This window comes from Streptomyces sp. NPDC101776 (assembly GCF_044766845.1).
GTDB lineage: Bacteria > Actinomycetota > Actinomycetes > Streptomycetales > Streptomycetaceae > Streptomyces.
In genome coordinates, this window is sequence record NZ_JBIWMV010000022.1 from 126920 (window position 1) to 183147 (window position 56228).

General features: G+C 71.7%; 47 protein-coding genes. 24 read left to right on the plus strand and 23 right to left on the minus strand.

What is annotated here, in order from left to right:
* The first annotated feature begins 42 nt into the window (after window positions 1–42).
* Together ACIRRY_RS43020 and ACIRRY_RS43025 are read left to right on the plus strand one after the other, a co-directional pair.
* Window positions 43–1143 (plus strand): hypothetical protein, encoded by a 1101-nt coding sequence (locus ACIRRY_RS43020; RefSeq protein WP_403984286.1) that lies wholly within the window; start codon window positions 43–45, stop codon window positions 1141–1143.
* 111 nt (window positions 1144–1254) lie between these two features.
* Window positions 1255–2349: a phosphotransferase family protein gene (locus ACIRRY_RS43025; RefSeq protein ID WP_403984287.1), complete on the plus strand. Its 1095-nt coding sequence runs from the start codon at window positions 1255–1257 to the stop codon at window positions 2347–2349.
* A 10-nt stretch (window positions 2350–2359) separates the two neighbouring features.
* Here the strand turns inward: ACIRRY_RS43025 and ACIRRY_RS43030 are convergent, their stop codons facing one another.
* Window positions 2360–2803, minus strand: coding sequence for a hypothetical protein (locus ACIRRY_RS43030; protein WP_403984288.1), 444 nt, complete (start codon window positions 2801–2803; stop codon window positions 2360–2362).
* Between the two features lie 269 nt (window positions 2804–3072).
* On the opposite strand from ACIRRY_RS43030, the gene ACIRRY_RS43035 reads away from it, so the two are divergent.
* The 4 genes from ACIRRY_RS43035 (at window position 3073) to fxsA (ending at window position 7146) form a co-directional block, all read left to right on the plus strand.
* Window positions 3073–3513 (plus strand): Lrp/AsnC family transcriptional regulator, encoded by a 441-nt coding sequence (locus ACIRRY_RS43035; RefSeq protein ID WP_026150833.1) that lies wholly within the window; start codon window positions 3073–3075, stop codon window positions 3511–3513.
* Window positions 3514–3560: 47 nt separating this feature from the next.
* On the plus strand, window positions 3561–5171 hold the full coding sequence (locus tag ACIRRY_RS43040) for an amidohydrolase (RefSeq protein WP_403984289.1): 1611 nt from the start codon (window positions 3561–3563) through the stop codon (window positions 5169–5171).
* Between the two features lie 532 nt (window positions 5172–5703).
* Window positions 5704–6516 carry a polyprenol monophosphomannose synthase gene (locus ACIRRY_RS43045; RefSeq protein ID WP_403984290.1) on the plus strand — a complete coding sequence of 271 codons (813 nt, stop codon included), beginning with the start codon at window positions 5704–5706 and terminating at the stop codon, window positions 6514–6516.
* 72 nt (window positions 6517–6588) lie between these two features.
* On the plus strand, window positions 6589–7146 hold the full coding sequence (fxsA, locus tag ACIRRY_RS43050) for an FxsA family membrane protein (protein WP_403984291.1): 558 nt from the start codon (window positions 6589–6591) through the stop codon (window positions 7144–7146).
* Window positions 7147–7274: 128 nt separating this feature from the next.
* On the opposite strand, the gene ACIRRY_RS43055 is transcribed toward fxsA, so the two are convergent.
* From ACIRRY_RS43055 to ACIRRY_RS43070, 4 genes are all read right to left on the minus strand, one after another.
* Window positions 7275–7649, minus strand: a complete 375-nt coding sequence (locus ACIRRY_RS43055) for an RNA polymerase-binding protein RbpA (protein WP_003977404.1) — start codon at window positions 7647–7649, stop codon at window positions 7275–7277.
* 255 nt (window positions 7650–7904) lie between these two features.
* Window positions 7905–9254: an MFS transporter gene (locus ACIRRY_RS43060; protein ID WP_403984292.1), complete on the minus strand. Its 1350-nt coding sequence runs from the start codon at window positions 9252–9254 to the stop codon at window positions 7905–7907.
* A 40-nt stretch (window positions 9255–9294) separates the two neighbouring features.
* Window positions 9295–10062, minus strand: coding sequence for a glycerophosphodiester phosphodiesterase (locus ACIRRY_RS43065; RefSeq protein WP_403984293.1), 768 nt, complete (start codon window positions 10060–10062; stop codon window positions 9295–9297).
* Entirely contained in the window at window positions 10059–10772 is a 714-nt protein-coding gene (locus ACIRRY_RS43070; RefSeq protein WP_403984294.1) for a YitT family protein, read from the minus strand. Before ACIRRY_RS43070 ends, ACIRRY_RS43065 begins: the two co-directional genes overlap by 4 nt.
* A gap of 64 nt (window positions 10773–10836) precedes the next feature.
* Here ACIRRY_RS43070 and ACIRRY_RS43075 point away from each other — a divergent pair, with 64 nt between their 5' ends.
* Entirely contained in the window at window positions 10837–12339 is a 1503-nt protein-coding gene (locus ACIRRY_RS43075) for a PLP-dependent aminotransferase family protein (RefSeq protein ID WP_403984295.1), read from the plus strand.
* A 314-nt stretch (window positions 12340–12653) separates the two neighbouring features.
* On the opposite strand, the gene ACIRRY_RS43080 is transcribed toward ACIRRY_RS43075, so the two are convergent.
* Both ACIRRY_RS43080 and ACIRRY_RS43085 read right to left on the minus strand, forming a co-directional pair.
* Entirely contained in the window at window positions 12654–14246 is a 1593-nt protein-coding gene (locus ACIRRY_RS43080) for a hypothetical protein (protein ID WP_403984296.1), read from the minus strand.
* Window positions 14247–14280: 34 nt separating this feature from the next.
* Entirely contained in the window at window positions 14281–14475 is a 195-nt protein-coding gene (locus ACIRRY_RS43085; protein ID WP_019059657.1) for a hypothetical protein, read from the minus strand.
* A 256-nt stretch (window positions 14476–14731) separates the two neighbouring features.
* Here ACIRRY_RS43085 and ACIRRY_RS43090 point away from each other — a divergent pair, with 256 nt between their 5' ends.
* From ACIRRY_RS43090 to ACIRRY_RS43110, 5 genes are all read left to right on the plus strand, one after another.
* Entirely contained in the window at window positions 14732–15124 is a 393-nt protein-coding gene (locus ACIRRY_RS43090; protein ID WP_403984297.1) for an ankyrin repeat domain-containing protein, read from the plus strand.
* 336 nt (window positions 15125–15460) lie between these two features.
* The gene (locus ACIRRY_RS43095; RefSeq protein ID WP_403984298.1) at window positions 15461–16879 is read left to right on the plus strand and encodes a HEAT repeat domain-containing protein; all 1419 of its coding nucleotides are present in this window, start codon (window positions 15461–15463) and stop codon (window positions 16877–16879) included.
* A gap of 139 nt (window positions 16880–17018) precedes the next feature.
* Window positions 17019–18146, plus strand: coding sequence for a glycosyltransferase family 1 protein (locus tag ACIRRY_RS43100; protein ID WP_200683748.1), 1128 nt, complete (start codon window positions 17019–17021; stop codon window positions 18144–18146).
* Entirely contained in the window at window positions 18143–19306 is a 1164-nt protein-coding gene (locus ACIRRY_RS43105; RefSeq protein ID WP_403984299.1) for a glycosyltransferase, read from the plus strand. Before ACIRRY_RS43100 ends, ACIRRY_RS43105 begins: the two co-directional genes overlap by 4 nt.
* The gene (locus tag ACIRRY_RS43110; RefSeq protein ID WP_403984300.1) at window positions 19303–20163 is read left to right on the plus strand and encodes an SGNH/GDSL hydrolase family protein; all 861 of its coding nucleotides are present in this window, start codon (window positions 19303–19305) and stop codon (window positions 20161–20163) included. The genes ACIRRY_RS43105 and ACIRRY_RS43110 overlap by 4 nt, the downstream gene beginning before the upstream one ends.
* A gap of 13 nt (window positions 20164–20176) precedes the next feature.
* On the opposite strand, the gene ACIRRY_RS43115 is transcribed toward ACIRRY_RS43110, so the two are convergent.
* From ACIRRY_RS43115 to ACIRRY_RS43135, 5 genes are read right to left on the minus strand one after another with little or no spacing between them, the layout of a single operon-like run.
* Window positions 20177–21046: a biotin-dependent carboxyltransferase family protein gene (locus ACIRRY_RS43115; protein ID WP_403984301.1), complete on the minus strand. Its 870-nt coding sequence runs from the start codon at window positions 21044–21046 to the stop codon at window positions 20177–20179.
* Complete coding sequence (locus tag ACIRRY_RS43120) at window positions 21043–21660, minus strand: allophanate hydrolase subunit 1 (RefSeq protein ID WP_403984302.1); 618 nt, start codon at window positions 21658–21660, stop codon at window positions 21043–21045. The genes ACIRRY_RS43115 and ACIRRY_RS43120 overlap by 4 nt, the downstream gene beginning before the upstream one ends.
* The gene (locus ACIRRY_RS43125) at window positions 21657–22409 is read right to left on the minus strand and encodes a LamB/YcsF family protein (protein WP_403984344.1); all 753 of its coding nucleotides are present in this window, start codon (window positions 22407–22409) and stop codon (window positions 21657–21659) included. The genes ACIRRY_RS43120 and ACIRRY_RS43125 overlap by 4 nt, the downstream gene beginning before the upstream one ends.
* A 24-nt stretch (window positions 22410–22433) precedes the next feature.
* A complete protein-coding gene (locus ACIRRY_RS43130; protein WP_403984303.1) occupies window positions 22434–23255 on the minus strand; it encodes a putative hydro-lyase in 822 nt (273 codons plus the stop codon).
* Window positions 23252–24571, minus strand: a complete 1320-nt coding sequence (locus ACIRRY_RS43135; protein WP_403984304.1) for an MFS transporter — start codon at window positions 24569–24571, stop codon at window positions 23252–23254. The genes ACIRRY_RS43130 and ACIRRY_RS43135 overlap by 4 nt, the downstream gene beginning before the upstream one ends.
* 170 nt (window positions 24572–24741) lie before the next feature.
* On the opposite strand from ACIRRY_RS43135, the gene ACIRRY_RS43140 reads away from it, so the two are divergent.
* The 4 genes from ACIRRY_RS43140 to ACIRRY_RS43155 all read left to right on the plus strand — a co-directional run bounded on the left by ACIRRY_RS43140 (window position 24742) and on the right by ACIRRY_RS43155 (window position 33038).
* Entirely contained in the window at window positions 24742–25449 is a 708-nt protein-coding gene (locus tag ACIRRY_RS43140) for a GntR family transcriptional regulator (RefSeq protein ID WP_403984305.1), read from the plus strand.
* 101 nt (window positions 25450–25550) lie between these two features.
* The gene (locus ACIRRY_RS43145; protein WP_403984306.1) at window positions 25551–27077 is read left to right on the plus strand and encodes a hypothetical protein; all 1527 of its coding nucleotides are present in this window, start codon (window positions 25551–25553) and stop codon (window positions 27075–27077) included.
* Between the two features lie 136 nt (window positions 27078–27213).
* Entirely contained in the window at window positions 27214–28092 is an 879-nt protein-coding gene (locus tag ACIRRY_RS43150) for a hypothetical protein (RefSeq protein ID WP_403984307.1), read from the plus strand.
* 77 nt (window positions 28093–28169) lie between these two features.
* A complete protein-coding gene (locus tag ACIRRY_RS43155) occupies window positions 28170–33038 on the plus strand; it encodes a hypothetical protein (RefSeq protein WP_403984308.1) in 4869 nt (1622 codons plus the stop codon).
* Window positions 33039–33100: 62 nt separating this feature from the next.
* Here the strand turns inward: ACIRRY_RS43155 and ACIRRY_RS43160 are convergent, their stop codons facing one another.
* Window positions 33101–33643, minus strand: a complete 543-nt coding sequence (locus tag ACIRRY_RS43160) for a hypothetical protein (RefSeq protein ID WP_403984309.1) — start codon at window positions 33641–33643, stop codon at window positions 33101–33103.
* Window positions 33644–34061: 418 nt separating this feature from the next.
* Here ACIRRY_RS43160 and ACIRRY_RS43165 point away from each other — a divergent pair, with 418 nt between their 5' ends.
* The 4 genes from ACIRRY_RS43165 (at window position 34062) to ACIRRY_RS43180 (ending at window position 38455) form a co-directional block, all read left to right on the plus strand.
* On the plus strand, window positions 34062–36920 hold the full coding sequence (locus ACIRRY_RS43165; protein WP_403984310.1) for a nitrate- and nitrite sensing domain-containing protein: 2859 nt from the start codon (window positions 34062–34064) through the stop codon (window positions 36918–36920).
* Window positions 36917–37351: a roadblock/LC7 domain-containing protein gene (locus ACIRRY_RS43170; RefSeq protein WP_403984311.1), complete on the plus strand. Its 435-nt coding sequence runs from the start codon at window positions 36917–36919 to the stop codon at window positions 37349–37351. The genes ACIRRY_RS43165 and ACIRRY_RS43170 overlap by 4 nt, the downstream gene beginning before the upstream one ends.
* Before the next feature lie 9 nt (window positions 37352–37360).
* A complete protein-coding gene (locus tag ACIRRY_RS43175) occupies window positions 37361–37756 on the plus strand; it encodes a DUF742 domain-containing protein (protein WP_403984312.1) in 396 nt (131 codons plus the stop codon).
* A gap of 93 nt (window positions 37757–37849) precedes the next feature.
* Window positions 37850–38455, plus strand: a complete 606-nt coding sequence (locus ACIRRY_RS43180) for a GTP-binding protein (RefSeq protein ID WP_403984313.1) — start codon at window positions 37850–37852, stop codon at window positions 38453–38455.
* A gap of 127 nt (window positions 38456–38582) precedes the next feature.
* Here ACIRRY_RS43180 and glpK read toward each other — a convergent pair whose 3' ends face one another.
* The 5 genes from glpK to ACIRRY_RS43205 all read right to left on the minus strand — a co-directional run bounded on the left by glpK (window position 38583) and on the right by ACIRRY_RS43205 (window position 44614).
* Entirely contained in the window at window positions 38583–40094 is a 1512-nt protein-coding gene (gene glpK, locus ACIRRY_RS43185) for a glycerol kinase GlpK (RefSeq protein WP_403984314.1), read from the minus strand.
* 91 nt (window positions 40095–40185) lie between these two features.
* A complete protein-coding gene (locus ACIRRY_RS43190; protein WP_403984315.1) occupies window positions 40186–40911 on the minus strand; it encodes an MIP/aquaporin family protein in 726 nt (241 codons plus the stop codon).
* A 337-nt stretch (window positions 40912–41248) separates the two neighbouring features.
* On the minus strand, window positions 41249–42901 hold the full coding sequence (locus ACIRRY_RS43195) for an EAL domain-containing protein (RefSeq protein WP_403984316.1): 1653 nt from the start codon (window positions 42899–42901) through the stop codon (window positions 41249–41251).
* A gap of 100 nt (window positions 42902–43001) precedes the next feature.
* Window positions 43002–44192 carry a lipid-transfer protein gene (locus ACIRRY_RS43200; protein ID WP_403984317.1) on the minus strand — a complete coding sequence of 397 codons (1191 nt, stop codon included), beginning with the start codon at window positions 44190–44192 and terminating at the stop codon, window positions 43002–43004.
* Window positions 44189–44614 (minus strand): Zn-ribbon domain-containing OB-fold protein, encoded by a 426-nt coding sequence (locus ACIRRY_RS43205; RefSeq protein ID WP_403984318.1) that lies wholly within the window; start codon window positions 44612–44614, stop codon window positions 44189–44191. The genes ACIRRY_RS43200 and ACIRRY_RS43205 overlap by 4 nt, the downstream gene beginning before the upstream one ends.
* 234 nt (window positions 44615–44848) lie before the next feature.
* Here ACIRRY_RS43205 and ACIRRY_RS43210 point away from each other — a divergent pair, with 234 nt between their 5' ends.
* The gene (locus ACIRRY_RS43210; protein WP_403984320.1) at window positions 44849–45385 is read left to right on the plus strand and encodes an NUDIX domain-containing protein; all 537 of its coding nucleotides are present in this window, start codon (window positions 44849–44851) and stop codon (window positions 45383–45385) included.
* 2 nt (window positions 45386–45387) lie between these two features.
* On the opposite strand, the gene ACIRRY_RS43215 is transcribed toward ACIRRY_RS43210, so the two are convergent.
* Window positions 45388–47754, minus strand: coding sequence for a TIM-barrel domain-containing protein (locus ACIRRY_RS43215; RefSeq protein ID WP_403984322.1), 2367 nt, complete (start codon window positions 47752–47754; stop codon window positions 45388–45390).
* Window positions 47755–47969: 215 nt separating this feature from the next.
* Between ACIRRY_RS43215 and ACIRRY_RS43220 the strand changes: the two genes are divergently transcribed.
* The gene (locus ACIRRY_RS43220) at window positions 47970–49946 is read left to right on the plus strand and encodes an acetoacetate--CoA ligase (protein ID WP_403984324.1); all 1977 of its coding nucleotides are present in this window, start codon (window positions 47970–47972) and stop codon (window positions 49944–49946) included.
* A 21-nt stretch (window positions 49947–49967) separates the two neighbouring features.
* Here the strand turns inward: ACIRRY_RS43220 and ACIRRY_RS43225 are convergent, their stop codons facing one another.
* Window positions 49968–51293: an aminotransferase class I/II-fold pyridoxal phosphate-dependent enzyme gene (locus ACIRRY_RS43225; protein WP_403984326.1), complete on the minus strand. Its 1326-nt coding sequence runs from the start codon at window positions 51291–51293 to the stop codon at window positions 49968–49970.
* A gap of 111 nt (window positions 51294–51404) precedes the next feature.
* On the opposite strand from ACIRRY_RS43225, the gene ACIRRY_RS43230 reads away from it, so the two are divergent.
* Both ACIRRY_RS43230 and ACIRRY_RS43235 read left to right on the plus strand, forming a co-directional pair.
* The gene (locus tag ACIRRY_RS43230) at window positions 51405–52613 is read left to right on the plus strand and encodes an MFS transporter (RefSeq protein ID WP_403984328.1); all 1209 of its coding nucleotides are present in this window, start codon (window positions 51405–51407) and stop codon (window positions 52611–52613) included.
* A gap of 22 nt (window positions 52614–52635) precedes the next feature.
* Window positions 52636–53532 carry a hypothetical protein gene (locus ACIRRY_RS43235; protein WP_403984330.1) on the plus strand — a complete coding sequence of 299 codons (897 nt, stop codon included), beginning with the start codon at window positions 52636–52638 and terminating at the stop codon, window positions 53530–53532.
* Window positions 53533–53602: 70 nt separating this feature from the next.
* Here ACIRRY_RS43235 and ptsP read toward each other — a convergent pair whose 3' ends face one another.
* The 3 genes from ptsP to ACIRRY_RS43250 all read right to left on the minus strand — a co-directional run.
* Window positions 53603–55273 carry a phosphoenolpyruvate--protein phosphotransferase gene (ptsP, locus tag ACIRRY_RS43240; RefSeq protein ID WP_403984332.1) on the minus strand — a complete coding sequence of 557 codons (1671 nt, stop codon included), beginning with the start codon at window positions 55271–55273 and terminating at the stop codon, window positions 53603–53605.
* Window positions 55274–55351: 78 nt separating this feature from the next.
* Window positions 55352–55801, minus strand: coding sequence for a PTS glucose transporter subunit IIA (locus ACIRRY_RS43245; protein WP_403984334.1), 450 nt, complete (start codon window positions 55799–55801; stop codon window positions 55352–55354).
* Between the two features lie 247 nt (window positions 55802–56048).
* The coding region (locus tag ACIRRY_RS43250; RefSeq protein ID WP_366097336.1) for a hypothetical protein at window positions 56049–56228 on the minus strand (180 nt) is incomplete at its 5' end.

The following is a 56228-nucleotide window of genomic DNA, read 5'->3' on the forward strand; positions in this document are numbered from 1 at the left end:
CTGACGTACCGTCACCCCCACTGTCCCCAGGGGAGGTTAGCCGTGGCAGACGACCGTCCCGTGCCCCTCGACGAGTACCCCGTGCACCAGGTCCCCCTGTCGATGAAGCACGTCGCGACCGGCGACCGGAACGCCTACGACCGCTGCATCTTCCACGTCCTCGACCACGAGGGCCGCGCCCTGCTCATCCTCGGCCTCGGGGTCTACCCCAACGTCGGCGTGATCGACGCCTACGCGACCCTCCGCACCGGCGACACACTGCACGCCGTCCGCGCCTCGGACGCCCTCGGCGACGACCGCATGCACCTCGCCGTGGGCCCGCTGCGCATCGAGGTAGAGGAACCACTGCACCGACTGCGCCTGCGCTGCGAGGACAACTCCCTCTCGTACGACCTGACTTGGACGGCCGAGTGCCCGGCCCTCTGGGAACCCCATCACGTCCAGTACCGCGGCGACCGGCTCACCCTCGAAGGGCGCCGGTTCGTCCAGGCCGGCGGGGTGGAGGGGGTGATCCGCGCGGGCGACGAGGAGTTCCGGGTCACCGCCGACGGCTGGACCGGTACCCGGGACCGCAGTTGGGGCGTACGGCCCGTCCCCGGCGAGGAGGGCGGCCGGCTCGCCGAGGAGCACCCGACCGAGGGCTTCCACTGGATCTGGTGCCCGGTCCGCTTCGAGGACCGGTTCCTGATGGTCGTCGTCCAGGAGGACGCCGACGGCCACCGCTCCCTGAACGAGGCGACCGTGGTCCGCCCCGGCCACCGCGACCGCCAACTCGGCTGGCCCCAGGCCGAGATCACCTATCGCTCCGGCACCCGGCACCCCGAGCGCGCCCTCATCCACCTCGGCGACACCCGCAAGCCGCAGGAACTCGAGGTCGAGATCCTGACCTCCTCACCCCTGGCGATCGGCGCCGGCTACCCACCCGCCGACGACTGGCAGCACGGCACCTGGCGCGGCCGTGACTGGCTCGACCGCCGCACCTACGACCTCACCCGGCCCACCCCGCTCGCCGCCTACGGGGTCACCGACCACGCGGCCCGCTTCCGCCTCGACGGCCGGATCGGCCACGGCATCTTCGAACACGGCTCCTTCGGCCGCCACGACCCGAGCGGCTTCACCGGCTTCGACTCGGTCGCGCCGTAGGGGAGTCGAAACGGCGTCCGGATGGCGGCACACGGGAGTCGGGAGAACATCCGGATGGCAGCGCACGCGAGAAGAGACGCGATCTCGGCCGCACCGCAAGGGAGTTGAGACATGGCGACAGCACCCCGCCCCCGCACGACCACCCGCGACCCGGACGAACTCGCCCAGCGCCTCACCGCCTGGCTCGACAGCCGTCTGCCCGGTGGCCAGGCCGTCGACGTCCGGGTCCCCGCGTCGAACGGCATGTCCAGCGAGACCCTGCTCTTCGACATCGACCACCCCGAACCCCCGCTGCGCGCCTGCGCGTTGAGACTCGCGGCGGACCCGGCGGCGTACACCGTCTTCCCGGTCTACGACATCCCGCGCCAGTACCGCATCATGCGGCTGGTCGCCGACCGGACGGATCTGCCGGTGCCGAAGGTGCGCTGGCTGGAGGAGGATCCCGGCCCGCTCGGCGCGCCGTTCTTCGTCATGGAACGTGCCGAGGGCCGTGTACCGCCGGACGTCATGCCCTATACGTACGAGGGCAATTGGCTGCACGCGGCGACCGATGCGGAGCGTGAGCACCTGGAGGCCGTCTCGGTCGGGCTCATCGCCCGCCTGCACGACCAAGTTCCGCTGGGGGAGGCCGAGTTCCTCACCCTCCCGGGCGACGGCGACGCCCTCCACCGCCACGTCGCATCCCAACGCGCCTACTACGAATGGGTCGTTGACGGGCTCGCCCGCTCACCGCTCATCGAGAGCGCCTTCGACCGGCTCACGGAACTCTGGCCGGCCGACCCGGGCGAGGCGGTCCTCAACTGGGGCGACGCGCGCATCGGGAACGTCGTCTACGACGGGTTCGACCCCGTCGCCGTCCTCGACTGGGAGATGGCGGCCCTGGCCCCGCGCGAGGTGGACCTCGGCTGGACCGTCTATCTGCACCGCTTCTTCCAGGACCTCACGGTCGCCTTCGGCCAGCGCGGTCTGCCGGAGTTCTTCCGCCGGGACCGGGTGGAGGCCCGGTACGCCGAACTCACCGGCCACACCCCGCGCGACATGGACTTCCACACCCTGTACGCGGCCCTGCGGCACGCGATCGTGATGCTGCGCATCGCCTATCGGCAGGCGTACTTCGGGGAGGTGGCCGTTCCGGCGGACCCGGACACACTGATCCTGCACCACGACAGCCTGCGGGCCATGGTGCAGGGCAGCTACTGGGGTTGAGCGAGTGCGCTCAGGCGGCGCGGCGCATGTCGGGCACCCGGATCGGGCGCGAGCTGGGGCCGCCGACGTGCGAGAAGGGCTGGGTCCGCCAGTCGAGGCCCTGAGGGAGCGTCAACAGCAGGGCGGTCTCCTGCTCCTGAGGGTCCGCGGACTCGTCGGCGGAGCGGGCGTCGGACGCCTCGCGCCCCGTACCGGCGCAGACCGTCAGCCCGAACGGGTTCCACGGCGAGGCGCACAGCGCGTGCTCCGGCAGAACCTCCTCGTCCGCGAGGAGCGCGATGGGCTGCACGCAGTCCGGGCAGATCACCCGGTACATCTCGAAGGTGTCGTACGCGTCGGGTTCATCGGCCTCGAAGCCGTCGGGGCCCTCGGAGTCGAGGCCCTCCGGATCGAACTCGACGACGAGCTGCGGCCGCTTGGGCGCGGTGCGGCCAGGGCGCTTGACACTCTGCATGGGTTTCTCCCCCTACTGGGCTGGGCCGTGAAGGCGCTGCGGCCTCGACCACAGCAAGCACTTCCCGCCCGGTCTCCGCGGTAATCACGAGACCATCACGGAGACCGTTCGAGGCCTGTGGCGTTCGTCACATGCCGCCCGCAGATGCCCGCGGCGGCGGGTTTGTCCCCAGCTGACTCACAGGCCGCACCCGGCAACATCACGAACCGGGTATGACCTGCGCCGCTGAGCTATCGGAGGAGATCAGCCGCCATGTAAGTTCTTGCGCCATGGAGGAGCTGGACCGACAAATCGTGCAGCTGCTCGTCAAGGACGGGCGGATGAGCTACACAGACCTGGGCAAGGCCACGGGCCTGTCCACGTCGGCCGTGCACCAACGGGTGCGCCGGCTGGAGCAGCGTGGCGTCATCCGCGGGTACGCCGCGGTCGTCGACCCGGAGGCGGTGGGTCTGCCCATGACCGCCTTCATCTCGGTGAAACCGTTCGACCCCAGCGCCCCCGACGACATCGCGGACCGTCTCTCCGACGTCCCCGAGATCGAGGCCTGTCACAGCGTCGCGGGCGACGAGAACTACATCCTCAAGGTGCGGGTCTCCACCCCGCACGAACTGGAGGAGCTGCTGGCCCGGCTGCGCGGCCTGGCGGGCGTCTCGACGCGGACCACGGTGGTGCTGTCGACGCCCTACGAGGCCCGTCCGCCGCGCATCTGACCGACCTGCGTGCGGGCCGTCGCCGGCGAGGCGCGAGACTGTTCCCCATGAGTGAGCGCACCCCCGAACCGGCCACCGTCCTGCTCCGCCGCGGCGAAGTCCACAGCCCCGCCGACCCGTTCGCGACCGCGATGGTCGTCGAGCGCGGCCTGGTCGCCTGGGTCGGCTCCGAGGGCGCCGCCGACGCCTTCGCGGACGGTGTCGACGAGGTGGTCGACCTGGACGGCGCGCTGGTCACCCCGGCGTTCACCGACGCACATGTGCACACCACCGCCACCGGCCTCGCGCTCACCGGCCTCGACCTGTCCGACGCGCCCTCCCTGGAGACGGCGCTGTCCCTCGTCCGGGACTTCGCCGCCGCCCGCCCGGCCGACCGCGTCCTGCTGGGCCACGGCTGGGACGCCGCCCGCTGGCCGGGGGGCCGCCCGCCGACCCGCGCCGAACTCGACACGGCGACCGGCGGACGCCCGCTCTACCTCTCCCGCATCGACGTCCACTCCGCGGTCGTCACCACGGCCCTGCTCGACCTGGTCCCCGGCTTCGAGGCGCCGGACGGCCCCCTCACCGCCGACGCCCATCACGCCGTACGAGCCACCGCGCTCGCCGCCATCACCCCGGAACAGCGCGTCGAGGCCCAGCGCACCGCCCTCGCCCACGCGGCCTCCCTGGGCGTCGGTTCGGTCCACGAGTGCGCCGGGCCCGACATCTCCTCCGAGGACGACTTCACGGGCCTGCTGCGGCTCGCCGCCGAGGAGCCGGGGCCGCGGGTCGTCGGCTACTGGGCCGAGCGGGCCGAAGAGGGCGTCGCGAAAGCGCGGGAGCTGGGCGCCGTAGGAGCGGCGGGGGATCTCTTCGTGGACGGGGCTCTCGGCTCGCACACCGCCTGTCTGCATGAGCCGTATTCCGACGCCGGGCACACCGGTATCGCCTATCTGGACGCGGACGCCGTGGCCGCCCATGTCGTCGCCTGTACCGAGGCGGGCCTCCAGGCGGGCTTCCACGCCATCGGGGACGCCGCGGTGACCGCGGTGGTCGACGGTGTCCGCGCAGCCGCCGAGAAGGTCGGCCTGGGCCGCGTCCGCGCCGCCCGGCACCGGGTCGAACATGCCGAGATGCTCACCCCGGAGACCATCGCGGCCTTCGCCGAGCTGGGTCTGACCGCTTCCGTGCAGCCCGCCTTCGACGCGCTGTGGGGCGGCGAGGAGGGCATGTACGTCCAGCGCCTCGGCCGGGAGCGGGCGCGTGCCCTGAACCCCTTCGCGGCCCTGCTGCGGGCCGGTGTGCCGCTCGCCTTCGGCTCGGACAGCCCGGTCACCCCGGTCGACCCGTGGGGGACGGTCCGCGCCGCCGCGTTCCACCGGACGGCTGAACACCGCGTCTCCGTGCGGGCCGCGTTCACCGCGCATACGCGGGGCGGCTGGCGGGCCGTAGGACGGGACGACGCGGGTGCCCTGGTGCCGGGCGCGCCCGCCGACTACGCCGTCTGGCGGACCGACGCCCTGGTGGTGCAGGCGCCCGACGACCGGGTCGCGCGCTGGTCGACCGACCCGCGCTCCGGCACACCCGGACTGCCCGACCTGACGCCGGGCGGCGACCTTCCGGTCTGTCTGCGGACCGTCGTCGGCGGACGAACGGTGTTCGTACGGCCGGGCGAGTGATCTCCCGGGGTGGCGCGCCCCCGATCCACGCCCTCCGCCCTGTCGCGCGACCTGCGCATCCTCTGCCCTGACCAGCCATTTGGGGGAGAAAGTGCAGATCAGACGGCTGTTGACAGGCGGGCGCAGGGGGCCGGTAGGTTCGTCCGAGTCCACCACCGGACGCCCGACCGGGGAACCTCCGAACAATCGCCGAAGCGCCGCTGGGTCAGGGACGGTGTGCCGCACCGGGCACCGCCACTGGGAGCCAGGCTCAGCGCCCGCGCCACGGCGAGGGAACGTTCCGGCCGGTCGGCTGGTGTGACCCGGGTGGGGCCCGGACGTCCAGTAGACAACGGCTTTGGTCGACCCGCAGCCGGCGGGTCCCAGGTCGGCCCGAAGGGCGCCGGGCCCCCATCCGCAGTAGTCGGGTGCCAAAAAGGGCAGTCTTACCCCGTTCTTGTCGAATCGACACCACCGTACGAACGACGTGGCACGTCATCCCAGGCCGTGGCCACTATGGTGGACGCCTGCGTACGGACATGAAGGGGCAGCAGTGAACGACGGCGACGGAGCCCTCGCGGCACAGGCCCAGGGGCGGAAGTTCGGCCCGCTCGGCACGGCCTTGGTGATCATCCCGACCTACAACGAGGCGGAGAACATCAAGTCCATCGTCCGTCGGGTGCGGCAGTCGGTCCCCGAGGCGCATGTCCTCGTGGCCGACGACAACAGCCCCGACGGCACGGGCAAGCTGGCCGACGAGCTGGCGGCCGAGGACGAACAGGTCCAGGTGTTGCACCGCAAGGGCAAGGAGGGCCTCGGCGCCGCCTATCTCGCGGGCTTCCGCTGGGGCATCGACAACGGCTACGGCGTCCTCATCGAGATGGACGCCGACGGCTCCCACCAGCCCGAGGAGCTGCCCCGGCTGCTCACCGCGCTCAAGGGCGCGGACCTGGTGCTCGGCTCGCGCTGGGTGCCCGGCGGCCGGGTGGTGAACTGGCCCAAGTCCCGCGAGTTCATCTCCCGGGGCGGCAGCCTCTACTCGCGCGTGGCGCTCGACCTGCCGCTGCGCGACATCACGGGCGGCTACCGGGCCTTCCGCCGCGAGACCCTCGAAGGCCTCGGTCTGGACGGCGTGGCCTCCCAGGGCTACTGCTTCCAGGTCGACCTGGCCCGCCGCGCCGTCAAGGCCGGCTACCACGTCGTCGAGGTCCCCATCACCTTCGTGGAGCGCGAACTCGGCGACTCCAAGATGAGCCGCGACATCCTGGTCGAGGCCCTGTGGCGGGTCACCACCTGGGGCGTGGGGGAGCGGGTCGGCAAGCTCCGCGGCCGTGGGAACTCCGGAGGAAGGCCTTCACAGCCGTAGCCCCGCGACCTCACAGGCCTCGTTGATCGTCCCCTTATCCCGCGCTGAGCCGGGCCCAGGCACACTGGACGTATGACGACTGGCGCACCCACCCCTTCCTCCGCCGCCCGGCCTCCGCGTTCCCGGCTGCGTACGTATCTGCCGTTGGGCATCGCCGCGTGGCTGGTGCTGGAGATCTGGCTGCTGACGGTGGTCGCGGGCGCGTCGAGCGGGCTGACCGTCTTCCTGCTGCTGCTCGCCGGGTTCGTGCTCGGCGCCGTGGTGATCAAGCGCGCGGGCCGGCGGGCCTTCCAGAACCTGAGCCAGGCCGTGCAGCAGGGCACCGCCCCGGCCAGCGGCGGTGGCAGCGGCCTGATGATGCTGGGCGGTCTGCTGCTGATGATCCCGGGTCTGATCTCGGACGTGGCCGGTCTGCTCCTGCTGATCCCGCCGGTCCAGAAGGCCCTGGCGCGCTACGCGGAGCGCATGGTCGAGCGCAAGCTCGGCAAGGCCGTCCCGGGCACTCTGGGAGACGCCTTCCAGCAGGCCCGTATGCGCCGCCCGGACGGCAAAGTGGTCCAGGGCGAGGTCATCCGGGACGAGCCCGGCGGCGACGCCCCGCAGGGCCCGCGCCCGCCGCTCACCAGCTGACACCGGGACAGGCCGGCTGAGACACCGGGACACGCAAAACCGCGGGCGCCGTACATGTTCGTACGGCGCCCGCGGTTACTTGCTTGTGTCACTTGTTCGTGCGGTAGAACCGCTCCGGACCTTCAGGACTAGGCCGACTTACGGCTGTCCCTCGGGTGGACCGCGATATTCATCGCGCCGGAACGGAGAACGGCAAGACGCTCCTCGAGGACCTCTTCGAGTTCCTCGCGGGTGCGCCGTTCCATCAGCATGTCCCAGTGGGTACGCGCGGGCTTGGCCTTCTTTTCCTCAGGGCCGTCGCCGTCGACCAGGAGTGCCTGGGCCCCGCAGACCTTGCACTCCCACTCCGGCGGAATCTCCGCCTCGACCGAGAAGGGCATCTCAAAGCGATGTCCCTTCTCGCATGCGTACTCCACGGCCTGGCGTGGCGCCAGGTCGATACCGCGGTCCGTCTCGTAGCTGGTCACCACGAGGCGCGTGCCGCGAAGAGCTCGCTCACTCATGAATCGTGCCTCCCGGGCTTGTCGCCCACAGGACAGGTGTCGCTGTCGTCGTCATCCGGTCAACGTCCGGTCGGCGGTAAAGATTCCCGTACGGGGTCATGCGTCGCCGTCGTAGCCGCCCCTTGTTGTACCCACCAGCGCCCGGTTTGTCACATCTAACAGCAGATGTCACCTAGCGATTCGTCATCTTTGACGCGCAGTAACGGTACGCCAGGCAGGCCAAACGCGTACACTACCGCCCTTTCGCCTTGAGCGCTAAATCCTCTCGGGAAGAGGATTCCCCGCGTCGGTGATCGCCCGCGCCACCGGGACCCGTGCGAGCAGCACGAATCCCACGACGAAGAAGACCACCAGGGAGATGATCGCGTCCCGATAACTTCCGGTCAGCTGGTAGGTCACCCCGAACAGAAGCGGTCCCAGCCAGCTCATGCCCCGATCGCTCATCTCGTACGCCGAGAAGTACTCGGCCTCTTTCCCGGGCGGCACCAGATGCGAGAACAGGGACCGGGACAGCGCCTGGCTGCCGCCCAGGACGAGACCGATCCCGGCGGCCAGCACGAAGAACCAGACGGGCGCTCCGGCGGGCAGGAAGTACCCGGCGGCCAGCGTCACCGTCCACGCGATCAGCGAGCCGAGAATCGTCCGCTTGGCCCCGTAGGTCCGGGCGAGTCGCCCCATGCCGAGCGCACCCGCGACCGCGAGCACCTGGACCATCAGGACGGCCGTGATGAGCGTGGACTGGCTCAGGCCCAGTTCCTCGGAGCCGTACACGGATGCCTGGGAGATCACCGTCTGGATGCCGTCGTTGTAGATCAGATAGGCGAACAGGAAGGACAGGGTGAGCGGTTTGCCGCGCATGTCCCGGACGGTCGCGGCGAGCTGCCGCCAGCCCTGCGCCGTGGGTGCCTCGGACGCCGTACGGCCGCGGTCGCGCAGTCGTTTCAGCGGTACGAGGGTGAAGGCGCCCCACCAGATGCCGGCCGAGGCGAGACAGATGCGGACGGCCATCGACTCGGAGAGGCCGAAGGAGTCGTGGGCGGTGAAGAGGATCAGGTTCAGGACGAGGACCAGGGAACCGGCCGCGTAGCCGAAGGCCCAGCCCCGGGAGGAGACCGCGTCGCGCTCCTCGGGCGGGGCGATCTGCGGGAGGTAGGAGTTGTACACGACCATCGAGACGGCCACGGAGGAGTTGGCGACGATCAGCAGGAAGCCGCCGAGCAGATAGCGGTCGCCGTCCAGGAAGAACAGGCCCGTGGTGGCGGTCGCGCCCACGTAGGCGGCGAGCGCCAGGAGGGGCTTCTTGCGGCCCGTACGGTCCGCTGCCGCGCCCGCGAGGGGCATGACGAGGATCGACACGATCACGGACGCGGAGACGGTGTAGGCGAAGAAGGACCCCGCCCGGACCGGTATCCCCAGGGGATGCACGAACCCGTCCGGGTCCGCCGCCGACTTCGCGACCGAGGTCAGATAGGGGCCCAGGAACACGGTGAGCACGCTCGTCGAGTAGACGGAGCAGGCCCAGTCGTAGAAGTACCAGCCGCGCTGTTCGCGCCGCCGCTCTTCGGCCTCGTCGGCCGGCTGTGACCGCAGGGTGTCGGTACCCACCCGTGCCCTCGCTTCCCCGTGCACGCGTCGGCCCCGGGGCTCAGGCCCAGACGCCCCGCTCCACCATGACCTCGCGCAGTGTGTCGATGTGATCGGTCATGATGCCATCGACGCCCAGGTCCAGGAGCCGGTGCATGCGATCGGCCTCGTTGATGGTCCACACGTGAACCTGCACCCCACGCGCGTGTGCCGCTCGCACGAAGCGCCGGTCAACCACGGGGACGCCCGACTGCTCCTCGGGCACCTGTGCGGCGATCGCCGAACGGCGCACCGGGAGGGGCGCGCCCCAGGACCGCAGCCGCAGGTTCAGCACCCCGCGCGTGCCGAACGACGTGGCCAGGCGCGGACCGGCGAGGTGCTGGGCGCGGACCACCCGCTTCTCGGAGAAGGAGCCGACGCAGACGCGGTTCCAGGAGTCGGTGCGTTCCAGCAGGTCCAGGAGAGGGCTGAGGGCCGGCTCCGCCTTGACGTCGACGTTCCAGCGCACTTCGGGGAAGGTCTCCAGCAACTCCTCGAAGAGGGGCACCGGTTCCTTGCGCGCCACGCGCGCGTGGCTCACGTCCGACCAGAACAGGTCCGCGATCCGGCCCGCGCCGTCGGTCACCCGGTCCAGGGTCTCGTCGTGGAAGGCGACGAGCTTCCCGTCCGCCGTGGCGTGGACGTCGGTCTCGATGTACCGGTAGCCCAGCTCGACCGCGCGCCGGAACTGGAACACCGTGTTCTCCAGGCCGTCCGCCGCGCCGCCCCGGTGGGCGAAGGGGATGGGGCCGGGATGGTCGAGGTAGGGATGACGTATGAGCGTGGTCACCCGGGCAGTATCGCCCGTTCCGGTGACCCGGTGGCTACGACCGTGCTGCGACCGGATGCCGAGGGGGCGGCGAACACGCGCAGGAAGAACTGGGCGAGCGGGCCGATCGCCAGTGCGTAGAGCAGGGTGCCGATGCCCACCGTGCCGCCGAGCGCGAACCCGGTGGCCACGACGGCGACCTCCATGCCGGTGCGGATCAGGCGGATGGAGCGGCCGGTGAGCTTGTGCAGCCCGGTCATCAGGCCGTCGCGCGGGCCCGGTCCGAAGCTCGCGGAGATGTAGAGCCCGGTGGCGACCCCGTTGAGCACGACGCCCGCCAGCAGCACCGGAATCCGTACGGCCAGGCCGTGCGCGTCCGGCACCAGCGCGAGGGTGCCGTCCATGGCCAGGCCGACCACGAACACGTTCGAGACGGTGCCGAGGCCGGGGCGCTGGCGCAGCGGGATCCACAGGAGCAGCACCGCCGCGCCCACGATGATCGAGACGACGCCGATCGTCAGGCCGGTGAGTTCGGCGAGGCCCTGATGCAGCACGTTCCAGGGCTCCAGGCCCAGGCCCGAGACCACGAGGAGCGCCGAGCTGGCGCCGTAGAGCGCGAGTCCTACGTAGAGCTGGACCAACCGTCGGCCGAGACGGTTCCGCGTGGATGTCCCGAGACGGTTCCGCGTGGACAAGAGGTGCCCCCTGGTGGTGGTAGTGGCCTGACACATGACACTCTGTGGCTTGAGAACAACCGTCATCCATGGCCAATTCCGGGAAGGTGGACTGGTTTCCATGGCGCAGTGGACTTCGGCGATGAGCGCCGCACAGCTCGCCCGGCTGCTCAACTCCCAGCAGGACCGGCCGGCCGGGCCCGGCACCCGCCGCCCGCCCGCCTATCGCGCGCTCGCGGACGGCATCCGTCTGCTCGTGCTGGAGGGGCGCGTGCCCGTGGCCGCCCGGCTGCCCGCCGAGCGGGAGCTGGCCCTGGCGCTGTCCGTCAGCCGGACCACGGTCGCCGCCGCCTACGAGGCGCTGCGCTCCGAAGGATTCCTGGAGTCCCGGCGCGGAGCCGGCAGTTGGACCTCCGTACCGGCCGGAAACCCGCTCCCCGCGCGCGGGTTGGAGCCGTTGCCCCCGGAGGCCCTCGGTTCGGTGATCGACCTCGGCTGCGCCGCCCTGCACGCGCCCGAGCCGTGGCTCACCCGGGCCGTCCAGGGCGCCCTGGAGGAGTTGCCGCCGTACGCCCACACGCACGGCGACTATCCGGCCGGGCTGCCCGCGCTGCGCGCGATGATCGCCGAGCGGTACACCCTGCGCGGGATCCCGACGATGCCCGAGCAGATCATGGTCACCACCGGTGCGATGGGTGCCATCGACGCCATCTGCCATCTCTTCGCGGGGCGCGGCGAGCGGGTCGCCGTGGAGTCGCCCTCGTACGCCAACATCCTCCAGTTGATGCGGGAGGCGGGCGCCCGGCTGGTGCCCGTGGCGATGGCGGAGGGGCTCTCCGGCTGGGACATGGACCGCTGGCGGCAGGTGCTGCGGGACGCGGCGCCCCGGATCGCGTACGTCGTCGCCGACTTCCACAACCCGACCGGTGCCCTCGCCGGCGACGACCAGCGGCGCCAACTCGTGGACGCGGCCCGCTCGGCGGGCACGGTGCTCATCGCCGACGAGACGATGACCGAGCTGTGGCTGGACGACGACGTCGAGATGCCGCGCCCCGTCTGCGGGTTCGACCCGGCCGGTTCGACCGTCATCACCGTCGGTTCCGCCAGCAAGGCCTTCTGGGCGGGCATGCGCATCGGCTGGGTCCGCGCGGCACCGGACGTCATCCGCAGCCTGGTCGCCGCCCGCGCCTACGCCGACCTCGGCACCCCGGTGTTGGAGCAGCTCGCCGTCAACTGGCTGTTCAGCACCGGCGGTTGGGAGCAGGCGGTCGACATCCGCCGTGGCCAGGCCCGGGAGAACCGGGACGCGCTCGTCGCGGCGGTACGGCGGGAGCTGCCCGACTGGGAGTTCGAGGTGCCCAAGGGCGGACTCACGCTGTGGGTGCGCACGGGCGGACTGTCGGGCTCACGGCTCGCCGAGATGGGCGAGCGGGTGGGGGTGCGGGTGCCGTCCGGGCCGCGCTTCGGCGTCGACGGGGCCTTCGAGGGGTATGTGCGGCTGCCGTTCACCGTCGGCGGCGCGGTGGCCGACGAGGCGGCCGCACGGCTGGCCGCGGCGGCTCGGCTGGTGGAGAACGGGGTCAGCGGGGGCGGCGGCGAGTCGCCGCGGACCTTCGTGGCGTAGACGGCGGGAGAGGTGCTCGGGGCCGGCGCGGGCGCACTGTCCCCGGGCCGGTTACGGAAAGGGGCGCTGGGGGTGGGCCCTGCCGCCCGGACCGATCCAGGGGTCGTCAGGCTGTGTCCGCAGAGTCCCGCCTGCCGCGTGACGCCCGGCACGCCGAGCGCGCGCACCGGGCGCCGTCGGGTGCCTCTCAGGGCAGACGACGGGACTTCGCGGACACGGCCCAGGGGTCGGCACGGGTGACCGCACCGACCCCGGGACCGGTTACGAAAACGGTGGTCGGGGTCGGCCAGGTCGCCCGGACCGGCCCCGGGTCGCTACGAGGTCTCCGCCACCGCTGCCTCCACCGCCGCCTCGGCGGGCACCACCTCGGTCGGCATGGTCTCCGCCGCGTCCGCCGGTGTCGTGCGCGGCGGGAGCAGCGCCAGGACCGCCTGGCGGTGGGCGTCGTTCGTCGCGTCGTCGTAGGGGTCCGGGGTCGCCGGGACCTGGAGGCGGTGCACCGGGCCGTTGCCGAGGCGGGCGTAGCCGCGGCCCGGGGGGATCTGGGCGATCGGCGTGGTGTGCGGGGGAGCGCCCAGGACCGCCTCCAACTGGCCGGCGGTGGCGGGGCCGAGGACGACACGCGCGCGTGTGTGCTGTCGTACGGCATCGCTGAGCGCGTCCGCGCTGTCGAACTGGTCGGCCACCACCACCGTCACATTGGCCGCGCGGCCGTGCCGCAGGGGGACCTGGAGGAGCGACTGCGGGTCCTTGTAGCCGTCGGCCGTCGCCACGTGGGCGAAGGCGCTCGGGCGGTCCAGGATGATCCACAGGGGGCGCCTGGTGTCGTCCGGTGCCGGGTGGCCCGACTGGCGGGCGCGGTTGGCCGCGATCAGCCGGCGTTCCGTCTCATGGGAGGCCCACTCCAGGCTGGCCAGCGCGCCTGCCAGGCCGCACTCGACGGCGAGGACGCCGTCCCGGCCGGTGAGGCACGCGTACTCGCCGGTGCCGCCGCCCTCGACGATCAGGACGTCGCCGTACTGGAGCGCCTGGAGGGCGATCGAGCGCAGCAGGGTGGAGGTGCCGCTGCCGGGCTGGCCCATGACCAGCAGGTTCGGCTCGGTGGAGCGGACGCCGGTGCGCCAGACGACCGGCGGTACGTCGCGCTGCTCCTCGCCGTGGGTGAGCGGGAGCGTGCGGTGGACCTGGGTCGGGTCCGTGAAGCCCAGGACGGTCTCGCCGGGGGCGGTGACGAAACGCTGGGCGGCGATGTCGGTGGGGAGCGGGGCGAGGACGCCGATCGTGAGCTGGTTGCCCTCCTCGTCCCAGGTGAAGTGGTACTCCCGGCTGCGGCCGGACTTCGCGGTGAGCAGTTGCTCGATCCGCGCGCGGGAGTCGGCCTCGCCGTCGGTGAAGTACGCCGGATAGCGGACGACCAGTTGGGAGATCCGGCCCCCGCCGTCGAACTCGTGGGCCGGGAAGGCCTTCTCCCAGTCTCCGCCGTGGGCGAACAGGGGCGCCGGGTCCTCGGCGGCCGAGAAGTAGGGCACCAGCGCCTCGTAGAGGGACTGGAGGCGCTGGGTCTGGGACTCGTCGGGCCCTTCGGGCGCCGGCGGGGTGCGGTCCCGGCCCTGCCATGCCGCCGCCGCCATCAGGGTGATGGCGGCGAGCAGCAGGCCGTACGGCACCAGCACCACGACCAGGATCACCGAGGCCACCAGGAACAGCAGCGGCCCGCGCTTGTCCTTGGGGGTGTCGGCCCATCTGCGCCGCCCGGCGGATGCCAGCCGGCGCAGACCGCGTGTGACCGTGATCAGCGGATGGAGGACATCGGTGGCGCTGTCGGCCGCCGTCCGGGCCAGCTCCCGGCTCCGGGCGATCTGGGCGGTGCCGTTGCTCAGGATGCGGGGGAGGGGGCGCCGGGCCACTGCTGTCTCCTGAAGGTGCGTACGGGTGGGGACGTCAGAACTTGATGCCGCCGAGGAGGCTCGCCAGGCTCTCGCCGCCGGCCTTGATGCTCGGCGCGATGGCCGTGCTGGCCATGTAGAAGCCGAAGAGTGCGGCCACCAGGGCGTGGGAGGCCTTGAGTCCGTCCTTCTTGAAGAAGAGGAAGACGATGATGCCGAGAAGGACGACGCCTGACATGGACAAGATCATTTGAGCTCTCCTGGTTCGTGGGGACAGTCACCATGAGTTCTTCCAGGATCACAGGATGTATCCATACGATAAAAGGTGCAAGTGGGTGAATTTCGGCGTATTTCCCTCGGATGGTGGAGCGCATTCGGGCTGTCTGAGCAGGGGTTTCACCCATGTCGGGCCTCGCGGTGATCTTTGCCTCGGAGGGGGCCGGTCATGTCTCGGCGGAGCCAGTACGCTGGCGATTCACCCGTACTAGTGAGAGGCGGTCAGGCCGATGAGTGAAGCCCCCGACCCCGAGGTCGTGGAGTTCGCGACGAAGATCTTCGACCTGGCCCGCAGGGGCGGCACCGAGGCGCTGGTCGCGTACGTGGACGCGGGCGTCCCGGCCAACCTCACCAATGACCGCGGCGACTCCCTGGTGATGCTCGCCGCCTATCACGGGCACGCCGACGCCGTACGGGCCCTGCTGGCGCGGGGCGCCGAGGCCGACCGGATCAACGACCGGGGCCAGACGCCGCTCGCCGGAGCCGTCTTCAAGGGCGAGCACGAGGTGATCGAAGTCCTGCTGGCGGGCGGCGCCGATCCGGCCGCGGGCACCCCGTCGGCGGTCGACACGGCCCGGATGTTCGCCAAGGCCGAGCTGCTGGAGCTGTTCGGCGCGCACTGACGGATGGTCCGCCGGCAGCATGGGCGGGCCTTCTGACCAGGTACGACAAGGAAAACGGGGGAAAACGGGGGAAGGCAGCACGGCGCCGCCCGAAATTTCGGTCGCGGCATCGAGAACTGCCGGGTCATCATGACGTCGTGATTTACGGACGCGATGGCTGGGCAGGTGTTGCCGCACCGCGCGGGCCGTAGTTGCGGCCCGCATGGGCCACCTACGAGAGGCAGAGGAAAATGGTCTACAGCAAGCAGGAAACGGCGGGCGCCCCGACGTGTTGTCACGCGGCCAGGTAGTGCACGTCCCCCGGTTGCGTCGACGCTTGATGTGAGGCTGTTTCCCATGTTCGATCCGGTCATAGCGCCCAGCGGTACGCTGCTCGGCCTGCTTCAGCGGGGCCGCGGCGACGGCACACTGCACGCGCTCACCGCACCCCGTGCCGAGGCACTCGCGGCACTGAACCACTGTGTGCTGCGCGACCCCCGCCACGACTGGCAGGTGGAGAACCGCTCCCTGTACTACGCCCGTCTGTACCTCGACCTGGGCGGCGACCTGGACGCCGTCGAGGCCCACCTCTTCGACACCGAGGACGTCCTCGACACCGAGGAGTCCCGTACGGGCCTCGCGCTCGCCGTCCTGGGGCACCTCGCCTCGTACGGCAGGCGGGACGCGCTCGAACTGCTGCGGAGGTACGCGGCCACCGGCGGCAACTGGGCCTGGGCCCTGGACGAGCTGGCGCTCCGGGACGACGACGCGGGCCTGCGCGCCCTCGCCGCCCCCGTGCTGGCGCGTTTCGCGGCCGACCCCGAGGGCGAGGCCGAACTGGCCACCGCCGTGCGCGACGCCTTCGAACCCCGGCCCTGGCGGCTGTGGGCCGAGGACTCACGCGAATCGATCGCCACGCGCGTGCGTGCCGCCCAGGAGGCCGGCTGCTTCGACCTCTGGCAACGCCAGATGCGACCGACCGGGCCCCGTCCGGGGTGGAGCGTGCGGGCGGTGTTCGAATGGGCCCAACAGGGCCTCGAACGCGGCGCCGCCCTGCACGTCCCGGCCGCCCGCTGCCTCACCGCGGTGGCGGGTCCCGAGGACCGGCCCGAGATCGTCGAGGCCGCCAAGGACGGCGGTGAGGGTGCCCGCTGCACCGCCCTGCGCTATCTCGCCGACAGCAACGATCCCGAAGCCCTCCAGCTGATCGAACGAGCGGTCGCCACCGGCCCGGCGCCCGTCGTGGAGGCCGCCGTCGACGCCTTCGAACGAATGCGCTCCGTCGCCGCCGTCGACCGGGCCCGCGGCTGGGCCCGCCGCCCCGATCCGCTCGGGGCCGCCGCCGGCCGGATGCTCGCCTGCCGGGGCGGGACCAAGGACAGCGACCTGGTCCTCGGTGCACTGCGGGAGGCCGTCATGGGCGAAGGACCCGACGCCCCCACCCTGTGGACCCTCGTCGACGGCGCCGGACGCCTCGGCATCGTCTGCGCCGCACCCGTCCTGCGCCATGTGTACCGGGAGACGGCCTCGTCCCATCTGCGCGGCCGGGCCGCCCGGGCCCTGGCCGCCACCGACCCCTCGTACCCCACCGGCTTCGCCGTCGAGTGCCTCTGGGACTGCGAGGAGACCACCCGGGAGATCGCCGCCCGGCACGCCGAGACCGCCGACGCCCGCGTCGTGGAGCAGCTCCGCAGGCTCGCCGCCGACCCGGCGGAGGAGGCGGAGGTCCAGACAGCCGTACGGAGCCGGATCGGGCCCGACGCCCCCGCAGTGTGAACGTGGGATGACCCGCGGGTCAGACGCGCATGGACGCCGTCTGACCTGCTCGGGTGTGCAGTGCAACGCTCATGGGACGTTCACCGTTCGCATAGATCCACGTTGACGCGGGCACGTCCAGCGCGGCGACAACACGGGTATGCGTGTCGTCATCGTGACCGAATCCTTTCCCCCCGATGTGAACGGCGTGGCCCACTGCGCGCTCCAGACCGCCCGGCACCTCGTGGATCGCGGTCATCATCCGCTCGTCGTCGCGCCGGCCACCTCGGCCGGTAGCGGGCCCGACGCCCAGTCGCCGTGCCCCGTCATCCGTGTCCCCTCCCTACCGCTCCCGGGCTACCCCCAGGTCCGCGTCGCCCTCCCCAGCCGACGCGTCGCCGCGGCCATCACCGAACACCGCGCCGACATCGTGCACCTGGCGAGCCCCTTCATCCTCGGCGTCCGCGGCATGGCCGCCGCGGCCCGGCTCGGCATCCCCGCCGTGGCCGTCTACCAGACCGACCTGGCCGGATACGCCCGTACGTACGTCGGCGCCGGCGAGGCCACCGCCTGGCGCCGCATCCGCTCCGTCCACGCCGCCGCCGACCGCACCCTCGCGCCCTCCAGCGCGGCCCTGGGCGACCTGGAGGCACACGGCGTGCCCCGGGTCAGGCTCTGGCCGCGCGGCGTGGACACCGAGCGCTTCCGCCCCGAGTACCGGGACGAGGCGCTGCGCCGCGAACTCGCCCCGAACGGCGAGCTGATCGTCGGCTACGTAGGCAGGCTCGCCCCCGAGAAGCAGGTCGAACTCCTCGCCGGAGCCTGCGGCATCGAGGGCGTCAAGGTCGTGGTCGTCGGCGACGGACCCAGCCGGCCGCACCTCGACGAGGCGCTGCCGGGCGCGGTCTTCCTCGGCCGGCGTACCGGCGACGAGCTCGCCCGTATCTTCGCCTCGTTGGACATATTCGTGCACACCGGACCTTTTGAGACCTTCTGTCAGACCGTCCAGGAAGCCATGGCCAGCGGCGTCCCCGTCGTCGCGCCCGCCGCCGGCGGACCGCTGGACCTGGTCGCCCACGGGCGCACCGGATTCCTCTTCCCGCCTCGCGACGAGAACGCGGTGACGGACGCCGTACGGACCCTGGCCGCCGATCCCGCGCTCCGGGCCGAGTACGGCACCGCCGCGCGGGCCATGGTCGAGGGCCGCACCTGGGCGGCCGTCGGCGACCAACTGATCGCGCACTACGGCGATGTCCTCGCCGCGCGCAAGCTGGTGGTGGCGGCATGAACACCGCTTCCCTCAGGATCGTGCGGCTCGCCAACTTCGTGGCCCCCTCCTCCGGGGGGCTGCGCACCGCCCTGCGCGAGCTGGGCAAGGGCTTCAAGGAGGCCGGGCACGACCCGGTCCTCATCGTGCCCGGCGAGCGCCACACCGACCGTGAGACCGAGCAGGGGCGCGTCATCACCCTGCCCGGCCCGCTGCTGCCCGGCACCGGCGGCTACCGCGTCCTCGCCGACAAGCGGCGCGTGGCCAACCTCCTGGAACAGCTCGCCCCCGACCGCCTGGAGGTCTCCGACCGTACGACCCTGCGCTGGACCGGCAAATGGGCCAGGCGGGCCCGAGTCCCCGCCGTGATGGTGTCCCACGAGACCGCCGACGGCGTTCTGCGCACCTGGGGCCTGTCGGAGAACATGTCCCGGCGCACCGCCGACGCCCTCAACGTCCGTACGGCGCACACCTACGCGCGCGTGGTGTGCACCACGGAGTTCGCCGAGCGGGAGTTCGTCCGCATCGGTGCCCGCAATGTCGTACGGGCTCCGCTGGGCGTCGACCTGGTGGGGCGCAGTCCGGCGCTGCGGGACCCGGTCGTGCGCGCGGAGTACGCGCGTGTGGACCAGGTTCTGCTGGTGACCTGCACCAGGCTCTCCGTCGAGAAGAAGCCCGGCACCGCGCTCGACGCCCTGGAGGCGCTGGTACGGCGCGGGCGGCGGGCGGTCCTCGTGGTTGCCGGGGACGGGCCGCTGCGGGCCCGGCTCGAACAGCGGGCGCGGGAGCGGGGGTTGCCGGTCACCTTCCTCGGACACGTCTCCGACCGGCGGCTGCTCGGCGCGCTCCAGGCCTCCGCAGACGTGTGCCTGGCACCCGGGCCCGCCGAGACCTTCGGGCTCGCCGCCCTGGAGGCCATGGCCTGCGGAACGCCCGTGGTCGCCAGCGCCTCGTCCGCGCTGCCCGAGGTCATCGGCTCCGCCGGGGCCACGGCAGCGGACAACGGGAGGGCCTTCGCGGACGCCGTGGACATGCTGCTCGAACGCTCCGAGGTGGAGCGGCGGGAGTCCGCACGCGCGCGTGCGGAGTGTTTCGGCTGGCACACGGCGGTCGACGCGTTCCTCGCCGCGCACGACGCGGATGTTCCGGTACGGCGGTTCGTGCCCGGAGGCGTGGCATGAGAACGGTCCGTTTCGTCGCCCTCGGTGACTCGCTCACCGAGGGCGTGGGCGATCCCGTCGGCGAGGCGTGGCGCGGTTGGGCCGCGCTGCTCGCCGACGGGCTGGCCCAACAGCCCGAAGACGCCGTGGAGTTCACGAACCTCGCGGTCAGCGGGGCGCAGTCACGGGACGTGCTGGAACGGCAGACCCCGGCCGGGCTCGCCCTGAACCCGGACATCGTGTCCGTCGTCATAGGCGTCAACGACACCCTGCGCTGCACCTTCGACATCCAGGCTCTCGCCACCCGGCTCGACGAGGTCTACGCGGCCTTCACGGCCCAGGGCGCGGTTCTACTGACGGCCTGTCTGCCGGACCCGGGCGCGATGCTCGGCCTCCCGGGCGCGCTGGCCCGCCCGCTGGCCCGGCGGCAGCGCGCCGTCAACACCGTGGTGCACGCGCTCTCCGAGCGGTACGGGGCCGTGCATCTGCACGCGGCGGAGGGCGAGTGGATCATGGACCGCGCGATCTGGAGCGCGGACCGGCTGCACCCCGGGGAGCGCGGTCACCGCCAACTGGCGCTGCGTTTCCACGCGTTGCTCGCCGAGGAGGGTGTGGCCACGGGGGTCGCGCCCTCATCCGAGCCCGAGTTCCCGGTGCCCACCAGGTCGGCCAGTCTGCTGTGGCTGGCGACCGCGGGCACCGGGTGGGTGGCCCGCCGCTGCACCGACCTGCTGCCGCAGCTCCTGAGGCTGGCCGCCGACGAGATGCGCCACCGCGCGCGGGGCACCAGCGCCCGGCTCGACCTGAGCGCGTCCCACGCCGTGTCGATGGCACTGGCCTCCCTCTCGGTGCAGCAGGAGCAGCCGGACGCCGCATAGGGCGTCACGGGCCTCAGCGACGCCGTACGGCCACGAAACGGACCGGGGTGCCGGGCACCGCCTGGGCGGCCGCCGGGAGGTCCGAGGGGCGGACGACGGCGATCACCGGGTACCCGCCGGTGGTCGGATGGTCGGCGAGGAACACCACCGGGCGGCCGTCCGGTGGCACCTGGACGGCGCCCAGGACCATGCCCTCGCTGGGGAGTTCACCGGTAAGGGCCCGCTCCAGAGCGGGCCCCTCGGTGCGCAGCCCGATGCGGTTGCTCGCCGAGGACACCTGGTAGGCGCGTGACGTGAACGCGCGGACGGCCTCCGGGGTGAACCAGTCGTCGCGCGGCCCCAAGGTCACCCGCAGGACGAGTTCGGCCGGGGGAGCCGGCTGCGGGGCGACGTCCACGCACGCGTGGCGGGTCGTCGGGGACCCCAGCGGCAGTATGGCGCCGTTCGTGAGCGGCGCCGGCCCGAGCCCGGACAGCAGATCCGTGGAACGGCTCCCGAGCACCGGCTCTACGCCGACCCCACCGGCGAAGGCGATGTAGGTCCGTACTCCGGAGACGGCCGTTCCGATGTCCAGGAGGGCCCCGGCCGGCACATGCACGGGTGCGCCCCAGGCGGCCGGCCGGCCGTTCACCGTGACCGGGCAGGGCGCGCCGCCGACGGCCACGAGGATCGTTGAACGAGGCCGTACGGCACAGCCGTTGAGGGTCGTCTCCAGGACGGCCGCTTCCGGCGGATTGCCGACCAGCCGGTTGACGAGCGCCGCCGCGGGCCCGTCGAGCGCTCCGGAACGCGGCACCCCCAGGTGCGCGTGTCCGGGCCGCCCCAGGTCCTGCACGGTGGTCAGGGCCCCGGACCGTACGACGGCGAAGGCGCGGTCCGTCATACGTCCGCCACCGGGACGAAGCGCACGCGCGTGCCCGGCGACAGCAGCGCGGCCGGTTCGCGCGCGGGGTCCCACAGGACCGCGTCCGTCGTGCCGATGAGCTGCCAACCGCCCGGCGAGGCACGGGGATAGACACCGGTGTACGGGCCCGCCAGGCCCACGGCACCGGCGTGGACGGCCGTGCGCGGGGTGGCCCGGCGCGGGACGTCGTAGCGGGCCGGGAGGCCGGTGAGGTAGCCGAAGCCGGGGGCGAACCCGCAGAAGGCGACGCGGAACTCGGTGTCTGCGTGGATACGTGCCACCTCCCGCTCGGGGACACCCCACAGGGCGGCGACGTCGGCGAGGTCCGGGCCGTCGTAGCGCACCGGGAGTTCGATCGCCTCACGCGTGCGTGGGGGAGCGGGGGGTACGTCGGAGGTGGTGAGTTCGGAGGCCAGGCGGGCCGGGTCGGCGAGGCCGTCGAGGAGGACCGTGCGGGCGGCCGGGACGATCTCGCGGACGGTGAGCAGGCCCTCCGCGCGGCGGCGCAGCAGCTCCGCGTGGACGGCCTCGGCCTCCTCCCCGGAGGCCACCTCGACGAGCAGGGCGTCCTCGCCGACGGGCAGGGCCCTCATACGAAGGCCTCCACCCGGACTCCCGACTCCACGAGCCGCGCACGGACCCTGCGGGCCAGCTCGACCGCGCCGGGCGTGTCCCCGTGCAGGCACAGGGAGCGGGCCCGTACCTCGATGCGTGCCCCGGAGAGTGCCTCCACCGTCCCGGAGCGGGCCAGGCCCAGTGAGCGCTCCACGACGGCCTCGGGGTCGGTGACCACCGCACCGTCCCGGCCGCGCGGCACGAGCGTGCCCTCGTCGGTGTAGGCGCGGTCCGCGAACGCCTCCGTGACGGCCGGCAGCCCGGCCTTCGCGGCCAGGTCGAGCACGACCGAGCCGGGCAGCCCGAGCACGGGCAGCGAGGCGTCGGCCAGGAGCACGCCCTCGATCACCGCGGCGGCCTGTTCCGGGTCGTGCACGACCCGGTTGTAGAGCGCCCCGTGCGGCTTGACGTACGACACGCGCGTGCCCGCCGCCCGGGCGAACACCTCCAAGGCGCCGATCTGGTACGCCACTTCGGCCGCCAGCTCGGCGGGCGGCACGTCCATCGCGCGCCGCCCGAACCCCGCCAGGTCCCGGTAGGACACCTGCGCGCCGACCCGTACCCCGCGCTCGGCCGCCAGCTCGCACACCCGCCGCATGGTGACCGGGTCCCCGGCGTGGAAGCCGCAGGCCACATTGGCGCTGGTGACGACGGACAACAGCTGTTCGTCGTCGGTGAGGTGCCAGCGGCCGAAGCCCTCGCCGAGGTCGGCGTTCAGATCGATCATCATCTCTCCTGGTCGGGCGACGGGTCAGGCGACGCGGTACTGCTCGTCGCGGGCGTCGGTGACGAACATCTGGCCCGGCGCGTGGGTGATGGCGAACGGCGGGCGGGACGCCATCACCGCGGCCTGCGGGGTCACTCCGCAGGCCCAGAACACCGGGATGTCGTCCGGCGCGGCGTCCACCGGATCACCGAAGTCCGGACGGCCGAGGTCGGCGATGCCGAGCCCTGAGGGATCGCCGCAGTGTACGGGGCTGCCGTGCACCGCCGGGAGCAGCGCGGTCTCCCGGATCGCCGTCGCCAGGTGCTCCGGCGGCACCGGGCGCATCGACACCACCATCGGGCCGTGCAGCCGCCCAGCGGGGCGACAGGGGCGGCTCGTCACGTACATCGGGACGTTGCGACCCTGCTCGATGTGCCGGATCGGGACACCCGCCTCGCTCAGGGACCACTCGAAGGTGAAGCTGCAGCCGATCAGGAACGACACCAGGTCGTCGCGCCAGTGCGCCCGTACGTCCGTCGGCTCCTCCACCAACTCGCCGTCCCGCCACACCCGGTAGCGCGGCAGATCGGTGCGCAGGTCCGCGCCGTCGGCGAGAACCGTCTTCCAGGAGCCGGCGTCCGTGACGTCGAGCACCGGGCAGGGCTTCGGGTTGCGCTGGCAGAACAGCAGCATGTCGTAGGCCCAGTCGGCGGGCACCGAGATCAGGTTGACCTGGGTGTGGCCCGCCGCGACCCCCGCCGTGGGACCCGTCAGCCCGGCCCGGAACCGGGCCCGGGCGGAACGCGGGCTCCACGCGTGCGCGTGCTCGTCGACGAGGGTCAGGGGGCGGTCCTCCGTACGGTTCACGCCAGTTCCTTTCCGCGGGTCTCCGGCAGCCCCAGAAGCGCCAGTGCCGCGATGCCGTAACCGATGGCCCCGAAGACGAGCGCTCCGCCCACACCCCAACTGTCGGCCAGGAAGCCCACCAGGGTCGGGAAGACGGCGCCGACCGCGCGGCCGGTGTTGTACGTGAAGCCCTGTCCCGTGCCGCGCAGGGCCGTCGGGTACAGCTCGCTCAGGTACGAGCCGAAGCCGCTGAAGATCGCCGACATGCAGAACCCGAGCGGGAAACCGAGCACCAGGAGAAGGGTGTTGGCGCCGTTGGGGATGTGTGTGTACACCAGGATGCAGATCGCCGAGAGCAGTGCGAAGAGCCAGATGTTGCGCTTACGGCCCAGCACGTCCGTGAGATAGCCGCCGGTGAGGTACCCGAGGAAGGCGCCGGAGATCAGGAAGGTCAGATAGCCGCCGGTGCCGACGACCGACAGTCCGCGCTCCGTCTTGAGGTAGGTCGGTACCCAGGTGGCGAGGGTGTAGTAGCCGCCCTGGACGCCGGTCGAGAGCAGGCCCGCGAAGACCGTCGTGCGCAGCAGGCCCGGTGCGTCGGCCGTGCCCGGCTTGAAGATCGCCGTGAACGTCCCCTTCTGGGCGTTCTGTTCGCGCACGGCCGTCGCCTCCGGGGCGTCGTGCACCCGGCGCCGCACCCAGAGCACCAGCAGCGCGGGCAGTGCGCCGGTCCAGAACATCACCCGCCAGGCCAGGTCGTTGCCGAGGAACGAGAAGACCAGCGTGTAGACGACCGCGGCCAGCGCCCAGCCGACCGCCCAGGAACTCTGGACCGCGCCGAGCGTACGGCCGCGGTGCTTGGGGCTCGCGTACTCGGCGACCAGGATCGCCCCGACCGCCCACTCGCCGCCGAAACCGAGCCCCTGGAGGGCGCGGAACACCAGCAGGGTCTCGTAGTTGGGCGCGAAGCCGCAGGCCACGGTGAAGACGGCGTAGGTGATCACCGTGATCATCAGGGCCCTGACGCGGCCCACCCGGTCGGCGAAGACGCCCGCGATGGCGCCCCCTATGGCGGAGACGACCAGCGTGACGGTGGTGAACAGGCCGGTCTGGCCGCTGTCCAGGCCGAAGTACGCGGCCAGCGCGACCATGCTCAGCGGCAGCGTGAAGTAGTCGTAGGAGTCCAGGCCGTAGCCGCCGAACGCGCCGGCGAAGGCGCGGCGGCCGTTCGGACCGAGCGCGCGCAGCCAGGCCAACGCACCGTCGTCGGCGGTGAGTTCGTCCGTGTCCGGGTGTGCGCCGGTGTTCAGGGCCTGAGGTGGAGGGGTCGTGCTCATGTGCACCTCGCAGAAGGAGGACGGAGGGTGCTGGGACTGAGCAGTGCCGTGCGGAAGCCGTCGGTCCCGGTGTGAGCGGGTGGCGCCGTGCCGAGAAATCTAGAGGATCGTTGAACGATCCTTCAATACCCATGTTGTTTCGTTCTTGTATCTGCGGTTGAATTCCGGGCATGGCAGAGCAGATGGCGGGACTGGCCGACGACCGCGCCCTCCTGGGCCGTACGAGCACCGCGGAGCGCGTCTCGGACATCCTCAGAAGTCGGATCGCCGAGGGCTATTTCCCGCCGGGCACCCGGCTCTCGGAGGACAGCATCGGCGGAGCGCTCGGTGTGTCGCGCAACACACTCCGTGAGGCGTTCCGGCTGCTCACACATGAACGCCTGCTCGTCCACGAGCTGAACCGGGGCGTCTTCGTCCGGGTCCTGAGCGTCGAGGACGTCGAGGACATCTACCGCACCCGCCGCCTCGTCGAGTGCGCCGTAGTACGGGGGTTGGGCGAACCGCCGTACGCCCTCGGACAGCTCGCCGCGGCCGTCACCGAGGGGCAGTTGGCGTCCGTCGAAGATGACTGGAAAGGCGTGGGTACGGCCAACATCCACTTCCACCGGGAACTGGTCGCCCTCGCCGGCAGCGCCCGCACCGGCGAGTGGATGCGCAGCGTCTTCGCCGAACTCCGGCTCGCCTTCCACCTCGTGGACGACCCGAAGGCGCTCCACGAGCCCTATCTCCAGCGCAACCGCCTGATCCTCCAGGCGCTCCAGGCCGGCGACCGCGCCGAGGCCGAGAAGCTGCTCGAGGTCTACCTCGACGACTCGCTGAAACGCGTCGTCGAGGCCTACCGGCAGCGGGTCGGCGAGGACGGCACGGCGCTCGACTGAGGACGGTCCGGAGTCCGGCGGACCCCGCGCACGCTGCTGTGGCGGTAGTCGCTTCTGCGTCGTTTGGGTCGTTGTCAGACCGAGGACCTAGTCTGTGCAGCGTGACTTCGCCTGCATCGACGGACAGCGTTCCGCCCCAGTTCAGCGCGGGGCCGCGCCCCGCCCCGGGCCCGGCCGCCGACGAGGGACTGGCGCGGCGACTGCGCGCGCTCGCCTGCACCGCGCCGCTGCACGACCTCGACGCACGCAAGGCCAATCTCGCCGGCGAGTACTCGGTCTACGGCATGGCGGAAGTCGCCCTCGCGGCCATCGACCTGGTCACCCTGAACATGGACTTCGACACCGGCGCGGACCACGACCAGATAGTGGCCAGGCTCATCCCGCGCATCGCCGCCCAGGCCCCCCGGCGCCCCGTCGCCGAGCACGAGCGCGTGGCCCGCTGGGTCCTGGAGAACCTGATCAACGTCGGCAGCGTCGACCGCGGCTTTCGCACGGTCTACGGCACGTTCGCGCAGGACGGCACCTATGTGCGCCGCGACTACGACTTCAAGCTGATCGAAGAGGTCCCCGGCTACGGCGGCAGCGTCTATCTCCGGACGACCGACGAGGCCGTCAACGTCCTCGTGGGCGCCCTCGACACCGACGTCACCAGCGCGCAGATCGCCGCCGAGGTCAAGCTGGAGGTCCTCATCAGCCGCGGCCGGCTCGCCGACGCGCAACTCGCCGCGGAACAGGCCCGGTACCGGACAGTGCAGTACTCGGAGACCCTCCGCCGCGCCCTGGACGCCACCCGGCGCAACGTCCGCGCGGTGGACTGGCTCAATGCCGTGCCGGACATGATCGCCGAGGCCCTCGACCACGTGGCCGACCGCTATCGCCACGAGAACGCGATCCTCACCAACATCCGCAAGGCCCGCGACGAGTCCGAGGACCCCGAACAGAAGCGCCGCGCCGCCGAGTTGGTCGACATCGTCAAGGACTGTATCCGGCGGCACACACAACTCCAGTCGCGCCTCCTGGAGGCCGGGCCGCTGTTCCGCGCGGAGCAGGACCGGCAGGCCTTCGCGACCCCCATGACCACCTCGGGGATCGACCTCTACGGCCATCTCGTCGCACCCGTCCTGCCGTTGCCCCTGGAGCAGGCGATCCGGGTCACGGACGCGTTCTTCGCTCGCGGGACCGGGTTGCGTACGCCGGTGTCCGTCCGGGTGGGGGACCTTGTCGACATACTGCTCACCCCGGCCGCCGAGCGGGAGCATCTCGGGGCGGAGATGCCGGAGCCGGATCTCATCGCGACGCCGGACGACAGTCGGTTCAGTGAGGGGCAGTTGGCGGCGGCGATGGCGTTGCTGGATCTGCCTGCGGATGCGCCCCGGCGGTTGTCGGGGCTGCTTGCGGACGCGCGGCGCCAGGATTCTGAACTGCCTTATCTAGTCGCCTTGTTGGCCGTGCATGCGGCTAGTCCTCCGGTTGGTACGGCTTACCGGCAGGGGGAGGCGAAGTTGCTGTTCGCTGTGGATGACGGGACGGAGTTGGACGATCCGGAGTTCGGTGGGGCCGATCTGATTGTGGGGGTGGCCCTTTTGGACGCGGTGGGGATGGCCGCGGGGCGGAGTGAGGCGGCGTGAGGGTTGTGTCGTTGTTCGGGTGCGGGCCCGTTGTGGCTGGTCGCGCCCGCGCGGCGGAGCCGCAAATGTCACAGCCCCGCGCCCCTGGAGGGGCGCTTGCCTCCACGCTCGTATGTGAGATCAAGGAGTTGTCGTCGTGAGTGAGACCGTCGAATGGAGTGAGCCGGAGGTTGTCGCTCCGGCGGTGACTGCTGTCATCACGCCCGCCGACGCTGCCGACGCGGCTCGGCTTGTCGCGTTCGGGTTGCAGCCGAAGTTGCAGCCCGCGCGGGATCAGGAGTACGCGGAGTTGCTGCGGCGGTACCGGGAGGACTCGCCGTTCGCGCGGCTCGCCGATGCCGTGGCCGCCGGGCTCGGGCTGGTCGTTCTGGAGGTGTCCCCGCGCGCGGGGATGGCCGTGACCGCCGCCGAGGACTCGGTGTTCGCCGTGCGGATGGGGGACTACGCGCGGCGTACTGCCGCCGACTCCGGGGACCGGTTCCTGCACGGGCTCGCCCATCTCGCCGTCGCCGCCATGGCGTTCCCGCGGCCCGAGGATCTCGCCGACGACGGGTACATCGGGCGGGTCACGGTCAACGGGGTCGACGCCTTCGTACGGCAGGCCTGCCGTCGTCTGGAGGAGCGGGCCGACGAGCAGGGCATGAACACCGACCCGGCCACCGACGCGCCCGGACTGGAGGCCGCCTGGCGGATCTGGGTCAGACGCAGCGCCACCGGAGCCACCAAGGACGCCCGCAGACTGGCCGGTTCGACCACCGGCATCGTCGGCAAGGCGGCCGCCTTCCTCACCGACTCCGGCTTCCTGCAGCGCACGGGCGACGACAACGGCGGGACCTACCGCACGACCGCCCGCTATCAGCTCCAGGTACGCGACATGGCCGGCAGCGCCGCCATGGCCGAACTGCTGGAGCTGGGCGTCGTCCCGGTCACCGACGGCACCGCGAGCCTGCTGCCCGCCGAGGACACCGAGGACCTGGAGCTGGTGGCCGACGCCGGACTGCCGTTCCACTCCTGATCCCCAGCCCCTCCGAGCCCCTCCCGAAAACCTACGAACCCCCCACACCTGCCGAAGACTTACGACGAGAGTCCGCCATGTACGAGCTGTCCCGGGTCCGCCTCTACTCCATCGGGCCCGCCGGTGCGCGCTACGCCGACACCGTGCTTGACCTGCGAGGCGTGGGCAAGCCCGTGCCCGACCCCGCCCCCACCCAGGCGGAGTTCTTCGCGGACGAGCCCGTCGGGCCGCCGCGCCGCCCCGCGCCTGCCGGCGTGCTCTTCCTGGAGAACGGCGGCGGCAAGTCCGTCCTGCTCAAGCTGATCTTCTCGGTGATGCTGCCGGGACACCGCAACACCCTGGGCGGCGCCAGCTCCGGAGTGCTGCGCAAGTTCCTCCTCGCGGACGACTGCGGGCATGTCGCCCTGGAGTGGCAGCACACCCTGACCGGCGAGTGCGTGGTCGTCGGCAAGGTCAGCGAGTGGCGCGGACGCCAAGTCTCCAACGACCCGCGGAAGTTCGCCGAGGCCTGGTACTCGTTCCGGCCCGGCCCCGGGCTGAGCCTGGACAACCTCCCCGTCGCCGAGGCCACTTCCGTACGACCGCCCGTCGAGGGCGTGTCCGGAGCACAGGGCCGTCGGCGCACCATGAAGGGCTTCCGGGACGCCATCACCGAGGCGGGCAAGGCGTATCCGCACCTCGAAGTGCACTGGGAGGAGATCCACGACCGCTGGATCGAGCATCTCGGGGACCTCGGTCTCGACCCCGAACTCTTCCGCTACCAGCGGGAGATGAACGCCGACGAGGGCGAGGCCGCCGGTCTCTTCGCGGTCAAGAAGGACTCCGACTTCACCGACCTGCTGCTGCGCGCGGTCACCGACACCCGGGACACCGACGGGCTCGCGGACCTGGTCGGCGGCTTCGGCAACAAGCTGGGGCGACGGGCCGAGCTGATCGCCGAGCGGGACTTCACAGCCGGTTCCGTGGACCTGCTCGGCCGGATCGTCGAGGCCGCCGAGGCACGGGCACGCGCGCGTGACACCCACGCCGGTGCCGAGCGCCGTACCCGCACCCTCGCGCGCCGACTGTCCGCGCGGGGCGCGCGGGAGCGGGTGCGGGCCGCAGACCTCGCCCAGCGGGTCACCGCCGCCGCGTACGCCGTCACGCACGCCGAGGGGGCGCGCGAGCGCAGCGCGCTGATCGCCGCCGAACTCGCGTACCGGCACGCCTCGTTGGCGCTCGCCACGATGGAGAAGTCGGCCGCCGCCCAGAAGCGCGAACTCGCCGACGCCCGCACACTGCACGCCGCCTGGCAGGCCGCCGAGGCGGTCCTGCGGCACCGTGCCGCCGCCGACCGCTCCGCGCGCGTGGCCGTCGCGATCCGCGAGGCCGAGCGGGACGCCGCACCGGCGCTCGCCGCCCGCGCCCAGGCCGCCGCCGATCTCGTACGGGCCCTGCACTCGGCCGCCGCGAGCGCCGAGGACCTCGCCAACGTTGGCGAGGAGCGTTCCGCCGCGCTCCAGGAGGTCGGCGAGACCTCGCACCGGGACGCGACCTCCGCCGCCACCGAGGCGCAGCGCGCCCGCAGTGAGGTCGGGCATCTGCGCCAGCGCCTGTCCGAGGTCGAGCAGGAGACCGCCGAGGCGGTGCGCGCGGGCTGGCTCGACGACAGCGCCCCCGACGCCGACCCGGCCCGCGCGGCCCTCGCCGCGAGCGACGCCGAGAAGACCGCCGTGGCCGCCTGGGACACCACGCGCGAGGCTTCCCGCCGGGCCGCCGAGCACGCTCGTGAGGCGGCTTCCGCCGAGTCCCGCGCGGAGTTGACGGCGGCCCGCGCGTCCGACGCGGCGACCGCGGCCGAGCGGACCTACGACTCGGAGCGGCGCCTCGCCGAGGGGCTGGCGGGGGAGGAGCGGCTTGCGGAGCTGCTCAGCCTGCCGGGTGCCGGTGCCGGTGCCGGTGGCAGCGGTGGTGTGCCGGTACCGCGCACTGCGGGCCAGGGCGCTGACGGGGAGGCGGGCGCGCGCTCGGGTGGCGACGGCGACGGTGGCGGTGCCGAGGCGGATGCGCGGACCGGCGCCTCGGCCAACACCGGCTCAGCCAACACCAGCTCGGCCAATGCCGCCCCGGCCAACGCCGCTTCGGCCAACGGCCTTGCGGCAAGCGGCCGTTCCGCCGCCAACGTCTCCTCGTCCACCCGCTCCGGCACCGCCAAGCCCTCCCGTCCCCTCGCCGAAGGCCCCCTCACTCCCGAGGAACTCGACCGATTCGCCGACGAGTTGCGCGAGCTGCTCGACGACGGGGTCTCCTCCGCCGAGCGGCAGCTCTTCGATCTGCGGACCGCCGCCGCCGACGACTCCCGCATCCTCGGGGCGCTCGGCGACGGAGGCCTCCTGCCGCCCGGCCCGGACGTGCTGGCCACCGTGGAGTACCTCGGTGAGCACGGCATCCCGGCGCTGCCCGGCTGGCGCTACCTCGCCCAGGCTGTCGACCCCGTCGACCACGCGCGCGTGCTCGCCGCCCGGCCCGAGCTGGTCGACGGCGTGATCATCACCGACCCGGAGACGCACGCGCGTGCCCGTGAGGCCCTCAACGACGCGGCCCTGCTGCCCCGGTCCGCCGTGGCCGTCGGTACGGCCGCCGCCCTGCTCGCCCCGACCCCGGCGCCCGACGCGCAGACCGGTGACGTCTTCCTCGTACCGCCGAACCCCGCCATGCACGACGAGCACGCCGCCGACGAGGAGCGGCAGGCGCTGCGCGCAAGGGCGGGGCAGCGGGACGAGGAGATCCGTACGCTCGCCGCGCGGCTCGGCAAGGACCGGGAGCTGGCGGCGCGGCTCGCCTCCTGGCGCACCGGCTGCCCGAGCGGGCGGCTGGTCGAGCTGGCGCGGGCCGCGCAGGACACGCGCGCGTTCGCCGAGGAGGCCGAGGCCGAGCTCGCCGAGGCGCGGACCGTGCGGGCCGAGGCCGACGAAGTCGCCGCCGAGGCGGCCCAGGTGCGCGACGAGCGGCAGGAGGTCGCGCAGAAGGCCCGGCGGGCCGCCGACGCCCTCGCCGGACTCGCCTTCCGGCTGCGTGAACGTGCCGGCTGGCAGGTCAAACTGCGTGAACTCGCCGACGAGGCGGCCGAGTCGGAGGCCCGCGCCCAGTCCTGTCTGGAGCGCGCCCGCGCCGCCGACGAGGACCGCCGCGCCGCCCAGCGCGCCGCCGACGACGCCCGCCGTACGGCCCGTGCCCTGCGCGCCGAGCGCTCCGAGATCGCGGGCGCCCCCGACGACGTACCGGAAGACGACCCGGACGCCCCCAAGCCCGCGCTGCCGGCCCTGCGGGAGGCCTACCGGGCCGCCTCGCAGCTCTACGAGAAGGTCGGCGTCGGCGCCGATCTGCGGGCCGAGCAGGCGCGGGCGGAGAGCGACGAGAGCGCGGCGATCGCCGAGTTGGACCGGCTCAGCAACAAGGTCCGCACGCGCGCGGCGCAGTTGCTCCAGTCACCCGACGGCTCCGACGGGCCGTCCCGGCAGGCCGCCGTGGCGCGCGCCGAGGAGCTGGTGCAGCTTCTGGAGACCCGGGTGTCGACCGCGAGCGAGCAGCTCGGACGGCTGCGCGGCGAGGCCGAGCGGCACGCGCCCGAGGACGGCGAGGCGCACACCGAGCTGACCGAGGAACTGATCCCGCGCGACGCCGAGCACGCCCAGGCGCTGCTGCGCACGGCGACAGCCGAACTCGGCTCCCGCACCGACGCGTTGGGCCAGGCCCGCGCGGCGCACGCCGAACTCCTCGACGCCCACCGCAGCGCCGAGGACGGGGCGGGCGGATTCGACGAGACCGCCGCGATGCTCCGCGACCTGCTGCGTGAGCGCTCCACGGAGGAGGCCGAGGAGCAGGAGGAGACCGAGCCGTACCCCGGCAGCGTGGAGGAGGCCCGGCACTCCGCCGCCGAGGCCCGCCGCTCACTGCGCGGCTGCGCCGCCGACCTGTCCGCCGCCGAGAGCGCCGTACGCGAGGCGAGCGATGTGCTCGTGCGGCACGCCAACTCCACGCGCTACGAGCAGGTACGCACCCCCGCGCGGCAGCAGATCCGTGAGCTGCCGGCGTCCGCGCTGCCCGAGCACGCGCAGAAGTGGGCCTACGCCTTCGCGCCCCGACTCCGGGTCCTCACCGACGAGTTGGCGCAGTTGGAGCGCAACCGCGACTCGATCGTGGACCGGCTCCGCGGGCTCGTCGAGTCGGCGCTGGCGACCCTGCGGTCCGCGCAGCGACTGTCCCGGCTGCCCGAGGGGCTCGGCGAGTGGTCCGGGCAGGAGTTCCTGCGCATCCGCTTCGAGGAGCCCGACCAGGCCACGCTCACCGAGCGGCTCGGCGTGGTCGTCGACGAGGCGACCCGGGCCGCCGTGAAGAAGAACTCCGACATGCGGCGCGACGGCATGTCCTTGCTGCTGAGGGGAGTCGGCGCGGCCCTCGAACCCAAGGGCATCGCCGTGGAGATCCTCAAGCCGGACGCCGTACTGCGCGCCGAGCGGGTGCCCGTCGGGCAGATGGGCGACGTCTTCTCCGGCGGTCAGCTCCTCACGGCGGCCATCGCCCTGTACTGCACGATGGCCGCGCTGCGCTCCAACGACCGGGGCCGCGACAAGCACCGGCACGCCGGCACGCTCTTCCTCGACAACCCCATCGGGCGGGCCAACGCCACCTATCTGCTGGAGCTGCAGCGCGCCGTGTCCGACGCGCTCGGTGTGCAACTCCTGTACACCACCGGCCTGTTCGACACGACGGCACTGGCGGAGTTCCCGCTGGTCATCCGGCTGCGCAACGACGCCGACCTGAGGGCGGGCCTCAAGTACATCAGCGTGGAGGAGCATCTCCGGCCGGGACTGCCGCAGCAGGCCCCCGCCGGAGAGGGTGAGTCGGTGCACAGCGAGATCACCGCGACCCGGATGTTCAAACGTCCGGCGCCGACCGCCCCGTAGGCGAACGTCGTCCGTAGGCGCAAGGTCACCCGGGGCTGACCTCAGTCATCCGTGGGCCGACCTCAGGAGTGCGACAGCTGCCCGGCGCCGCCCTTGCGGGCTATCCGCTCCTGCGCCCGCCGGGTGGCCTTCGCCTGACGCTGGGCCCGACGCCGCTCGCGGCGGAGGGCCCTTGCCGTGCTGCTGGGCTCCGAGACCACGCCATTGCGCTGGTTCCACATCTGGCGGGTCACCCATACGTCGAGGACGCCCCAGGTGGCCACCACCGTGCTGACCACGCTGCTGATCACCATCGGGAACGCCAGCCAGGACCCGGCCATCGTGCACAGGAAGGCCACCGTCGCCTGGAGCAGCGTCACGGCGATGATGATCACCGCCCGCACGGCCGCCGTACGCACCGGATCGGGCAGCCGACGCCGACGCGCGGGCTCCTCGATCCACAACGGGCGGTAGTACTCCTGCTGTTCGGTGGCCGCGCGCGCCGCCGCACGCGGCCTGTCGGACTCCGCCGCCGGGCCGTCCGAACGCCTCCGAGCCTCGCCGTCCCCCGTCGACCGCGCCACCACGCCGTCCTCAAGCGCCTCTTGCCGCTCCGCCGTGCCCATCAACGTGTCCTCCCCACCGCCGGTACACCACTCGCCCCGGAGTCTGAAAACTCCGGCTCCCCAGTGGGTGCCCGGCCTGCCCTGTTTTACGCCGCCCGGGGGCGGATGCGGCTCCTGTGGCCGGTTCCGCACCCATGTCCCGTAGAGAAAGACGAACAACATGCCACGAAGATTCCCAACGGACGAAAAATTCCGGCCAACTGGCCAAGCGGACCGATCGGGTGGGGTGTGGTGATCTCGGGAATATCGGGGCGGCAATCTCCCGTAATGCACCGACAACGCCCCATGTCCGGTCGCTGTTGCGGAAGTTCACGCTCCGGACAGCTCTTCGAGTTACCTCTGTGTCAGTAGTAGGCTCGCGCCGTTTGTTGACGCACATGTGTACCCCCGGCCGGCGGGGGTCCAGCTGGGGGAGGCCATGCGCTTTCGCGGGAAGTCCATCCGCCGGAAGATCGTGGCGCTTCTTCTCGTGCCGCTCGTGTCCCTGACCGCGATCTGGGCGTTCGCCACGGTCCTCACCGGCCGGGCGGCCGGGGACCTGTTCAACGTGTCGTCGGTCGTCGAGAAGATCGGCTACCCCACCGAGGACACGGTCCGCGTCATCCAGCAGGAACGCCGACAGTCGCTCGTCTATCTCGCCGACCCGCGCGCCGCCGACGGGCTCACCGATCTCCGGCGCAGCCGCACCGCGTCCGACGAGGCCGTCGCCAGGATCCGCAAGAACGCCCAGAACCCGGATGTGCGCGACGCGATGGGACAGGCCACCGACAGCCGTGTCTCCGCGGTCCTCGACGCCTTCGACGGTCTCCAGTCCCTGCGCCGCAGCGTCGAGGACGGCACCGTCAGCCGTGCCCAGGCCCTCGATCTCTACAACCATCTCGTCGACCCGTGCTACGTGCTGCTGTCCAACCTCCACGTCGTCGACAACGTCGAGATGGACAAGCAGTACCGCGCCCTCGTCAACCTCGCCCGCGCCCGCGAGTTCCTCGCCCGCGAGGACGCCCTGCTCGGCTCTTCCCTGATCGTCGGCAAGCTCACCCGGGACGAGACCCGCGACGTCTCCGACCTCGTCGCCCAGCGCACTCTGCTGTACGACATCAATCTGCCGTTGCTGCCCTCCTCGGAGCGCGGCCACTTCGAACGCTTCTGGAAGAACGCGGCCAGCGCCCCCCTGCGCGTGGCCGAGCAGGCCGCCGTGTCCACCACCTCCGGCACGCCCCGCAACGTCACCGCGCAGACCTGGAACACCGCCGCCGGCGCCGTGCTGGCCAAGCTCGGAACCCTCGACGACCAGGCCAACGACCGGTACCAGGAGCGCGTCCGCCCCGTCGCGATCGGCGTCATCCTCAAGGTGGCCATCGCGGGCGTCCTAGGGCTGATCGCCCTCCTGTTCTCGATCTTCCTGTCCGTGCGCATCGGCCGCGGTCTCATCCGTGACCTGCGCCAACTGCGCCTGGACGCCCACGAGGCGTCCGGCGTCCGGCTGCCCAGCGTGATGCGCCGGCTGTCCGTCGGCGAAGTCGTCGACGTGGAGACCGAGGTCCCGCGCCTGGAGTACGACCGCAACGAGATCGGCGACGTCGGCCAGGCCCTCAACACCCTGCAGCGCGCCGCGGTCGAAGCCGCCGTCAAACAGGCCGAGTTGAGGTCCGGAGTCTCCGAGGTGTTCGTCAACCTCGCCCGGCGCAGCCAGGTCCTGCTGCACAAGCAGCTCACCCTGCTCGACACCATGGAGCGCAGGACCGAGGACACCGACGAACTCGCCGACCTGTTCCGCCTCGACCACCTGACCACCCGTATGCGGCGCCACGCCGAGGGCCTGGTGATCCTCTCCGGAGCGGCCCCCTCCCGGCAGTGGCGCAAGCCGGTCCAGCTCATGGACATCGTCCGCGCGGCCGTCGCCGAGGTCGAGGACTACGAGCGCATCGAGGTCCGCCGGCTGCCGAAGATCGCCGTCACCGGTCCCGCAGTGGCCGACCTCACCCACCTGGTGGCCGAACTCCTGGAGAACGCCACGGTGTTCTCCCCGCCGCACACCGCAGTCCAGGTCCTGGGGGAGCGGGTCGCCAACGGCTTCACCCTGGAGATCAACGACCGCGGCCTCGGCATGGCCGCCGAGGCCCTCCTGGATGCCAATCTCCGGCTCGCCGAGACACCCGAGTTCGAGCTCTCCGACACCGACCGCCTAGGCCTCTTCGTGGTCAGCCGGCTCGCCCAGCGGCAGAACGTCCGCGTCTCGCTCCAGCCCTCCCCGTACGGCGGCACCACCGCCGTCGTGTTCATCCCCGACGCCCTGCTGAGCGACGAGGTCCCGGACACCAACGGCATCGGTTTCCGCCTCGACCGCCCCCGGCCGACGAAGGAGGCCGAGCTGGAGGAGAGCCGCCGCTCCGCGCTCTCCCAGGTGCCCGTGAAGCTGCCCGGCCTGCCGCCCGCGCTCCTGGACGGCCCGGTCGAACTGGAAGCGCCCGTCGACCTGGACACCCTCGAAGGCTTCCCGAACCCGCTCGACGACGAGGACGGCGAGCGCGGCGGGATCTTCCGCCCACGCCGCTCCGCCGCCCACCGGGACGACCTCGCCCCCGTCCGCTCCGTAGACCAGCATCAGCCGGTCCCTGAGCCCCACGACGGACCGCGCGGAGCCGATACGGACGGCCACCGCAATGAGCCGCTACCGCTGCCCCGACGCCGAACTCCCAAGCTGGTCAGCTCCCATGGACGCCCGGTCGTCGAACCGCGCTCCCGGCGCGAACCGGGGGACTCCGTAGAGGACGGTTTCGACGGGCCCTCCAAGACCCCGACCTTCGGCGCCTCCGAGACGGACGGGCCCGCGCCCCTCCCGGCCCGGCGTCGTGGTGACACGCCGCTACGCCGCCGTACCGACGTGCCCGGTGGGCGCGCCGAGGCCGCGCAGACCCAGGCTTCCCCGGGACGCGGCCGCGGCGAGCCACCCGAGACCCCTGCTCTCCCCAGGCGCACCCGGCGTGCCGAGATCGCGTCCGGCGCTCCGGACTCCGACACCCCGCCGAGCCCGGCCGGGCCCGATCTGGGAGCGCTGCCCCGACGCGTGCGCCAGGCCAACCTGGCCCCGCAGCTGAAACAGGACCCTGATCGGCGTGCCGCGAGCCCGGCGGAGGTCGCCGAGCGCGACGCCGACGAGGTGCGCAGCCGTATGGCCTCGCTCCAGCGCGGCTGGCAGCGCGGCCGCGAGGAGAACGCCGAGGGCGACGACGTCCCAGGCGGCACAGCACAAGGAACTAAGGGGGACGGTCGATGACCGCACCAAAGGCGACCGGCGAGGGTACGACCGACCAGCGCGGGCTGAACTGGCTTCTCGACGACCTCGTCGATCGCGTCGCCAGCATCCGCAAGGCCATCGTGCTCTCCGGCGACGGCCTGGCCACCGGTGTGTCCCAGGACCTGACCCGGGAGGACAGCGAACACCTGGCCGCCGTGGCCTCCGGCTTCCACAGCCTCGCCAAGGGCGTCGGCCGCCACTTCGAGGCGGGCAGCGTGCGGCAGACGGTCGTCGAACTCGACGAGGCCTTCCTGTTCGTGACGGCTGCGGGTGACGGCAGTTGCCTCGCCGTCCTCGCGGACGCCGACTCGGACGTCGGACAGGTCGCCTACGAGATGACGCTGCTCGTGAAGCGGGTCGGTGTGCACTTGGGGGCCGCTCCGCGCACCGATCTGTCCTCCGGCGGGTAGTTGAGTGACATGAGCGGAGACGGTCAGGGAAGAAGTCACTGGTTCGACGACGAGGCCGGACCGGTCGTCAGGCCGTACGCGATGACGCGCGGCCGCACCACCAGTGCGGCCCAGCACCGCCTCGACCTCATCGCGGTGGTCATCGCCGAGTCCCAGGAGGACGACTCGGAAGCGGACCAGACGCTGTCCCCGGAGCACGTCGACATCGTCGGCCTGTGCCGTGACGCCCCGCAGTCGGTCGCCGAACTCGCCGCCGAACTCGACCTGCCCATCGGGGTGATACGGGTCCTCATCGGCGACCTGGTGGACGGCGAGCTCGTCCATGTGTCCCGTCCCGTACCGCCTGCCGAACTGGTGGACGAGAGTATTCTGCGCGACGTCATCACCGGTCTCCGGGCGTTGTGAGCGGCGCGGAACCGGAGTTCGCAGCACAGACGTGACCGGCCGCCGTTCCGGGGGCCGCCCCCCAACAAGCCCATCAAGCAGGAGAAGAGATCGATGATCTTCGGGCGTTCTGAGCGTGGCAAGCCCCCGGTCGAGCCCGTCACGCTCAAGATCCTGGTGGCCGGCGGCTTCGGCGTGGGCAAGACCACCCTCGTCGGCGCCGTCAGCGAGATCAGGCCGCTGCGCACGGAGGAACTGCTCACCGAGGCAGGCCGTCCGGTCGACGACACCAGCGGAGTGGAGGGCAAGCACACCACCACCGTGGCCATGGACTTCGGCCGCATCACGCTGCGCGAGGACCTGGTGCTGTACCTGTTCGGTACGCCCGGTCAGGAGCGGTTCTGGTTCATGTGGGACGAGCTCTCCGAGGGCTCGCTGGGCGCCGTGGTGCTCGCCGACACCCGTCGCCTGGAGGACTGCTTCGCCGCCCTCGACTACTTCGAGCGGCGCTCCATACCCTTCGTCGTCGGCGTCAACTGCTTCGAGGGCTCCGACCGTTACCCGGTCGACGCCGTACGCCAGGCCCTCGACCTCGACGAGGACGTACCGCTCATGCTCTGCGACGCGCGCGACCGCTCGTCGGTCAAGGAGGTCCTCATCGAGGTCGTCCAGCACGCGATGGCCTACGGCGCGAAGCGCCGCCAGAGCGTCACCAACTGAGGCACGGGCGCGGCCCGTACCCCCGCCGACAGGGGTACGAACCGCAGCTCTCGGAGCGATGCACGCGCGTGTGCCCCAACGACTGGGCACGCGCGTGTGCCCCAGGTGACCACGCACGCGTGTATGCCTAGTTGTCGCCCTCCTCCTGCCAGCCGAAGCTCTTCTCCACCGCCTTGCGCCAGTTGTGGTACTCGCGGTCCCGGACCGACGACTCCATGGACGGCGTCCACTCGACGTCCTTCTGCCAGTGCGACTTCAGCTCGTCCAGGTCGTTCCACACACCGGTGGCGAGCCCGGCCGCGTAGGCCGCGCCCAGGCAGGTCGTCTCGGAGACCTTGGGGCGGATCACCGGCACGTCGAGGACGTCCGCCTGATGCTGCATCAGCAGGTTGTTCTTGGTCATGCCGCCGTCCACCTTCAGGGTGGTGATCTGCACCCCGGAGTCCTGGAACATGGCGTCCACGACCTCCCGCGTCTGCCAGCTCGTCGCCTCCAGCACCGCGCGTGCGAGGTGCCCCTTCGTGACGTACCGGGTCAGCCCGGTGACGACACCGCGCGCGTCCGCACGCCAGTAGGGGGCGAACAGGCCGGAGAACGCGGGCACGATGTACGCGCCGCCGTTGTCGTCCACGCTCGCGGCGAGGGTCTCGATCTCGTCGGCGTTGCGGATGATGCCGAGTTGGTCGCGGAACCACTGAACGAGCGCGCCCGTTATGGCTATTGATCCCTCCAGGCAGTAGACCGGCGCCTCACTGCCGATCTTGTAGCCCATCGTCGTGAGGAGCCCGTTCTTCGAAGGCACCGGCCGGTTCCCGGTGTTGAGCAGCAGGAAGCTGCCCGTGCCGTAGGTGTTCTTCGCCGTGCCCACGTCGTAGCAGGCCTGCCCGAACACGGCCGCCTGCTGGTCGCCCAGGGCCGACGCCACGGGCACGCCCGCGAGTTGGCCGACCGCGGTGCCGTAGACCTCGGCCGAGGACCTGATCTCGGGGAGGATCGCCTCGGGCACGTTCATCGCGGCGAGGATGGACGGGTCCCACTGGAGGGTCTCCAGGTTCATCAGCATGGTGCGCCCGGCGTTCGTGACGTCGGTGACGTGCCGGCCGCCGTCGGTGCCGCCGGTGAGGTTCCAGATGAGCCAGGAGTCGATCGTGCCGAAGGCGATCTCGCCGCGCTCGGCGCGGTCCCTGAGGCCGGGCACGTTGTCCAGCAGCCAGGCCGCCTTGGGGCCGGAGAAGTAGCTGGCGAGCGGCAGTCCGGTCTGTTCGCGGAAGCGGTCAGGGCCGTCCGAGCCGCCCAGTTGTTTGCACAGGGCCGCGGTGCGGGTGTCCTGCCACACGATGGCGTTGTGCACGGGTTTGCCGGTGGCGCGGTCCCAAAGGACCGTCGTCTCACGCTGGTTGGTGATGCCGAGCGCGCTGAGCTGGTCGGCGCGCAGTCCCGCTTTGGCGATCGCCCCGGCGACCACCGCCTGCACCTTGGACCAGATCTCGGTGGCGTCGTGCTCCACCCAGCCCGGCTTGGGGAAGATCTGGCGGTGCTCACGCTGGTCGACGGCGACGATCGCGCCGTCCTGGTTGAAGACGATGCAGCGGCTGGAGGTGGTGCCCTGGTCGATTGCGGCGACGAACCTGTCCGTCATGACGACCCCTTTGTCGTGTCCTTCAGATCCTTCAGGTCCTTCAGAGGGCTGCTTTCGGAAGACTGCTACGACTGTTGTCGGAACGCCGTGGTCAGAAGGCCGCGTTGAAGATGACTCCGGCGAGCGCCCCGCCGATCAGCGGCCCCACCACCGGGATCCACGCGTAACTCCAGTCCGAGGTCCCCTTGTTGGGGATCGGGAGCAGCGCGTGGACGATGCGGGGGCCGAGGTCGCGGGCCGGGTTGATGGCGTACCCGGTGGGCCCGCCGAGCGACAGACCGATGCCGACCACCAGGAAGGAGACGACCAGCACCGCCGTGCCGGACTCGCCCAGCCCCTTGGTGAGCCCGAAGGCCAGGATCGGCAGTACCAGCGCGATCGTCGCGATGATCTCCGTCATCAGGTTCGCCACGACGTTGCGGATCGTGGGCGAGGTGGAGAAGATCCCGAGCGTCGGCTGCGCCATCTCCTCCTCGGCGTTGGCCTGGAACTGCGCGTAGTAGACCAGCCAGCACAGCACCGCGCCGAGCATGGCGCCGACCATCTGCCCCGCGATGTAGAGCGGGACCTTGTCCCACTTCCCGGTGTCGATGGCGATGCCGATCGTCACCGCCGGATTGAGCTGCCCGCCGGACAGCGGAGCGGCGGTGTACGCCCCGGCCATCACGCCGAAGCCCCAGCCGAAGGCGATGACGATCCAACCGGAGTTCTGTGCCTTGGAGTAGTTCAGTACGACGGCGGCGACCACGCCGGCGCCGAAGAGGATCAGGATCGCGGTGCCGATGACCTCACCGAGGAATATGTCTCCATTGCTCATGGCGGCTCCTAGGCCCTCGCCCGGGACGGTCGGCCCCGGTCCTCCGTGCAGGGTGCGGTTCCCTTGGCGACTTCAGCCGAAGGCAGGGAGGGTCCCGAGCCCCGCCCGGCGTCCGTGACGAGCGTGCCGTCGCAGCCGAGATCGCCCTTGGGGAGTGGGCCTGAGCGCAGGCGGAACCTGCGCGGCGCAGTGCCTGGTACGCCGAGAATGTACGGCGATGTCGACCGACACCGGGAAGTGTTCACCGGCGCCCATGGAGCGTCAAGGTCGCGGACGGCAACGGTGACAGCCGCCCTGGCGGCCCCTGGAGCCCCGTAGGACGCCCGCGGGACGCCACTCAGTGCCCGGGGGACTCCGCGGTCGTACGGTCGGCCTGTACGGCCGTCACAGGCGTGCCGCGCAGGATCTCGTACTCGCCCAGCCCCGCCTGGCTCAGCACCCAACTCGTGCCGCGCAGCGACTTCGCCGCCTTCTTCAGCGGCGCCAGGAACGCGGCCGCCTGACGGTGGTCGGTCACACTGCCCGGCACACACAGGACGGTGGCCAGGGACAGCGTCACCGCTCTTCCGCCCGCCGCCCAGGGCACGTTCAGCACGGCCGCGGCCAACTGCTCCAGCCCCTCGGGATCGGTGAGCACCAGGAAGTCGTCCCCGCCGATGTGCCCCACATGCGTGTGCCCGGACACCACCCACTGAAGTGTCCGGCCGACCGAGCGGATCAACTCGTCGCCCGCCGCGAAACCGGCCCCGTCGTTGACCTCCTTGAAGTGGTCGACATCCAGCCAACTCAGCGCGAACGTCCGCCCGTTCGCGATCCGCCGGTCCACCTCACCGGTGATCGCGTCCGAACCGGGCAGCCTGGTCAGCGGATTGAGGCCGGCCGCCTCCTCCACCCGCGTCTCGGCCAACGCCCGCACCAGATCCGCGAGTCGTACGACGCCCACACACCGCCCGTGGCGGTCGACGACCGCCACGTCGTCCGACGTACGGTCCGCGTCGCCGACGGCGACCACGTCCAGGACCTCCCAGGCGGTCGCGTCGACGCCCACCGTCCGCGGCGGGTCGCCGAGTTTGGCGGCGGGCCGGTCGGCGTACAGGGCGTGGCCGTAGCGCCCCGACATGGACAGCAGGAAGCGGGACCGGTGCACCGACCGGACGGGCACCCCGTCCCGGCCCACGAGCACCACTCCGGACACGTCGGGCGAGCCGGTCAGCAGCGCCCGCACCTGATCGGCGGACGCGGAGTCGGGCAACAGCGCGGCCGGCCGGACGAACTCCCGCACCCATGGCCCGGACGGCGGTGTCGTCGCGAGACCGGGCGGGCGCGGCGGAACGTATACGTCCGCCGCGGGCACCCGGGTCGCCGGCGCGAACAGCTCGCCCTGCGCCAACTGGGCCCCGGCCGACCGCGCGGTCGCGCACTGCTCCTCGGTCTCGACGCCCTCCACGGACAGCAGGGCGCCCAACTGCTCGCACAGGGTCCGCATGGCCCGCACCGCGGCCGGCCGCTCCAGCAGCGACGCGTCGAGCTTCACCAGGTCGGGCGCGAGATCCGTGAGCAGCCGCAGGGGTACGTCACCGTCGCCGACGCCGTCCGCACAGATCCGGAACCCCTGGGCACGCAGTTCGGACACCGCCTCCAGGAGCGCGCGTCGGGGCACGTGCGTGTACGGCGGCCCGATGTCGATCGTGACCTCCCACGGGAGCCGTCCCGCCTCGCGCACCGCGCTGTGCAGCGGGGTGAGCCCGCCGAGGTCGGCGAGGGTGCCGGCGAACACATTGATGTGCAGCGGCAGCAGCGTCTCCTTGCGCGCGGCGGCGCGGACCGCCAACACGGCGAGCCTGCCGTCGAGTTCGGGGTCACGGCGGGCCTCGGCGAGAAGGTCCCCGGTCTCCGGGCGGACGAGGACCTCCAGCCCCGCGATTCCACCGGTGGTCAGATTGACCACCGGTTGGAAGGCGAAACTGAGAGTGTCCGTGGAGGAGCGCACGGCAGCATGATGACGCCACCGGCGTACGCCCAGGCCCAGTTCATAAGACGTTCACGCAGCCTTGCGCGCTGATCACACGGTGTGCGCGGGCCGTCGTCGGTCACCGCACGGCGAGCACCGCCGACCCGTGCCCGAACAGCCCCTGGTTCGCGGTGAGTCCCACCCGCGCCCCCGCGATCTGCCGGTCGCCCGCGTCGCCCCGCAACTGCCAGGTCAGCTCGCAGACCTGGGCGATCGCCTGAGCCGGAACGGCCTCCCCGAAGGAGGCCAGCCCACCGCTCGCGTTCACCGGTATGCGCCCGCCCGGGGCCGTCGCGCCCTCCCGCAGCAGCTTGGCTCCCTCGCCCTCGCCGCACAGCCCCAGATCCTCGTACCACTGCAACTCCAGGGCGGTGGACAGGTCGTACACCTCGGCCAGGGAGAGGTCCTCCGGGCCGATGCCCGCCTCCTCGTAGGCCGCGCGCGCGATCGACGCCCGGAAGGTCTCGTCCGGCGGTGCCACCGCCGCCGCGGAGTCCGTGGCGATGTCCGGGAGGTCCAGCACCGTGTTGGGATAGCGCGGCGTCACCGTGGACACCGCGCGGATCCGCACCGGGTCCGCCGCCCCGTGCCGCCGCGCGAACGCCATGGTCGACAGCACCAGGGCGGCCCCGCCGTCGGAGGTGGCGCAGATGTCCAGCAGCCGCAGCGGATCGGCGACCACCGCGGAGGCGGCGACCTCCTCGGCGGAGACCCGCTTGCGGTAGCGCGCGTACGGATTCAGCGCACCCAGGGCGGAGTTCTTCACCTTGACCTGGGCGAAGTCCTCGGGGGTGTCCCCGTAGAGGGCCATCCGCCGGCGCGCGTACAGCCCGAAGTACGTCGGATTGGTCGCGCCGAGGACCCGGAAGCGCAGCCAGTCCGGATCGTCGTGCCGGTCCCCGCCGGCCGGCCGGAAGAACCCCTTGGGCGCGGCATCGGCGCCCACGACCAGGACCACGTCCGCGAGCCCCGAAAGGAGCTGCGCCCGCGCGGCGTTGACGGCCTGCGCCCCGGACGCGCACGCCGCGTACACGCTCGCCACCCGGGCGCCCTGCCAGCCCAGCGCCTTGGCGAACGTCGCGCCCGCCACATAGCCGGGATATCCGCCACGCACCGTGTCCGCGCCGACGATCGAGCCGACGTCCCGCCACTCCAGCCCGGCGTCGGCGAGCGCCGCGCGGGCCGCCGCCGTCCCGTACTCGACGAAGCCGCGCCCCCACTTCCCCCAGGGGTGCATGCCCGCGCCGAGCACCGCCACGTCCGCCGTCATGCCGCCACCCCCGTAGGCCGCCAGTGCCAGGTCGTCCAGGTCGTCTCCGTGTCCTCGTCGAGCACTCCGGGGACGACCTCCACCTCCATGCCCACCGCCAGATCGGCGACGGTGATCCCGGGAACCGCTTGTCCCAGCACCACGATCCGCTCGGACTCCAGCTCCACAGCGATCAACGCGTACGGTTCCCACGGAAGTTCCGGATCGCTCACATACGGTGACGGTGGCCGGTACCGGCTGTCCGTGTAGGACCAGACACGGCCGCGCCGCGACAGCGGGACCTCCTCCAGCTCGCCGCCCGGGCAGCCCGGATTGCGGCAATGACCGTCCTCACGCGGGAAGAAGACCGAGGCGCACGCCGAGCAACGCGTGCCGAGCAACCGGAAGTCGTCCCCGTCCCCGGTGAACCAATCGGTGACCACAGGTGTGCGTGTTCGCGACAACGTCCCTCCACAGCACTGGATCTGACGGAACGTCAGAAGTGTGCCACGGGCAACGGAAAATGAGCAGGGCGTTTCGGTGAACCATCCGGCCACCTACCGCGTCGTGATACCGGGGAGACGGCCGGGGCCCACGGGGGTGGTTCCGGCCGTTTCCCGTTCACTCGCGCGGCCCCCGGAAAGACGCCCTCCGCTTGATCGGATACAGTCCGCCGAGTGTCCGAAACTCAAGCCTCCGTCCCCAACTCCGGGCCGAACTCCCACTGTTCGAGCTGCGGATCGCCCTACGGAGAGGGCGTCTCCGGCTGGCCCCGCACCTGCCCGGCCTGCGGCACCGTCGCGTACCGCAACCCGCTGCCCGTAGCCGTCGCACTCCAGCCCGTGTACGACACGAAGGGCACCGCCCTGGTCGTCATCACCCGAACCGTCGCCCCCGCGCGCGGAGGCGTCGCCCTGCCGGGCGGCTACGTCGACGACCGCGAGGACTGGCGACAGGCCCTCGTCCGCGAACTCCGGGAGGAGACGGGCATCGACGCCGCGAGCCGCGACGTACGGCTCGTCGACGCCATCAGCTCGCCCGACGGGCATCTCCTGCTCTTCGGCGTGCTCCCCGAGCGCCCGGTCGAGGGCCTGCCCAAGTCCGTCCCCACCGACGAGACCGAGGGCTGGCACCTCCTGCGCCGGCCGGAGGAACTCGCATTCCCGCTGCACTCCGTGGCCGTCAAGGCCTGGTTCGAAGGCCGGTACATCTGAGGTCAGCCCGCACCGAGCCCGCGCACCCGCACCGGGTAGGACGGCGCGCTCACACCGTCCTCCGACTCCCGCTCCACGACCACCCGCCGGCCCTCCCAGCGGGCGACGTACCGCTCGATCTCCGACTCCTCCCACCCGTCGCCCGCGTCCGGCACCACCAGCCCGCCCCCGGTCCGCCCCCGGGCGGGCGCCCACACCTCGAGCTCCAGCGCGCCGTCCGCGCCCCGCACCGGCAGGACGGCACCCGCGCGCGCGAGCACCGGAATCCGCGACAACGGGGCGTCGACGAGAATCTGGCCCGGCCCCTCGTAGACCTGCTCCGTCTCCGTGTCGTACCAGCGCCCCCTCGGCAACTGCACCGCACGCCGGTCCGACCCCGGATAGAGCACCGGCGCCACCAGGAGACAGTCGCCCAGCAGGAAGGCGTCCTCGCAGTCCCGTAGCGCACGATCCTCCGGCGCACCCCACCAGAGGGGCCGCACATAGGGCGCTCCGGTCCGCCGCGCCAAGTGCGCCAGCGTCATGAAGTACGGCAGCAGCCGGCGCCGTTCGACGAGCGCCGCGCGCGCGTGCTCCAGCACGTCGGCACCGAACTCCCAGGGCTCCCGACGCCCCGCCCGCAGGCTCGCGTGGGTGCGGAACAGCGGCAGAAACGCGCCGAGTTGGAACCAGCGCAGATACAGCTCGGGCGAGGGACTCCCGTCGAAGCCGCCCACGTCCGGACCCGAGTACGGCACCCCGCACAGCCCGAGCCCAATGACCAGCGACAACGAGGCCCGCAACCCCGGCCAGCCGCTGGCCACATCGCCGGACCAGGTGCCCCCGTAGTTCTGCATCCCGGCCCACCCGGAGCGCGAGAAGAGGAACGGCCGCTCCTGGGGGGCCAGTTCGCGCAACGCCTCGTAGGCGGCCCTGGCCATGCACAGCGCGTACACGTTGTGCGCCTCACGATGGTCACCGCCCCGCCCGTCCAGGTCGTGCCGGGCCGAACGGGGCAACGTCGACTCCCCGAAGGCCGTGAAGGACGTGGGCTCGTTCATGTCGTGCCAGAACCCCGCGAAGCCCTGCGCGAGCCGCTCCTGGTAGAGCCCTCCCCACCACTCCCGCACACGCGCGTGCGTGAAGTCCGGGAAAACGGCCTCCCCGGGCCACACGACGCCCCGCACCAGCCGCTCCGAGGCGTCCCGCACGAAGGCGTCCTCGGACATCCCGCTGTCGTGGACGGCGTTTCCCGGCTCGGCCTTCACCGCGGGGTCGACGATCGACACCAGCCGGATGCCGTCCCGCCGCAACTCCTCGGCGAGCACCGGCAACTTCGGGAAGCGCTCCTGGTCGACCGTGAACACCTGGTGCTCGTCGTAGTGGTCGATGTCCAGGTGGACGGCGTCCAGCGGCAGCCCGCGCTCCTGGTAGCCGGCGACGATCCGCCGCACCTCCCGCTCACTGCCGAAGCCCCACCGCGCGTGATGGTGCCCCAGCGCCCAGGCCGGCGGCAGCGCGGGAGCACCGGTGAGCGAGACCCAGGCGTGCAGCACGCGCGCGGGGGTACCCACGATCACCCAGCAGCGCAGCGGACCGCCGTCCATCCGCAGCTCGGACGCCCCCGCCCGGTCGTGCCCGGAACCGGCACCCTCCTCGCCCTCCCGCAGCGTCACCGTGCCGTCCCAGGAGGTGTCGTGGAACACCAGATGCGTGGCCGCGTCGGCGACCACCAACTGCACCGGCATGGTGACGTACAGCGGATCGTCACCCGGCGCGAAGGGCCGCCCCGGGTCGGTGTTCCACAGCCGGTACGTCCCGTCGCGCAACCGGGGGCCCGACGCGCGCCCGCCCAGCCCGAAGAACCGGGCGTCCGCCGCCACCTCCGACCGCTGCATCCAGCGCGCCGTTCCACCGCCCACCGGTTCCCACCAACGCGGCGGCAGATCCCGGCGCAGCGTCACACCACCGGGCGTACGCACCTCGACCGCGCCGTGCCGCGACACGGAGACCGTCACCCGCTCCGCCACGACCCGCCAGCCACCGTCCTTGTCCGGCTCCAGGACGGCCCGGGGATCCGGCTCGGGACACCGCCCGCCGAGCGCGTACGACGGCTCCGGACCGGCCCCGTCCCAGCCCCAGAAGACGGCTCCGTTCGCGGCGACCGTGATGCGCAGCTCGGAACGGCTGAACCGGATGATCCCGCCGCCGGGCCCGGGCTCGGCCTCCCGCACCGGCCCGGGCACCCGCGCCCGCTCAGCCCCTCGCGCGGGCAGCCCGGTGGCGTCGGCACGCCTCCTGCGCCACGCCGCCCGTACGGTACGCAAACCCTGCGCCGCCCCCGTCGAACCGACCACCTTCACCGAACGCACCAGGTCACGACCGTCCATGCTGCTCACCCTGCCATTACAGGTCCCGGATAACCGCGTCGTTCAACTGCCGTTCACCCGTGGTGGGGCCACATGTTCACGACACGGACCATGTGGGGGCGCGCCCTGGTGCGGAAGTCGATCACATGGCATCGTCCGTGTCAGCCGCGTCACGCGCACACCCCCGCACGTGCGCGACGGACGCACACGACGCGCACAGTCCCGGGAGCCGCCCCATGTCGACCGCGAACCCCCTGCCGCTCTGGCAGCCAGATCCGGAACGCATCGCCCAGGCACAGGTCACCAGGTTCCAGACCTGGGCGGCCGAACACCACGGAGCCCCCGCCGACGGCGGCTACGCGGCACTGCACCGCTGGTCCGTCGCGGAACTGGACACCTTCTGGCAGGCCGTCACCGAATGGTTCGACGTGCGGTTCTCGACCCCCTACGCGCGTGTGCTCGGCGACCGCTCGATGCCCGGCGCGCACTGGTTCCCCGGAGCGACCCTCAACTACGCCGAGCGCGCCCTGCGCGCGACGGCCACCCGCGCGGACGAACCGGCCCTCCTGTACGTCGACGAGACCCACGAGCCGACCCCGGTCACCTGGTCCGAGCTCCGCCGCCAGGTCGGCTCCCTGGCCGCCGAACTGCGCACCCTCGGCGTACGCCCCGGAGACCGCGTCAGCGGCTACCTGCCGAACATCCCGCAGGCCGTCGTCGCCCTGCTCGCCACGGCGGCCGTGGGCGGCGTCTGGACGTCCTGTGCCCCCGACTTCGGCGCCCGCAGCGTCCTCGACCGCTTTCAACAGGTCGAACCGGTCGTCCTGTTCACCGTCGACGGCTACCGCTACGGCGGCAAGGAACACGACCGCCGCGACACGGTCGCCGAACTCCGCCGCGAACTGCCCACCCTGCGCGCCGTCGTCCACATCCCCCTCCTGGGCACCGACGCCCCCGAAGGCGCCCTGGAATGGTCGTCCCTGACCTCGGCCGACGTGGAACCCGTCTTCGAACAGGTCCCCTTCGAACACCCCCTGTGGGTGCTCTACTCCTCGGGCACGACAGGCCTCCCCAAGGCCATCGTCCAGTCCCAGGGCGGCATCCTCGTAGAACACCTCAAACAACTCGGCCTGCACTGCGACCTGGGCCCCGAGGACCGCTTCTTCTGGTACACGTCCACCGGCTGGATGATGTGGAACTTCCTCGTCTCCGGCCTCCTGACGGGCACGACGATCGTCCTCTACGACGGCAGCCCCGGGTACCCCGACACGGGCGCCCAGTGGCGCATCGCCGAACGCACCGGAGCGACCCTCTACGGCACCTCGGCCGCGTACGTCATGGCCTGCCGCAAGGCCGGCGTGCACCCGTCCCGCGACTTCGACCTCTCCCAGGTGCAGTGCGTCGCCACCACCGGATCACCGCTGCCGCCGGACGGGTTCCGCTGGCTGCACGAGGAGTTCGCAGACAGCGGAGCCGACCTGTGGATCGCCTCGGTCAGCGGCGGCACGGACGTCTGCTCCTGCTTCGCGGGAGCCGTACCGACCCTCCCGGTGTACATCGGCGAACTCCAGGCCCCCGGCCTGGGCACCGACCTCCAGTCCTGGGACCCGAACGGCGAACCCCTGGTCGACGAGGTCGGCGAACTCGTGGTCACCAACCCCATGCCGTCCATGCCGGTCTACTTCTGGAACGATCCCGACGGCACCCGCTACCACGACAGCTACTTCGACACCTACCCCGGTGTGTGGCGCCACGGAGACTGGATCACCGTCACGTCCCGAGGCTCCGTAGTCATCCACGGCCGCTCCGACTCCACGCTCAACCGGCAAGGCGTGCGCATGGGTTCGGCCGACATCTACGAAGCGGTCGAGCGGCTCCCGGAGATCAAGGAGTCCCTCGTCATCGGCATCGAACAGCCCGACGGCGGCTACTGGATGCCCCTCTTCGTACACCTCGCCCCCGGAGCCGTCCTCGACGAGGCACTCCTGGGCCGCATCAAGCAGACCATCCGCGAACAACTCTCCCCACGCCACGTCCCCGACGAGGTCATCGAAGTCCCCGGCGTCCCGCACACCCTCACCGGAAAGCGCATCGAGGTCCCGGTCAAACGCCTCCTCCAGGGCACCCCGCTGGAGAAGGCGGTCAACCCGGGCTCCATCGACAACCTCGGCCTGCTGAGCTTCTACGAGGAGCTCGCCCGCAAACGCGCCTGATCGACCTCCCGTAGAGGTCGATCATCCTCCATAGGTGGCCTCGGACTCGCCCTCGCCGAGCACAGCGGCGAAGTCCGAGGCCAGCCGTACCGCGTCGGCCGGTTCGAGCTCGGCGACGGAGATCCGTACACCCGGCCCGGACGACAGCCGGAACCGCGCACCGGCGGCGACCCACCAGCCGTACGACCGCAGCCCGTTGACCACCGCCGACTCGTCCCGCACGGGCACCCAGAGATTCATCCCGCTCGCCCCATGAGCCTCGATGCCCCGCCCGCGCAGCTCCTCGTGGAGGGCCTCCCGGCGCAGCCTGTACGCCTCCTGCGCGCGCGTGACCAGCGCGCGCGTGCCGTCGTCCGTCATCAGCCCATGGACGGTCTCCTGGAGGAGATGACTGACCCAGCCGGACGTCAGCAGCAACCGCCCGTCGTGCCGTGCCAGCGTGATCGGATCGCAGGCCGCCGCGGCCCACCGCAGGTCCGTGCCGAGGAACTTGCTCACGGTCCGCACATGCACCCAGCGCGACAGCCCACCGGACGTCAGCGACCACAGGGGAGTGGCCGACACGGCGGGAGCGTGATCGTTCTCCACGACCAGCACCTCCGGCTCGTCCCGGAGCACCTCGACGAGCGCGTCCCGACGCGAGGCCGAGAAACAGCCCCCGTACGGATTCTGCGCCCGAGGGCTGCACACCACGGCGCGCGCACCGACCCGCAGCGCCGCGCGCAGCGCATCCGGACGCATCCCCTCGTCGTCCACGGCGACCGGCACCATCCGCAGCCCCAACGCCGTGACCAGATCCAGCAGATGGTGATACCCGGGATCCTCCATGGCCACGGCGTCCCCGGGCCGCAACTCCACGGACAGCAGCCGCCCGATCAGATCCAGCGCACCGTGCGCGAAGGTCACATGCTCCACGGGCACACCGTCGGGCCGAAGCCAGTGCCGCACGGCTTCCTCCAACCGCGCCAACCGAGGCGTCGACCGATGGGACCGCGCACCTGGAGACAACCGTGAGGGCGGCACGAGAGCGGGCAGAAACGCGGGATCGGGATGCCCGCCGGCCAGATCCCGCAGACCTGCCGGAACCCGGGGCGGCCGCCGCGACGCCACCGCAGGAGCCTGTGCCACCACCGTCCCGCCCCGCCCACGCGTGACGACGATGCCCCGCTGCCGCAGCTCCTTGTACGCCGTGGCGACGGTTCCCGGACTCACCCCGAGCTCGTCCGCGAGCCGCCGCACCGGAGGCAGCGCGGCCCCCGGGCCCAACACCCCCTCGGCCACACGCCGTTCGATGGACGCGGCAATCCCCTTGGCCGTCGTACCACTGGTCCCATATTGTATTGCCACATCGGTGATTATGTATCAATACATAATTCAGTGCAAGGGAGAGCAGTGGACACCACGCGTCGCGCGGCCGCACGGCGAAAACGCATACCCGGAGGACGCGACGGTCGCAGGATGCTCGCGATCGCCCTCGTCGACCGCACCGGCAGCGGTCTGTGGGCCTCCGTGTCCGTCTTGTACTTCACCTACGTCTCGCATCTCTCCGTGGCCCAGGTGGGCACCCTCGCAGCGATCGCCGGAGCCATCGGCATCGCCGGCGCACCCCTGGGCGGCCACCTCGCCGACCGGTTCCCGCTCACCCGCGTCCTCGTCGCCCTCCAACTCCTGCGCGCCCTGGCCTCGTTCGCCCTCCTCACCACGGACAGCTACGCCCTGCTGATCACCGTCTCGGCCGTCGGCGGCTTCGGAGACCGTGCGGCCAACGTGCTCACCAGGCTCTACGCCACCCGCGTGGCAGGGCCCGATCGCATCCGCTATCAGGCCATCAGCCGCACCGCGGCCAACGCGGGCTGGGCCCTGGGCGGCCTCACCGCCGCAGCGGCACTCGCCCTCGGCACGACCGCCGCGTACCACTGGCTCCTCCTCGGCGACGCCCTCTCCTTCGTCGCGGTCGCGACCCTCACCCTCGGCTGCGGCGAACCCCCGTCACCGCAACGCACCGTCGCGACATCGAAGGACACGCCACTCGCGACCAGACCACCGAACCCCTGGCGCGACCGCACCTACCTCGCATACGTCGCGACCGAGACCGTCCTCTTCCTCGACGACGCCGTCTTCAAGGTCGGCCTGCCGCTGTGGATCGCCCACGCCAGCGACGCACCGCACGGCCTGGCACCCCTGCTGATGGTTCTCAACAACGTGATGGTCGTGGCCCTGCAAGTCCCCCTGGCCCGACTCGCCACCACGACAGTGGCCACCCGCAACCTGCTGATACCGCTCTCCGCCGCCTTCGTCCTCGGCGGCACGACTCTGGCGCTCTCTGCCACCGGCGGAGCCGTCACCGCCGCGCTTCTCCTCACCGCCTCGGCAACGGCCTTCACCCTGGCGGAAATGCTCCACGCCACCATCTCGTGGGAACTCTCCGTCGCCCTCGCACCCGACACCGCGCAGGGTTCCTACCTCGGCGTACACGGACTCGCCCAGTCCGCCCAGCGCAGCATCGGGCCACTGGCCGTCACCGCCGCCATCGCCACCGGCCCCTTCGGCTGGACCGCTTTCGGCGCCATCATCGCTCTGACCTGCATAATTCAGCACCGCCTGGTCCGCGCCCCGCTCGCTCGGACGCCGTTGTCAGTGCCGCCGGTTACTGTGAGTGAGCATTGATCGACCGCGCACAGGGGGAAACATGGCGCACACCGACAACCAGACCATGCGACGCGTACTGCGCCGCGAAATCGCCGGCACCATCGGCCTGTTGACCGACGAACAGGACTTCAGCGCCATGCGGCGCTACCGCAGCTTCACCTTCGACGACCACACCGCCTACCTCCAGCAGGTGGAGGCCCTCCTCAGGAGCCGCGCCCTCCAGGGCAGCCACACCAGCGTGGCCCTCTTCGACCCCGAGGAATACGCCGAGTTCTGCGCCGACAGCGGCCTCGACCCCGACAACCCGTCGAGCCGAACCCGCTTCACAGCCGAACTCGCGGCCACCGGCCCCACCCTGCTCTACGAAGGCCAGCCACTGGCCGACCTCCTCCCGGCGCTGGTCGACGAGGCCGTCCGCCAGGCGACCTGGGAGTACGCGACCACACTCCTCTCCCGCCTCGGCGCCTGCGCCTCCTGCGGCGAGGACATCGGCCGCGCCGCCTTCACCCAGGCCTCCGGCCTCCTCGTCCGCATCCTCGACACCGCCCGCCCCGGCAACCGACACCTCGTCTGCAGCGTCGCGGCGGAACCGGAAACCATCGTCGCCGTCCTCCACGCCGACGAGGACGAGGACGGCGCCACTCACCTGGACGAGGCCGAGGCCCTCGAATTCACCACGGTCCTCGCCCTCGGCCTCGCCACCCGAAGCCCCGGCGGCCTCGTCATGCGCACCACCAGCCCGAACACCACCGACCGCATCTATGGCTGGCGCCTGCGCGGCGACGGCCTGGAAGCCCTGACCGCCGGCGAGGTCTTCGACGCCTACTGCACCGACGTCGAGTCCGGCGACCTCATCTCCCCGGAATCAGGCGTCGACTACTGCGTACCGCCAGACCTCGGAGACCTGGAGCAGCCCCCGGGAGGACACCACCACTGAACACGCCAGGGGCGCCCCACCACTGGTGAGGCGCCCCTGAACAACTGCCGACGGACGGCTTCCCGCCCGACTACTCGCCGGACAGCACCGCCTGAGCGGCGGCGCGCGCCTCCTCAGCACTGTCCGCGGCCCGTGCGGCGAGCGCGGCCCGCTCGCACTGCGCCAGCGTGTACTTCGCCAACGCCGTACGCACATAAGGGATCGAAGCCGCGCCCATGGAAAGGGAGGTGACACCCAGACCGGTCAGCACACAAGCCAGCAGCGGGTCGGACGCGGCCTCACCGCAGACACCACAGCTCTTGCCCTCGGCCTTCGCCCCTTCGGCGGACATCGCGACCAGGTCGAGCAGCGCGGGCTGCCACGGATCCTGCAGACGGGACACCGCGCCCACCTGACGGTCGGCGGCGAAGGTGTACTGCGCGAGGTCGTTGGTCCCCAGCGACAGGAACTCGACCTCCTGCAGAATCGAGCGCGACCGCAGCGCGGCCGACGGAATCTCCACCATCGCACCGAACTTGGCCCGCAGCCCCGCCTCCCGGCACGCGTCCGCGAATGCCTTCGCGTCCGCACGGTCCGCGACCATCGGGGCCATGACCTCAAGGTGGACAGGCAAACCCTCGACGGCCTTCGCGAGCGCGGTCAGCTGAGTCCGCAACACATCGGGGTGGTCGAGCAGCGAACGCAGCCCGCGCACACCCAGGGCCGGGTTCGGCTCGTCGGCGGGCGTCAGGAAGTCCAGCGGCTTGTCCGCGCCGGCGTCCAGCACCCGCACGACGACACGTCCCTCGGGGAACGCCTCGAGCACCTTCCGATAGGCCTCGACCTGCTTCTCCTCGGACGGCGCGTTCTTGCTGTCGTCCAGGAAAAGGAATTCGGTACGGAAGAGCCCCACACCCTCGGCCCCCGCCTCCAGGGCGGCGGGCACGTCAGCAGGACCGCCGACATTGGCCAGCAACGGCACCTTGTGTCCGTCGGAGGTGGCACCAGGACCCGTAGAAGCGGAGAGAGCGGCCTTGCGTGCGGCGGCCGCAGCCTCCAACTGCTCCTTCTTCTCGGCACTGGGGTTCACGAAGATCTCGCCGGTGCTGCCGTCCACGGCGACCAGCGTGCCTTCGGCCAACTCCCCGGCCCCCGGCAGCGCCACCACGGCCGGCACACCGAGCGCCCGCGCCAAGATCGCGCTGTGACTGGTCGGCCCACCCTCCTCGGTGACGAAACCGAGCACGAGCGTCGGGTCCAACAACGCCGTATCCGCAGGCGCAAGGTCGCGAGCAATAAGGACGTACGGCTCGTCGCTGTCCGGAACACCAGGCATCGGCACCCCGAGCAATCGGGCGACGATACGGTTCCGCACGTCATCGAGGTCGGCCACCCGGCCGGCGAGATACTCACCGGCACCGGCCAGCAGAGCACGGTAGGCGGCGAAGGCGTCGTACACGGCCCGCTCCGCGGTACTGCCGACCGCGATCCGGCGATCCACGTCCGCCATCAACTCGGGGTCCTGGGCCATCATGGCCTGCGCCTCGAGCACCGCCTGGGCTTCGCCCCCCGCCAGATTGCCGCGCGCCATCAGGTCGGCCGCCACAGCGTCCACGGCTTGGCGGGCGCGCCCCTGTTCACGCTCCGCGTCCTCCACCGGAATCTGCTTGGCAGGCGGTTCCAGAACCGCCGTCCCCATGTGCCGAACCTCGCCGATCGCCACACCGTGGCTCACACCGACGCCTCGCAGCGTTGTCTCCATCTCACCCGTCTCCGATAGTGCGGCGGGTCCCGCCGCCGCGTTGGTTGTCCTGCACACCGTCATTACGACGGCCTGACGTCACGCCCAGATGAAGAGGCTGTCGCCGGCCTTCACGTCGCCGTCCTCGCGGAGACCGGAGAGGGCCTCTGCTGTGGCTTCGAGAGCCACGATCGGGCACACCGGGGACTTGCCGGCGGCTTCGACGGCGGCCGGGTTCCAGCGCACCACGCTCTGGCCGCGGGTCACGGTGTCGCCCTTGTTGACAAGCAGCTCGAAGCCCTCGCCGTTGAGCTGCACGGTGTCGATACCGAGGTGAGTGAGCACGCCGTGTCCCTCGCTGTCCACGACGACGAAGGCGTGCGGGTGGAGCGAGACGATGACTCCGTCCACGGGAGAGACGGCCTCGGAGGGCTCACGTACGGGGTCGATGGCTGTGCCGGGGCCGACCATGGCCCCGGAGAAGACCGGATCCGGCACCTCGGTCAGTCCGATGGCACGTCCTGCAAGAGGGGACGTCACGCTGGTCATGGGAAGCCTCCCAGGGGTGGATATGTGATGGGGCCGTCACTGCCTGTCCCGGACGGCACACTGAGCAGCAGGGTATGTCATATGTAGTACGGGTTCCGCCTGAGAGGTCCGGATTAGTGGTCTAGACCACACCTCTAATCGATTTGCACCTGCTCTACGGCCGCATGTACAGTCGTACTCCTGCTTGAGGCCGAGCGACGCGATCAAGCGTCTTTGCTTGACCTGGCAGCACCCAACTTGTCAGATCCTATCCCGGGGTCATCTTCTGCATGCCTGCAGGACGGTGGTCAGGGGGCCGGAAAAACACTGATAGAGTTTGGAACACCGAAGGGAAGCCCGGAGGAAAGCCCGAGAGGGTGAGTACAAAGGAAGCGTCCGTTCCTTGAGAACTCAACAGCGTGCCAAAAATCAACGCCAGATATGTTGA

Excerpts from the sequence above, each read along its gene's own strand:
- ACIRRY_RS43075 (WP_403984295.1), top strand. The coding sequence starts at position 10,837 with ATGGCGCAGTGGACTTCGGCGATGAGCGCCGCACAGCTCGCCCGGCTG.
- ACIRRY_RS43115 (WP_403984301.1), bottom strand. The coding sequence starts at position 21,046 with ATGACGGACCGCGCCTTCGCCGTCGTACGGTCCGGGGCCCTGACCACC.
- ACIRRY_RS43220 (WP_403984324.1), top strand. The coding sequence starts at position 47,970 with ATGTCGACCGCGAACCCCCTGCCGCTCTGGCAGCCAGATCCGGAACGC.
- ACIRRY_RS43025 (WP_403984287.1), top strand. The coding sequence starts at position 1,255 with ATGGCGACAGCACCCCGCCCCCGCACGACCACCCGCGACCCGGACGAA.
- fxsA (WP_403984291.1), top strand. The coding sequence starts at position 6,589 with ATGACGACTGGCGCACCCACCCCTTCCTCCGCCGCCCGGCCTCCGCGT.
- ACIRRY_RS43030 (WP_403984288.1), bottom strand. The coding sequence starts at position 2,803 with ATGCAGAGTGTCAAGCGCCCTGGCCGCACCGCGCCCAAGCGGCCGCAG.
- glpK (WP_403984314.1), bottom strand. The coding sequence starts at position 40,094 with ATGACGGACAGGTTCGTCGCCGCAATCGACCAGGGCACCACCTCCAGC.
- ACIRRY_RS43035 (WP_026150833.1), top strand. The coding sequence starts at position 3,073 with ATGGAGGAGCTGGACCGACAAATCGTGCAGCTGCTCGTCAAGGACGGG.
- ACIRRY_RS43180 (WP_403984313.1), top strand. The coding sequence starts at position 37,850 with ATGATCTTCGGGCGTTCTGAGCGTGGCAAGCCCCCGGTCGAGCCCGTC.
- ACIRRY_RS43110 (WP_403984300.1), top strand. The coding sequence starts at position 19,303 with ATGAGAACGGTCCGTTTCGTCGCCCTCGGTGACTCGCTCACCGAGGGC.
- ACIRRY_RS43135 (WP_403984304.1), bottom strand. The coding sequence starts at position 24,571 with ATGAGCACGACCCCTCCACCTCAGGCCCTGAACACCGGCGCACACCCG.
- ACIRRY_RS43125 (WP_403984344.1), bottom strand. The coding sequence starts at position 22,409 with ATGATCGATCTGAACGCCGACCTCGGCGAGGGCTTCGGCCGCTGGCAC.
- ACIRRY_RS43085 (WP_019059657.1), bottom strand. The coding sequence starts at position 14,475 with ATGATCTTGTCCATGTCAGGCGTCGTCCTTCTCGGCATCATCGTCTTC.
- ACIRRY_RS43055 (WP_003977404.1), bottom strand. The coding sequence starts at position 7,649 with ATGAGTGAGCGAGCTCTTCGCGGCACGCGCCTCGTGGTGACCAGCTAC.
- ACIRRY_RS43175 (WP_403984312.1), top strand. The coding sequence starts at position 37,361 with ATGAGCGGAGACGGTCAGGGAAGAAGTCACTGGTTCGACGACGAGGCC.
- ACIRRY_RS43090 (WP_403984297.1), top strand. The coding sequence starts at position 14,732 with ATGAGTGAAGCCCCCGACCCCGAGGTCGTGGAGTTCGCGACGAAGATC.
- ACIRRY_RS43100 (WP_200683748.1), top strand. The coding sequence starts at position 17,019 with ATGCGTGTCGTCATCGTGACCGAATCCTTTCCCCCCGATGTGAACGGC.
- ACIRRY_RS43165 (WP_403984310.1), top strand. The coding sequence starts at position 34,062 with ATGCGCTTTCGCGGGAAGTCCATCCGCCGGAAGATCGTGGCGCTTCTT.
- ACIRRY_RS43200 (WP_403984317.1), bottom strand. The coding sequence starts at position 44,192 with ATGACGGCGGACGTGGCGGTGCTCGGCGCGGGCATGCACCCCTGGGGG.
- ACIRRY_RS43170 (WP_403984311.1), top strand. The coding sequence starts at position 36,917 with ATGACCGCACCAAAGGCGACCGGCGAGGGTACGACCGACCAGCGCGGG.
- ACIRRY_RS43230 (WP_403984328.1), top strand. The coding sequence starts at position 51,405 with ATGCTCGCGATCGCCCTCGTCGACCGCACCGGCAGCGGTCTGTGGGCC.
- ACIRRY_RS43120 (WP_403984302.1), bottom strand. The coding sequence starts at position 21,660 with ATGAGGGCCCTGCCCGTCGGCGAGGACGCCCTGCTCGTCGAGGTGGCC.
- ACIRRY_RS43070 (WP_403984294.1), bottom strand. The coding sequence starts at position 10,772 with ATGTGTCAGGCCACTACCACCACCAGGGGGCACCTCTTGTCCACGCGG.
- ACIRRY_RS43095 (WP_403984298.1), top strand. The coding sequence starts at position 15,461 with ATGTTCGATCCGGTCATAGCGCCCAGCGGTACGCTGCTCGGCCTGCTT.
- ptsP (WP_403984332.1), bottom strand. The coding sequence starts at position 55,273 with ATGGAGACAACGCTGCGAGGCGTCGGTGTGAGCCACGGTGTGGCGATC.
- ACIRRY_RS43215 (WP_403984322.1), bottom strand. The coding sequence starts at position 47,754 with ATGGACGGTCGTGACCTGGTGCGTTCGGTGAAGGTGGTCGGTTCGACG.
- ACIRRY_RS43140 (WP_403984305.1), top strand. The coding sequence starts at position 24,742 with ATGGCAGAGCAGATGGCGGGACTGGCCGACGACCGCGCCCTCCTGGGC.
- ACIRRY_RS43105 (WP_403984299.1), top strand. The coding sequence starts at position 18,143 with ATGAACACCGCTTCCCTCAGGATCGTGCGGCTCGCCAACTTCGTGGCC.
- ACIRRY_RS43040 (WP_403984289.1), top strand. The coding sequence starts at position 3,561 with ATGAGTGAGCGCACCCCCGAACCGGCCACCGTCCTGCTCCGCCGCGGC.
- ACIRRY_RS43235 (WP_403984330.1), top strand. The coding sequence starts at position 52,636 with ATGGCGCACACCGACAACCAGACCATGCGACGCGTACTGCGCCGCGAA.
- ACIRRY_RS43190 (WP_403984315.1), bottom strand. The coding sequence starts at position 40,911 with ATGAGCAATGGAGACATATTCCTCGGTGAGGTCATCGGCACCGCGATC.
- ACIRRY_RS43245 (WP_403984334.1), bottom strand. The coding sequence starts at position 55,801 with ATGACCAGCGTGACGTCCCCTCTTGCAGGACGTGCCATCGGACTGACC.
- ACIRRY_RS43160 (WP_403984309.1), bottom strand. The coding sequence starts at position 33,643 with ATGGGCACGGCGGAGCGGCAAGAGGCGCTTGAGGACGGCGTGGTGGCG.
- ACIRRY_RS43155 (WP_403984308.1), top strand. The coding sequence starts at position 28,170 with ATGTACGAGCTGTCCCGGGTCCGCCTCTACTCCATCGGGCCCGCCGGT.